The sequence below is a fragment of the Methylobacterium sp. WL19 genome (assembly GCF_008040005.1).
In the GTDB taxonomy this organism is placed as follows: domain Bacteria; phylum Pseudomonadota; class Alphaproteobacteria; order Rhizobiales; family Beijerinckiaceae; genus Methylobacterium; species Methylobacterium bullatum.
In genome coordinates this window covers 1-49,601 of sequence record NZ_VRVC01000016.1, presented here as the reverse complement: position 1 = coordinate 49,601, position 49,601 = coordinate 1, and the positions used below count along the sequence as shown (strand labels likewise).

Genomic DNA, 49,601 nt, shown 5'->3' with positions numbered 1-49,601 from the left:
GCGGCATGCTGCTCGGCAGCGCCCTGTCCAACGCCTTTGCCGGCGGGCATTCGGCCCTCGGCAGCGCGGCGGCGGCAGGCCTTCCCTCGGCCGGTGCCGCGGCCGGTAACGAAGACCTCGGCTCGGCCCTCGGTGGCGGCAACGACTTCCAGGACGCGTCGTTCGACAGCGATCCGGGCGGTGATTTCGGCGGCGACCTGGGCGGCGGCGGCGACGACGATTGGGTGTGAGCCCAACCCGTACCCGTCACCGCGCGTGATGGTTCGCTGACGAGGAAGGCCCGGTGCGTGTCCCCACGCGCCGGGCCTTTTTTATGTGTGTTGGTTACAGGACTTCGACCCGCGTCCCCACGGGCGTGCGTTCATACAGGTCGATGACGTCCTCGTTCATCATCCGGATGCAGCCCGACGACACGGATTGCCCGATCGTGTGCGGCTCGTTGGTCCCGTGGATGCGGTAGAGGGACGAGCCGAGATAGAGCGCCCGCGCGCCGAGCGGATTGGCCGGGCCGCCCGCCATGTGGCGCGGCAGATCGGGGCGGCGCTGCAGCATCTCCGCCGGAGGCGTCCAATCCGGCCATTCGCGCTTCTGGCTGATCGTCTTCATTCCCGACCAGGCGAAACCCGGACGACCGACACCGATGCCGTAGCGGATGGCCTGGCCGCCGGGCTGGACCAGATAGAGAAACTTCGTCCGGGTATCGATGACGATGGCGCCGGGCTTCTGCCGCCCATCGAAGGGGACGACCTGCCGGGCAAAGCGCGGGTCGGGCGTCCGCTCGATCGCCGCGGCCTGCATCTCGGGTGTCGCCTGCGACGGCAGGGCGGCGAGCCGCGTGCGCGCGGGAGCGAGATAAGGATCGATGTCGGGCACACGGTCGCCCGAGTAGAGCACGCGCGGCATCGGCTCGCCGCCATAGCCCTGTGCGGCCGGATGGCGTGGGAGCACCCCGTCATCGGCGAGGCCGGGACGCCTGGCGCGCGGCGGCGTTCCATTGCCCGTCACCAGGAATTCGATGAAGCCGCCACCGTACTGGCCAGCCGAACTCTGAGCCCGTGCGGATCCCCCCGTCACCGCCGTCGCCAGGCAAGCCATGGCGACGCACAAACCGATACGCTTCAACACGCGACTACTCCGGGCCATCATCGTCCTGCCCTCCAGGCTGGCCGGACGGGACGAGAATCGCGTGAAGGAACGTGGTGAATCGTTCAGTCCATTGCGGCTCCATTGGTCGCTTTCAAGAACAGCATGAATCGTCCGTAAAACTGCACACGACCTTTTGTCTGTTGAAGAAATGGCAACCACTTGGTCGCATGGTGGCTCGAAGGCTTCTCGTCTCGGGAGCCGCGTCGTTCGTCAGGACGATGGCGCCCGAGCCACGCGTGCCCGCCATTCGACCCAGTTACTCCTGCCGGCTGATCATCCCCGATGAACATGAAGCGCTACCGCATCGAAGACAGCCTCGGTTTGGCAAGCGTGCGACCCGTCGTGGAGGTCGCGCACGCCAAGGAGCGTTCCGGCTCCGACGACGTGAAGCTCGACGAGATCCTCTCGGCGATCCAGGAGCTTCGCCGCGTCACGCAGACCAGCACGGTCGAGACGATCGAAGCCTGCCGGAAGGAGCTCAACGAGGCCTTCGCCATGCGCTCCGAACTCGACGTGATGAAGGAAGCCATCACCCGGACGAAGAAGGAAATCGCGACGCTCTATCATTCCGAGAATACCGGGAAGGGAATGAAGCGGGTCGCCGGCGAACTCGATGCGGTGGTGGAATCCACCGAGCTCGCCACGAGCACGATCCTCGGCGCGCTGGAAGAGATCGAGACCAATGCGAGCGCATTGCGGGCCATGCGCCATGCCGCGGGCGCCGAGAATGTCGACATGATCCTCGAGCGCGTCATCGTCGCCTACGAGGCCTGCAACTTCCAGGATCTCACCGGCCAGCGCATCAACAAGATCGTGGGCGTGCTCAAGTTCATCGAGGAGCATCTGGACCGCATGATCGAGGCCTGGGGCGGACTCAATTCGTTCAGCGAGATCCTCGGCGTCGTGCCCCAGGGCCCCAGCATCGACGACGAGAGCTCGCTCCTCAACGGACCCAAGCTCGACAGCGACCCGGGCCATGTGGACCAGGGCGATATCGACGCGCTGTTCGATTAAGACGCGAACGCGCCGGCCTTCGGGGGGAGATGGGATCGGGAGCCCCTTCCCTCTCGAATCCCCGGCGCTTAAGTCTCGGGCATGAGCCGTCAGCCCGCGAAAGACCCGTCTTCCCAGCAAGACCTGCCGCCGGATTCGTTCGACGAACGCGAGGATGCGGACGAAACCCCGGAACGCATCGACGACGGCCCCGAGATCGACTTCGATTTCGAGGAAGGCGCGGTCAAGGCCGGCACGGAGATCATCCGCCGGTTCTGGAGCACGCTGCCGTCGGGACCGGGCGTCTACCGGATGTTCGACGAGAAGGGCGACGTCCTCTACGTCGGCAAGGCCAAGAACCTGAAGGCACGGGTCGGCTCCTATGCGAGGGGCCAGGCCCATTCCAACCGCATCGCCCGGATGATCTCGCAGACGGCGGCGATGGAATTCGTCACCACCGCCACCGAGACCGAAGCGCTGCTGCTGGAGGCCAACCTCATCAAGCAGCTGAAGCCCCGCTTCAACGTGCTGATGCGGGACGACAAGTCGTTCCCCTACATCCTGGTCACGGCGGATTCGGAAGCGCCGCAGATCGTCAAGCATCGCGGCGCGAGGCGGCGGAAGGGCAGCTATTACGGCCCCTTCGCCACCGTCTGGGCGGTGAACCGCACCGTCAACGCGCTCCAGCGCGCCTTCCTGCTGCGCACCTGCACCGACAGCTATTACGAGAACCGCACCCGGCCCTGCCTGCTCTACCAGATCAAGCGCTGCGCCGGCCCCTGCACCGGTGAGATCGCCCTGCCGGAATATCAGGCGCTCGCCGAGAATGCGAAGGGCTTCCTCTCGGGCAAGTCCAACGCGGTGAAGGACCGCATGCGCGAGGAGATGCAGGACGCCTCGGAGAAACTCGAATTCGAGCGCGCCGCCCGCTTTCGCGACCGCATCTCCGCCCTCTCGGCGATCCAGGGGACGCAAGGGGTCAACACGCAGGGCGTCGAGGAGGCGGATGTGTTCGCCCTCGACGAGCAGGCCGGCCAGTTCTGCATCGAGGTCTTCTTCTTCCGCAACTTCCAGAACTGGGGCAACCGCGCCTATTTCCCGAAGGCCGACCGCTCCATGACGCCGGACGAGGTGCTCGCCTCCTTCATCAGCCAGTTCTACGACGACAAACCGGCGCCCCGGATCGTCCTCGTCTCCCATGCCATCGAGGATGCGGAGCTGATGGCGGCCGCCCTGTCGAGCCGTGCCGAGAACCGGGTGGAAGTCCACCAGCCCCAGCGCGGTGAGCGCAAGGCGCTGGTGGAATACGCCCAGCGCAACGCCAAGGAGGCCCTGGCCCGCAGGCTCGCCGACACCGCCTCGCAGGGCAAGCTGCTGGTGGCCCTCGGGCAATCGTTCGGATTGCCCGCGCCACCCCGCCGCATCGAGGTCTACGACAATTCCCACATCATGGGCACGAACGCGGTGGGGGGCATGATCGTCGCCGGCCCCTCGGGCTTTGCCAAGACGCATTACCGCACCTTCAACATCAAGTCCGAGGAGCTGACGCCGGGCGACGATTTCGGGATGATGAAGGAGGTGCTGCAGCGCCGCTTCAAGCGCCTCGTCAAGGAGAACCCGCGCACGCCCAACGAGGCGGCTTTGGCGGCCAGCGAAGGCGGCGTTCCCGAGCCGGTCCCCGAACCGGACGGCGACACCATGCCGGCTTGGCCCGATCTTGTCCTCATCGACGGCGGCAAGGGCCAGCTCGAAGCGGCACGCACCGCGCTGGAACAGCTCGGTGTCACCGACGTCGCCCTCGTCGGCATCGCCAAGGGCCGTGACCGCGATGCGGGGCGCGAGACCTTCTTCGTGCCCGGAAAGGCTCCGTTCAAGCTGCCGCCGCGCGATCCGACCCTCTACTTCGTCCAGCGCCTGCGGGACGAGGCCCATCGCTTCGCCATCGGCACGCACAGGGCCAAGCGCAAGCGGGAGATGATCAAGAACCCCCTCGACGAGATCGCCGGCATCGGCCCGACCCGCAAGCGCGCCCTCCTCCACCATTTCGGGACGGTGAAGGCGATCCAGCGCGCGTCGTTGGAGGATCTGGCGACCACACCCGGCGTCAACGCGGCCACGGCGCGGGCGGTGTATGATTACTTCCAGGCCGGAGGGTGAGCGCGAAGCCCGCCTGTCAGGTTGCGTCGGTATCCGAATCGTCGTCAGACCGGCGATACAGAGCCTCGTAATCCCTCCCGCCATAGAAGACGTTGGTGATACGAACGCTATCGTCCTCGACCAGAAAAGCGATCACGGCGCAACGCTCGAACGGCACCGTGCGAAGGCCGGGTGCGAGGTCGTCACGGAGTCGACCGGCACGGGGCGCATCTCCGATCCGATCACATCGCGCCTTGATGCGTCGTACGAACGACGCGGCGACTGACGTGTTTCCGCTCGCTTGGCGAACGAGACGGAAAATGTCGGCAAGGTCGTCCAGCGCGTCCGGCCGGAAGTAGACCGCGAGTCTACGCACCGGAAGTCTCGGTCCCCTCGTCGGCGAACAGGCGAGCCAGGTGCCGGTCCGCGTCCGTCGTCGTCAGGTCCGGCCGCGGGTCATCGAGGGACCGGCGAACACGAGACCGTATCTCGCTCAGACGCCCGGCATCTTCCATCCGTTGCCGTTGCCAGAGACGGACCGCGTCACGCATGACTTCGCTCGTCGATGTGTAATCTCCCGCCTCGATGCTTTCACGCACCGCACGAAGGAGCTCGGGCGTCATGGTAATGCTGATCTCGTCTGCGGACGGCATGCGCGGACATCCTGCTCAATCCGCCCATCGGTAGCATAGAATCGGACCCGGCACATTCGCAGCGCAATGCGCCCGGCGCGACGACAGAGGCGGTATGAAAGCGGTATGGCCGTTTGCATCATCGCGGTTGACCCCTCCCCCCCGGCCATGGTTTCACCGCGTCGATGACTGTCCTCCCCCTCCGACGCCGGTCACCGGCCTGGACGCTGGCGAATTGCCTGACCTACGGGCGGCTGGTCGCCGTCCCCGTGGTCGTGGCGCTGTTGTATTGGCCGGACGAGCATGCGGCGCGGTTCGCGGCGCTCGGCGTCTTCATCGCCGCGGCCATCACCGATTATCTCGACGGTTACGTCGCCCGGACCTACGATCAGAGCTCGGCCCTGGGGCGGATGCTCGATCCGATCGCCGACAAGCTCCTCGTCGCCGCCTGTCTGCTGATGCTGGTGGCCGACAAGACGATTCACGACTGGAGCCTGTGGGCGGCCATCGTCATCCTGTGCCGCGAGATCCTCGTGTCGGGCCTGCGCGAATATCTGGCGGAGTTGAAGGTCAGTCTTCCCGTGAGCCGCGTGGCCAAGTGGAAGACCACCCTTCAGCTCGTGGCGATCGGTTTCCTCGTGGCCGGCAGGGCGGGGGAAACGATCCTGCCCCATACCGTCTTTGCCGGAGTCGCCCTGCTCTGGGTCGCCGCGGCCCTCACGCTCTACACGGGCTACGACTATATGAGAGCCGGCATCCGGCACGTGATGGACGATCCGCGCTGACCCGCCGATGCCGCAGCCGGAAGGGCAGATGATGAAGCTCGTGTATTTCGCCTGGGTGCGCGAACGCATCGGCAAGGCCGAGGAGACCGTGGACCTGCCGGCCGGGACCGAGACGGTGGCCGACCTCGTCGGCTGGCTGTGCGGTCGGGGCGAGGAATACGCCTATGCCTTCGAGAATGCCGGTATCGTGCGGGCGGCGATCGATCGGGTCCACGCCAAGCCGGATGCCGCCATCGCGGGTGCCACCGAGATCGCGTTCTTCCCGCCGATGACGGGCGGCTGAGCGGCCGCTCGCCGGATCTCTCGCGAGGGCGAGCTTATCGATGACCACCGTGATTCGCGAGTTCCAGGACGGCGATGCCGAAGCGGTGGTGGCTCTCTGGCACGCTGCCGGAATCTCTCGGCCATGGAACGATCCGGCCAGGGACATCGCCTTCGCCAGGCGCGATCCGCATTCGACGATCCTGTTGATCGAGCGCGAGGCGGCCGTCGCCGCCACCGCCATGGTGGGCGAGGACGGGCACCGGGGCTGGGTCTACTACGTCGCCGTCGACCCGCTTCTTCGCGACCTCGGCCTGGGCAGGGCGATCATGGAGGCGGCCGAGCGGTGGCTGATCGCCCGCGGCGTCTGGAAGGTCCAGCTCCTCGTGCGCGAGGAGAATGGCGCGACCCGCCATTTCTACGAACATCTCGGCTACCGCGACACCCGGACGATCTGCCTCCAGAAAGTCATCGGCGAGAATGCGGGCTGAGCGGGTCGAGGCTCACAACGCCGCGCGGCTCGCTCACTTCCTGCCGAGAGCCGCGCTGAAGGCGGCGAGGTTGCTGCGCATCATCGCCGCGTAGCTGGCCGCAGGACCATCGGGACCCGACAGGGCGTCGGAATAGACCTTGCCGCCCACCGTGGCACCGCTCTCCCGCGAGATCTGCTGCATCAGGCGTGGGTCGGCCACGTTCTCCAGGAAGACCGCCGGGATCTTGTCGCGCCGGATCTGGCGGATGATGCGGGCCACATCCTTCGGGCTCGCCTCGCTGTCGGTGGAGACGCCCTGGGGCGCGATGAAGTCGAGCCCGTAGGCGGCGGTGAAATAGCCGAACGCATCGTGCGTGGTGATGATCTTGCGGTGCTCGGGGGGAATCGCCGCGATGGCCGCGCGGATATCGGATTCCAGGCCCGCGAGGGTGGCGAGATAGGCTTTCGCGTTCGCCGCGTAGTCGCCGGCGTGATCGGGATCGATCGTCGCCAGCCCGTCGCTGATATTGGCGATGTAGATCCGCACATTGGCGATACTCTGCCAGGCATGGGGATCGTCGTGATGGGCGTGTCCCGCATGCCCTCCGCCATGGTCGTCGTCACCTTCGATGGGCTTCACACCCTTGGTGGCGACGATGACGGGGGCCTTCGTCCCGGACGCCTTGATCAGCCTGTCGAGCCAGCCTTCCAGACCGAGGCCGTTGACCACGACCAGATTGGCGGCGGTGAGTTTGCGCGCATCCCCGGGGGCCGGGTTGTAGCCATGCGCGTCGGCATCGGGGCCGACCAGCGTCGACACTTCGACCCGGTCGCCGCCCACCTGCTTCACGAGATCACCGAGGATCGAGAATGTCGCCACCGCCTTCAGCGGTTCGGCGGCATCCGCCTTATTCCCGAACGGGGAGACGGCCAGCAGGAAGCCGAAACAGGCCGCTGCAGCCGATGTCACGATATGGCGCCTCGATTGCATTCGTCTCGCTCCTTGACCACACATCCGCCGGATGCCGATCCAGTGCCATCCGCTCCCCCACCCCAGGACGCGTCTGCCCGGCGACGAAGGCGATGCTCGCCGTGCGATGCGTCACACGACCGAAAAGCGGCGGGATGGTGCACTCGGCCGGCACCCGATGTACGGCTGCATTCTCTAGTGTAACAGTATCACATTGCCAAGGCGGAGAGCGTCGCTTGATCTTCCCCTCATCGCCCGGCAAACCCCCGTCTGAATGCCGGGCGCCTGCCCGCGCGCCAGACAACGGATGATCATGGGCCGTAGGCCGCTTCTCAGGGGTGACACCCTTCCCCTCATCGGCCGTGTCTGGCGCGACTGGCTGCGGCCCCACCGGGCGACCCTCGCCGTCGTCCTGGTGCTGATCGCCATCATCGGGGTCGCGACGGGGCTGTATCCCGCCCTGATCAAGGGCGCCTTCGACGCTTTCGACCACAAGGACCCTGCCGCCCTCACCTATGGGCCGATCATCGTCATCGCCATCACCTCGATCCGGGGCTTTGCCCTGTTCGGCCAGACGGTGCTCACCAACCGGGTGGTGACCCGCGTCGAGGCCGACATGCAGGCGGCACTCTATGGGCATCTCATCGATTCCGACCTCGCCCAGCTCGGGCGGGAGAGCCCGGCGGCCTTCACCCAGCGCTTCACCACGGATTTCGCCTTCATCAAGGAGGCACTGACGCGCATCTCCACGGTGCTCCTGCGCGATCTCGCCATGCTGATCGCCCTCGTCGTCGCGCTGCTGTGGATGGACCCGGTGCTCACCCTGGTGGCGGCGGTGGTCGTGCCCTTCGTCGCCGGCCCGATCGGCCGCATCGGTAAGAAGCTGAGGCGGGTCTCCACCACCACGCAGGAGCAGATGGGCCTCACGGCGAGCCTCATCACCGAGAGCCTGCAGGGCGCCCGCATCGCAAAGACCTACGCCCTCGAATCCTACCTGAAGGGCCGGGCTTCCGGCGCCTTCGACAATGTCCGCCGCCTCAAGATGAAGGCGGCCAATGCCCGCGGACGCCTCGATCCGCTGATGGAGATCGGCGGGGGGGTCGCGGTGGCGGCGGTGCTGGTTCTGGTGGGCCAGCGCGTCATGTCCGGCGACCGGACGGTGGGCGATTTCACCGGCTACGTCGCCGCCCTGCTCCTGGCCGCGCAGCCTGCCCGCGCCCTGGGCACCCTCAACGCCATCCTTCAGGAAGCCGGCGCGGCTCTGCAGCGTTACTTCGCGCTGATGGACGAGGCGCCGCGCATCCGCGAGAAGCCCGATGCCGTGCCGCTGGTCATCACCGGCGGAGAGATTCGGTTCGAAGGCGTCCGCTTCCGCTATCGCGAGGACGCGCCGGCCCTGGAGGGAATCGACCTCACCGCTCCCGCAGGCGCCACCGTCGCCCTGGTCGGGCGCTCGGGCTCCGGCAAGTCGTCCCTGCTCAACCTCGTTCCGCGTCTCTACGACGTGACCGGAGGCCGCGTGCTCATCGATGGCGCGGATCTGCGCGACGTGACGATCCCCTCCCTGCGCGCGGCCGTGGCGGTGGTCTCCCAGGAGGTGGTGCTGTTCGACGACACGGTCGCCGCCAATATCGGGTTCGGCCGTCCCGGTGCGACCCGCGCCGAGATCGAGGCCGCCGCGGAAGCCGCCGCCGCACACGGCTTCATCAGCCGGCTGAACGAGGGCTACGAGTTCCGCGTCGGCCCCTCCGGCGGACGCCTATCGGGAGGCGAGCGCCAGCGCATCTCCCTGGCCCGCGCCTTCCTCAAGGACGCGCCGATCCTGCTCCTCGACGAGGCCACGAGCGCCCTCGATTCCGAATCCGAGCGTTTGGTCCAGGGCGCGCTGCTGCGCCTGATGCAGGGGCGGACCACCCTCGTCATCGCGCACCGCCTCTCCACCGTGCGCGATGCCGGCTTGATCGTGGTCATGGAAGCCGGCCGCATCGTCGAGACCGGAACGCACGACGCCCTGATCGCCTCGCAGGGCGGCTATGCGCGCCTGCACCGGATGCAATTGTCCAACGATGCGGACGAACCGGCCTTCGCCCCCTGATCCGCATCCCGCGCGTTGAGGCCCTACGATTCCTCTGACGCGAGACGAGTGCCGGCATGGCAGGACAGGCTTTCGGACGGACGAAGGACGGTAGCCCCGTCTCGCGATACAGGCTCGCCCGGTCCCGCCTGCGTGTCGACATCCTCGATTACGGCGGCGTGATCGGCCGGATCGATACGCCCGACCGCGAGGGCAATTGGGCCAACGTCGTCCTGGGCGCCCGTGAGGTGGCGGGCTACGAGGCGAGCGACGCGCATTTCGGCGCCATCATCGGCCGCTACGCGAACCGCATCGCCGGGGGGCGCTTCAGCCTCGACGGACACCAATGCCAGTTGCCGCTCAATGCCAGCGGCAACACCATGCATGGCGGGGAGAACGGCTTCGACCGGCGCATCTGGCGGGTGATCCGGTCGGACGGTACCTCCCTGGTCCTCGGCTATCGCTCGGTCGACGGCGAAGAGGGCTTCCCCGGCACTCTCGATGTGGAAGTCGCTTACTCCCTCAGCGGCGACGAGACCCTGCGGATCGACTACACGGCCCGAACCGACCGGCCGACCATCGTCAACCTCACCAACCACAGCTACTTCAACCTCTCCGGCGAGGGCTCCGGCGACGTGATGCAACATCGGATCGCCATCGCGGCGGAGCATTACCTCCCCACCGATGCCGGACAGATTCCCACGGGCGAGATCAGGCCCGTGGCGGGCACCGCCTTCGATTTTCGCGAGCCCGAAGCCCTGGGCACCCGCATCCGCGACGCGGATCCGCAGCTCGCTCTGGCGCATGGCTACGACCACACCTTCGTCCTGCGCGACCCCGGCCGCCTGCGGCACGCGGCCTCCGCCCACGATCCGTCGAGCGGGAGACGGCTCGCCATCGCCACCACCCAGCCGGGCTTGCAACTCTACACCGCCAACATGCTCGACGGCACGGTGGTCGGGTCCGGCGGGCGGCTGTACCGCGCCGGCGACGCGGTCTGTTTCGAGGCGCAGGGGTTCCCCGACGCACCGAACCGGGCGAATTTTCCCTCGACGACGCTCCGCCCCGGTGAGGTCTTCACGGCGACGACGACCTATCGGTTCAGCGCAGACTGACACGCCGCTTGTCATCGCCCGACGCGGCGGTCGCTTGACTCGGGTTCTTTTATGTCTGTAATTTCTGTCATGACAGAAATTACAGACACTCCCGAAAGGCTCCCCGTGGCGGTGGAGCGCTTCATCCTCCACTGGGGCGATCTCGGCGGGCAATGGGGCGTCAACCGCTCCGTCGCCCAGATTCACGCCCTGCTCTACCTGTCGGACAAGCCCCTGGCGGCGGAGGAGATCGCGGCGACGCTGGGCATCGCACGCTCCAACGTCTCGACATCGCTCAAGGAACTGTCCGGCTGGAACCTGATCCGGCGCGTCCCCGTGCTGGGCGAGCGCCGTGATCACTTCGTCGCCGAGACCGACCTGTGGGAGATGGTCACGCGCATCGCCGCCGGCCGCAAGGAGCGCGAGATCGATCCGGCGATCGCGGCCCTGCGCACCTGCGTGGCGCAGGCCGAGGGCGATCCGACCATCGGTGCCGTCGCCTCCCGCCGCCTCAAGGCGATGCTCGAATTCACCGAGACCATGGACCGCTGGCACAGCCAGATGCTGGGCGTTCCGCACGCGACCCTCGCCAAGCTGATCCGCCTCGGCAGCCGGATCGTGCGCTTCCTGCCCTCCAAGCCCGAAGGCTGAACCGGGGAGCCGCGATCATGATCATGACGGCATTGAGGGGGCCTTCCGTGGGAGGCACGGCGCCTCCCATCGGCGAAAGCCCGGTAATCGCCCGTGCGCACGAGGCCGACCTCCGCGACCTGCGGTTCCGCAGCCTGATCGCGGACGAGGACTGGACCACGCTGTCGCCCGCGATCAGGCGGCGCTTCACCAAGCGGCTCCGTCCTGGCACCAGCGCCGTCTATGTCGGCCACGTGGTCGAGACCCGGATGAGCCGCCTCGGCTGGCTCCTGGCACAGGCCGCCCGCCTCATCGGCGGTCCGCTGCCGACCTCCAGGGGGGCCGGCCTCGCCAGCGTCGTCTCCGTCACCGAAGACCGGTCGGGAGGCGGGCAGGTCTGGACGCGGCTCTACGCCAGGCCCGGCGGATTTCCCCAGACGATCAACTCGGCGAAGCGCTTCGGCGGGCCGACCGGCCTCGAAGAGCATGTGGGCGGCGGCCTCGGCATGAGCCTCGATATCGCCGTCGTCGAGGGCCGGCTGGTTTTCTCCAGCCGGCGCTACTTCCTCCGGCTGTGGCGATGGCATCTGCCGCTACCCGGTTTCCTGACGCCGGGCAGCCTCACCGTGACCCACGGCGAGACCGGTGCGAACCGCTTCGCCTTCAGCCTCACGATCCGCCACCCCTGGTTCGGCACGCTGATCCGCCAGGAGGCGGAGTTCCGCGACGTCGTCGACGCCTGATCCATCACGCGGGAGACCCGACATCATGACCTCGACCCTGCTCTGGTCGCTGATCGCCGTGCAGATCGCCATGGGAGCGTTCGACACGCTCTACCACCACGAACTGACCGAGCGCCTCGCCTGGCGCCCGTCCCAGCGCGGGGAACTGCGCCTCCATGCCGTGCGCAACTGGCTCTATGCCTTGCTCTTCCTCACCCTCGGTTTCGCCGAGCCGAAGGGGCTGCTCGCCTGGGCCATCATGGGCGTTCTCATCGTCGAGGTCGTCATCACGCTGATGGATTTCGTGGAAGAGGATCTGAGTCGGCGCCTGCCGGCCACGGAGCGGGTGAACCACACGCTCCTGGCGCTGAATTACGGTGCGATCCTCGTCCTCATTCTGCCGGTGCTGCTCGGCTGGGCCGGCGAGGCCACGGGCATTGCCTGGGTCAGCCACGGCGCCTGGAGCGTTCTCGCCCTCGCGGCCTCGCTCTCCGTCGCGATCTTCGGCCTGCGCGACTGGTTCGCCGCCGGGCGGTCCGAGCGCCTGGGCCTGCCCTCCCCGGCCGGGCTCGCGGACATGCTCGCTCCGGCGCGGACGATCCTGGTGACGGGCGCCACCGGCTTCGTCGGCCAGCGCCTCGTGGCGAGCCTCGTGGCGGCCGGCCACGAGGTGACGGTCCTGACCCGTGACGGGGCGAAAGCCGCGGCACTGCCCGCGCCGTTGCGGATCGTCACTGCCCTCGACCAAGTGCCGGACGACGCGAGGCTCGATGCCATCGTGAACCTCGCCGGCGAACCGATCGCCGACGGGCTGTGGACGCGTGCCAAGCGCCGCGCGATCCTCGCATCGCGCCTGAGGATGACACGCGGGCTCGCCAAACTGGTGGCCCGCCTCGACCGGCCACCGACCGTCGTCGTCAGCGGCTCGGCCGTCGGATGGTACGGCCTGCGCGGAGATGAGAGCCTCACCGAATCGAGTCCGGCGGCTCCGGCCTTCACCCAAAGGGTGTGCGAGGCCTGGGAGCGGGAAGCGATGGCGATCGCGGCCCTCGGCCCACGGGTCGTCCTTCTACGCACCGGGTTGGTGCTCGGAATCGAGGGCGGCCTCCTGGCGCGGCTTCTCATGCCGTTCGAGTTCGGTCTCGGGGGACGGATCGGCTCCGGCCGGCAATGGATGTCGTGGATTTCCCGCGACGACCTCGTCCGCCTGATCTGCCACATCATCGCGACGCCGACCCTGCATGGGCCGGTGAACGGCACCGCGCCTGAGCCGGTCCGGAATGCCGATTTCGCCGCCTCCCTGGCGCGGCAGCTCCACCGCCCGGCGATCGTCCCGCTTCCGGCGCGGCTCCTGCGCCGGCTGGGCGGCGACTTCGCCGAGGAGATGCTCCTGGGCGGGCAGAGGGTGCTGCCCGAGAAAGCGCTCGCCAGCGGGTTCGCCTTCCGGCATGCCCAGCTGGAATCGGCACTCGGATCCATTCTGGGCCGGAATGTCGTGCGGGAGGCGGAAGCCCGATCCTCGCGGGCCGTCGTCCATGCGGGCGAATGACCGGCATCGGAACGCGGCGCGCGGCTCCCTTTCGTGATGGAGCGAACCCCTGATCACCGCCCTCGTCTATACCGGCGCCGCTTTGGCCGAGATCGCCGGGTGCTTCGCCTTCTGGGCCTGGCTGCGGCTCGGCCGGTCGGCCTGGTGGGCGCTGCCGGGTACGGTGTCCCTCGTCCTCTTCGCCGTGCTGCTCACCAGGGTGGAGAGCGACGCGGCGGGCCGGGCCTATGCCGCCTATGGCGGCGTCTACATCGCCGCCTCGATCCTCTGGCTCTGGCTCGCCGAGAGCCAGAGGCCGGACCGGTGGGATATGACCGGTGCCGCGATCTGCCTCGTCGGCACCGGGATCATCCTGTTCGCGCCGCGCGCCTGACGGCACACGTCACATCTCGTGCGGATCGGGCTCCACCAGGATCTCGCGTTTGCCGGCATGGTTCGCAGAGCCGACGATGCCCTCGACCTCCATGCGCTCCATGAGCGAGGCGGCGCGGTTGTAGCCGATCTGCAGGCGGCGTTGGATGTAGCTGGTGGAGGCCTTCTTGTCCCGCATGACCACCTGCACCGCCTGGGCGTAGAGATCGCCGCCGCTCTCGCCGAAGCTGCCCTGGTCGAAGACCGCGCCGTCGACCTCGATCTCGTCGATCGCGCCCTTGGCCGATTTCCCGCCGCCCTTCGAACCCTTGTCGTCGTCCTCGCCATCGTCGGCGGTGACGGCCTCGAGATAGGACGGCCTGCCCTGGCGCTTCAGGTGGGCGACCACGCTCTCGACCTCCGAATCAGAGCAGAACGGGCCATGGACGCGGGTAGTGCGCCCGCCGCCGGCCATGAACAGCATGTCGCCCTGGCCCAGCAGCTGCTCGGCGCCCATCTCGCCGAGGATCGTACGGCTGTCGATCTTGGACGTGACCTGGAAGGAGATCCGGGTCGGGAAGTTCGCCTTGATCGTGCCGGTGATCACGTCCACCGACGGGCGCTGCGTCGCCATGATGAGGTGGATGCCCGCCGCGCGCGCCATCTGCGCCAGACGCTGGATCGCCCCTTCGATGTCCTTGCCCGCCACCATCATCAGGTCGGCCATCTCGTCGACCACGATGACGATGTAGGGGAGCGGATTGAGATCCATCTCCTCGGTCTCGTAGACCGCCTCGCCGGTTTCGCGATCGAATCCGGTCTGGACCGTGCGGGTCAGGACCTCGCCGCGCCCACGGGCCTCGGCGAGGCGCGCGTTGAACCCGTCGATGTTGCGCACACCGACCTTCGACATCTTCTTGTAGCGCTCCTCCATCTCGCGCACGGCCCATTTGAGGGCGATGACCGCCTTCTTCGGGTCGGTGACGACGGGGGAGAGCAGGTGCGGGATGCCGTCATAGACGGAGAGTTCCAGCATCTTGGGATCGACCATGATCAGGCGGCACTCTTCCGGCTTCATCCGGTAGAGCAGGGACAGGATCATCGTGTTGATCGCCACCGACTTGCCCGAGCCCGTGGTGCCGGCAACGAGCAGATGGGGCATCTTGGCGAGATCGGCGATGATCGGTTCGCCGCCGATATTCTTGCCGAGGCACAAAGCGAGGCTCTGCTTCGTCTCGACGAAATCCGCCGAAGCGAGGAGTTCGCGCAGATACACGGTCTCGCGCCTGGCATTGGGCAATTCGATGCCGATGGCGTTGCGGCCGGGCACCACCGCCACGCGGGCCGAGACCGCCGACATGGAGCGGGCGATATCGTCCGAGAGGGAGATCACGCGGCTCGACTTGGTGCCTGGCGCCGGCTCCAGTTCGTAGAGCGTGACCACCGGGCCGGGGCGCACGGCGAGGATGTCGCCGCGCACGCCGAAATCGCTGAGGGTGGCCTCGAGCAGGGTCGCATTCTGCTCCAAGGCTTCCGTCGAGACCTGGCTCGCCAGGGACAGGCCCGGCGCCTCGCCGAGCAGGTCGAGGGGGGGATGGGAATAGCTCTCCGCGCCATAGGCCGGCGCGGGAGATGCGCGCCGGATCGGTGCCGGAGCGGGGGACGGTGCCACCGGGGCGACACGGGAGCGCGGCACCGGCGCCGATGCCACCGGTTCTTCGGGAGCGTAGAACTCCTCGCCGCCATCGTCCGGCTCGTCGTCGTGCAGGATCGGCTCATGGAGGGGACGGCGGGTGACCGGCCGGGTCTCCGCCACGGGCTGCGGCTCGAAGACAGGTTCGCGACGCGCCGAGGCGGCATCGCCTCTCGGCTGGTGTCCCGCGTCCTGCGGCACATGGGTCGACCATGGCGCGTCGTCCGCGTCCGAGAAGGCGCGGCGCGCGGCGAGCGCCGGCGAGGCGCCGGCATAAGCGAGTTCGGTGGCCGCCGCCGCCCGGTCGGCACGCCACTCGGCGATCCGTCTGGCGATGGCGGTCCGGCCGCCCATCAGGAGATGCGCCAGGGTGCCGAGGGAGACGATGCCGAGGCTCGGCTCGTCCTCCTCGTAACGGCCGTCATGCCGGGCGGAGGGTTGCGGCCGCTGGCTGGACGCGGACGGAGCGGGCTGATCGTAGGATTCCTCCTCCGGCTCGGCTCCGGCGCGGCAGGCGCCGGTGAGGCACAGGATCGCCACCGCCGCGAAGGCGAAACCGACGAGGGCCGTGGCCGGGGACGCGATGGCGCCGACGATGAGCCGCGCGGTGTGGATCAGGGCATCGCCGGCCACGCCGCCGAGCCCGGTGGGCAGGGGCCAGCGGGCGGTGGGCGGCAGCGCGCTCGCTACCGCGCTCGCGGCGAAGAAGCCGATGATCCAGAGGGTGATCCGCAGGCCGCCCCGGGGCAGTTCCCGGGACCGCATGAGTTGGACGCCCCAGAAGGCGGGCGGCAGGGCGAAGGCCAGGGAACCGAGGCCGAGGAGCTGCATCGCCAGGTCCGACACCACCGCGCCGCCGGTGCCGAGCACGTTGTGCGCAGCATGGTCGGTGGCGTGGTTGATGCTCGGATCGTCGATGGACCACGTCGCCAGGGCGACCGTGAGCGCGGTCGCGCCCGCGAACAGGAGAAGACCGCCCATCTCCGTCATCCGCTTCGCCAGGAACGGCCTGAAGCTGTCGACGAAAGTGTCGTAGGGCGATGCGGAACGGCGGAGCGAGCGCATACGGGACCAGACGCAGGGAGAAACGATCCGGTAACGCTATGTCGACCGAGTTAACGGCTGTTTAAGGCTTAGAGATCGTTAGCACGGCCCGCACAGATGTCCGTGTTTTCGAACGCTTTCACGACTCGCCTCGTCAGATCCGGTCCGTGCCGCCAACGGAGAAAGGCCCCGGATCGCTCCGGGGCCTTTCTTCGTCCATCGCTGAGCTTGGCGCTTAGCGGAAGAGGTTCAGGAGACCGCCCGGCTCGGCGTAGATGCCGGGAGCCGCAGTCGAGGTCTGGAAGGTGATGGAGCCGATGACGGCATCGCCGCACCACTTGGAGGTCCCGCCGTTGTTGAAGCCGCGGTAGTCGCCGGTGAAGTTGAAGCAGTCGGTCTTGCTCAGGTTGGTGTTGTGGTAGCGCACATCGAGGACGATGTTCTTGTAGGTGTAGGACAGGCCGACGTTCCCGTAGAGGTAGCTCGGCAGGTTGAAGGCGATCTGACCGGTGGCGGAGGTCTTCGCGGCGGTCAGGAAGTAGTAGCCGAGCTCGGACGAGATCGAGAAGCCACCGGAATAGGCCTCGGGCAGGAACGAGAACCAGTTGGCCGGCAGGGTATAGGCGGCGGTGCCGGAGGTGTAGGTGCCGTTGGCGTGCTGGCCGAGGAAGTTCGGCGAGTAGAACACGTTGAGGCCGAGGGTCAGCGAGTCCGTCGCGGTCCAGGTGCCCTTGGCGGCGTATTCCATGAAGTCGGTGTTGGCGGTGGTCAGGAACGCGCCGCCCGGGCCCAACAGGCGCTTCTCATTGGGGTAGAAGTAGTAGAGCACGCCGAGATCGAGGGCGAACTTGTCGAAGGTCGGGCGGATACCGGCGGCGAGATCGAACTCCATGTCGGGCTGCGTGGGCAGGCGGGTCTGGTAGGTGGCGAGGCCGGTATAGGCGAAGCCGCCGAAATACTGGGCCTCGAAGAAGGACTGGTAGCTGCCCTGGCGGTTCGACTGCGACACACCGCGGAAGTTGTAGTCCGTCTGGTAGCGCGAGCCGAACGAGAATCCGATCAGCGGATCGGGCGCCTTCGCCTCGACCGGCATGGTCTTCGGCGCGGCAAGGTCGGCGGCGTTGACGCTGCCAACGCTCAGGAACGCGGCGAGGGAAGCGGCAGTCCCCAGTGCGGTTAGCTTCAGTGTCATCAGAGTTCAGCCCCAGTTATTCTGTGATTTGCAAGTTGCCAAATCCGGCCGAGCTTCGCAAAACTAACTTTGATGCAATTGCCCATGAAATAGGCAAATACGGCCGTTCGCGGGACTTGCCATGGGGGTGTTGCATTCGCATCACATTTTCGCCCCAGTCCGCCAGCGGGAGCCGGCTCTGCCTCACGGTCGGGGGCGTCGATGCGGCTCTCGACGGCTGCCACGGACATGAGAAAGGCCCCGGTCGCATGGCGACTGGGGCCTCTCGGTTCGGTTGAGATGGTGTCTAGGCGGGATCAGTAGTTGTAGGCGCGCTCGCCATGGTCGGCGATGTCGAGGCCTTCGCGCTCTTCGTCCTGGGTCACGCGCAGACCGATGGTCAGGTCGACGAGCTTGTACAGGATGGCGGAGCCGATGCCGGACCACAGGATGGTGAAGCCGACGGCCTTACCCTGGGCCAGGAGCTGCGCCGCCATGTCGTAGGCGCCGACAGCGAGTTCGCCGGGCTTGCTGGTGTAGTCGGGGATGCCTACGCCGCCGAAGTCCGGGCTCACCAGGATGCCGGTGGCCAGGGCGCCGAGGATGCCGCCGATGCAGTGGACGCCGAAGACGTCGAGGGAGTCGTCGTAACCGAGGGCGTTCTTCACCGTGGAGCACATGATGAAGCAGGCGCCGCCGGCGACGAGGCCGAGGACGATCGAACCCATCGGACCGGCGAAGCCGGCGGCGGGCGTGACGGCGACGAGGCCGGCGATGGCGCCCGACAGCATGCCCAGGAGCGAGGGCTTGCCCTTGAGCATCCACTCCACGAACAGCCAGGAGACGGCGGCTGCGGCGGTGGCCACGAAGGTGTTGATCATGGCCAGACCCGCGGAGCCGTTGGCTTCGAGGTTCGAACCGGCGTTGAAGCCGAACCAGCCGACCCAGAGGAGCGAGGCGCCGATGGTGGTCATGGTCAGCGAGTGCGGGGCGAGGAGGTCACGGCCGTAGCCGATACGCTTGCCGAGCATCAGGCAGCCGACGAAGCCGGCGATACCCGCATTGATGTGCACGACGGTGCCGCCGGCGAAGTCGAGGGCGCCCCACTTGAAGATCATGCCCGCATCGGCGTTGACCGCGTCGAGGGCGGCCTGCGCCGTCGCCTTGGAGGCGTCGTCGGTGGCTGCGGCCAGGGCCTTGGCGGCGTCGCCGACGAGGTCGGGACCACCCCAGTACCAGACCATGTGCGCCATCGGGAAGTAGATCAGCGTGACCCACAGCACCGAGAAGACGAGCAGGGCGGAAAACTTCATGCGCTCGGCGAAGGCGCCGACGATGAGGCCGGGCGTGATCATCGCGAACGTCATCTGGAAGCAGATGTAGACGTATTCGGGAATGACGACGCCGTTCGAGAAGGTCGCCACGGTGGTGGACGGGTCGACGCCCTTCAGGAAGACCTTGGAGAAGCCGCCGACGAAGTCGTTGAGACCGCCGCCGTTGGTGAAGGCCATGCTGTAGCCGAAGGCGACCCACAGAAGGCAGACGATGGAGGCGATGGCGAAGACCTGCGTCAGCACCGACAGCATGTTCTTGGTGCGCACGAGGCCGCCGTAGAACAGCGCGAGGCCGGGCACGGTCATCAGCAGCACGAGGACGGCCGAGACCATCATCCAGGCGGTATCGCCCTTGTTGGGGACGGGCGCGGCGGCGGCCGGCGCTGCGACGACTTCTGGGGTCGGCGACTGTGCGAGGGATGGCTCGACGAACAGGAGGGCCAGCGCGGCGCCTCCCATCCCGAGCGCAAGGGCATTGCGAAGTTTCATGGAAACGGAACTCCCGGTCGCGGTGCGATGGTGACGTGAGGAAATGGAGGGGAAGCGGGCCGGAGCGTCGTCCGGCCGGGGCGATGGCTCAGAGCGCGTCGACGTCGGTCTCGCCGGTGCGGATGCGGACGGCCTTCTCGAGGGGCACGACGAAGATCTTGCCGTCGCCGATCTGGCCGGTGCGGGCGGCGGCGGCGATGGCGTCGATGACGCTGCTGGTGAGGTCGGACGCGACGGCGACCTCGATCTTCAGCTTCGGCAGGAAGCTCACGGCATACTCGGCGCCGCGGTAAATTTCGGTGTGGCCCTTCTGGCGGCCATAGCCTTTGACTTCGGTCACCGTGAGGCCGTGGACGCCGATTCCGGTCAGCGCATCCCTGACCTCCTCGAGCTTGAACGGCTTGATGATAGCCATCACGATCTTCATGGGCGGCGCCCCCTTTTGTTCTGGATGCCCCCGGTCACCGGCCCGATCTGCGTCGCGGCCCGGCAATCCGGCATTTCGCACCAGCCGGAATGGCCAAGCGATCGGCGCCCATCATTCAAGGACTATGCCAAAGGGAACTTTTATCGATTTCCCGTTCTGCACACAAAGTGATCGATCACTGACGCGTGATCGTGCGATTTTTTCGCGAACATTGCCTAAAGAATGATCATTCAGACGATAACGTGAGCAGAATGGAATCCCGTAAAGCAAAGCTCGCAGCGCATCACGAGCCGTTCTCGGTCGGCCGGATCAGACCCTCCTGAGCCACGGATGCCACGAGCTCGCCCTCCCTCGTGAAGATCGATCCCCTGGCGAAACCGCGCCCGCCCGAAGCGGCAGGACTCTCCTGCGCATAGAGCAGCCATTCGTCGGCGCGGAAGGGACGGTGGAACCAGAGGGCGTGATCGAGGCTCGCGGATTGGATCGCGGCATCGAACACCGTCTTGCCGTGGGGGATCAGCGTCGCGTCCAGCAGCATCAGGTCGGAGGCATAGGCGAGGACGGCGCGGTGGATGGCCGGGTCGTCCGGCAGGCGCGCCCCGGCCCGGAGCCAGACGTGGAAGCGGGGCTCGCGCGGGTCGCGCGACATGTAGCGCTGCACCTCCACCGGCCTCAGCGCGATCGGGGTGGCTCGGCCGAGATAGGCGCGCATGGTGGCCGGGATCGAGGGACCTGCCTGCGCGGCCAAAGCGGGGGCGTCGAGGAGCGCCTCGGGCCCCGGCACGTCCGGCATGGCGATCCGATGGACGAGCCCCTCCTCGTCGGTGTGGAAGGAGGCCGACAGGGTGAAGATCGCGCGCCCATGCTGATGGGCCACCACCCGCCGCGTGGCGAAGCTGCGCCCGTCGCGGATGCGTTCCACCGCGTAATCGATCGGCGCGGCCGGGTCGCCGGCGAGGATGAAATAGGCATGGAGGGAATGCGGCGGCCGGCTCGCCCCCACCGTGCGCGATGCGGCGACGAGGGCCTGCCCCAGCACCTGGCCGCCGAACACCCGGAACCATCCGGTTTCGATGCTCTGGCCCCGGAACAGGTCGTCGTCGAGGCGCGCGAGGTCGAGGCAGGCGAGGAGTTCGTCGACGGATCCGGTCATGCGGGCCTTTCACCGGGCTGAGGACATCGATGCGGCCGTGCATCACGGCGTCACGGCAGAGGGAATCGCCACAGCTCGCCCGGAATGCAAGACTCATCGGGAATGCAAAACTCGCGGGGAATGAACGGCTCACTCATCGAAAGCGACCACCCGGCCGATCCGGTGACGCATCGTGCTTCGCTGTCGCGCGTTGCCTCCGGCGCGGCGGGGTGCCACTCCACGTGTCTCTCATCGCAGGCCGTGGGAATGGGGATGAGGCAACGGGCATGGGCGGAACGGGGATGAGCGGATCGATGCAAGGTGGCGCGCTCCGCAAGGTGGTCATCGCCGGTGGCGGTATTCCCGGTCTCAGCCTGGCCCTGGCCCTGCGCCAGGCTCATGGCGATGCCCTGGAGGTCACCGTCTTCGAGCCGGGGCTCGACCGCGCCGCGCTGCGGCATCGCGGGCGTGCCTTCGCCGTGGCGGCCGGCGGAAGGCGCATGCTGACGCGGTTGGGAATCTGGGATGGCGTCGCCCATGCGGCCGAACCCATCCTCGACATGGCGATCAGCGACAGCCGCCTGACGGATCCGGTGAGGCCGGTCTTCCTGACTTTCGGCCAGGACGGTGACGGCGAATCGCCGCTCGTCGGTGAGCCCTTCGCCCATATGGTGGAGGCAGAATACCTCGTCGACGCCCTGCTGACGGCATCGAAAGCCGTCGGGGTGGCCTTCGAGCCGGTCGGCATCCGCCACGCACAGGCGAACGGCCGGAGCATCGCCCTCGCGTTGTCCGATGGGCGCGAGACCGACGCGACGTTACTGGTCGCCGCGGACGGATCGCGGTCGAGGCTGCGCGAGGCGGCCGGGATCGGATGGGTCGGCCGGTCCTATCCGCAGACGGGCATCGTCGCCACGATCGGCCATGAACGCCCCCATGGCGGCCGGGCCTTCGAGCATTTCCTGCCGAGCGGTCCCTTCGCCATTCTGCCCCTGGTGGATGGCGGCGCGCTCGGCCACCGCTCTTCCATCGTCTGGACGGAGCGGGCAGCGGATGTGGAGGCGCTGATCGGTGGCAGCCGCGAGGAAACCCTCGGGGAAATCGAACGCCGCTTCGGGCTCAATCTCGGCCGTCTCGTCCTCGAGGACGGGCCGAGTGCCCATCCGCTCTCCCTCGGCATGGCGCGAAGCTTCCGGGGCGAGCGGCTCGCCCTGCTGGGCGATGCGGCCCATGTCATCCACCCGATCGCCGGCCAGGGGCTGAATCTCGGCCTCGCCGATGCCGCCTCCCTGGCGGAGGAGATCACGGAGGCCCTGCGCCTCGGGCTCGATCCGGGGGCGAAGGATGTGCTGCAGCGCTACGAGCGGAGCCGGCGCTTCGACACTTTCGCCATGGCGGCCGCCACGGACGGGCTCAACCGCCTGTTCTCCAACGACATCCTGCCGGTTCGGCTGATGCGTGATCTCGGGCTCGGCCTCGTCGACCGGATGCCGGGATTGAAGTCGCTCTTCATCGGCGAGGCCTCGGCCTCGCGGGGCGCCTCGCCCAGGCTGATGCGGGGCGAGGCGTTGTGAGACGGTCTCACCGCCTGTTCAGGTTGTCTTTCCAAGACATTACCTCATCCTGAGGCGCCGCGTAGCGGCCTCGAAGGAGGCTTCCAGGGATCGCGTGGCAACTGGAAGCTCCTTCGAGGCCCTTTGCTCAAGCAAAGGGCACCTCAGGATGAGGTGGTTGATCTGGGCGACCGACTTTCGCAAGCGGGCCGCCTTGGAATCACACGCTGCGGAAAGATCCGATCGAAGAAGGCTCTCAGGCCTTCTCGGACTTGGCGCGCTCGATACCCTCGTTGATGAGGCGCTGGGCCTCGGCCTTGTCGCCCCAGCGCTTGATCTTCACCCACTTGCCGGGCTCCAGATCCTTGTAATGCTCGAAGAAGTGCTGGATCTGCTGGATCGTGATGTCCGGCAGGTCGGTGTAGTTCTCGATCCGGTCGTAGCGCATGGTGAGGTGGCGGGACGGCACGGCGATGATCTTCTCGTCCTCGCCGGCATTGTCCTCCATCACCAGGACGCCCACCGGGCGGACGCTGATGACCGCGCCGGGAGCGATGGCGCGGGTATTCGCCACGAGAACGTCGCAGGGATCGCCATCGCCCGAGAGGGTGTGGGGGATGAAACCGTAATTCCCCGGGTAATGCATCGCGGTATAAAGAAACCGGTCGACCACGAGGGCACCGGATTCCTTGTCCATCTCGTACTTGATCGGATCGCCGCCGATCGGCACTTCGATGATGACGTTGACGTCGTCCGGCGGGTTCTTTCCGATCGAGATGGAATCGATGATCATGGGGTCCTCGCTCGAGCCTGCAGCAATCCAAGGCGCTGTTTCGGCGTCTCTTAAATCCCTTCCGCGTTAAAGGAAATCGACCTTGGCCCGATGCGCGGGGCTTTTGCGGCTTATCGTAACCGCTGCGCGCCCTTTCGGCGCTGAAAGCCCCGGCCCATACGGTCGGGCCGGAGTCACGGATCAGGATTTCTGATCGCCCGATCCGAACCAGCGCCGCCAGACGCCCTCGATCCAGCGGGCCGAGCGTTCGAGGGGGACCTTGAGGGCCGGGATGTCCTGGCTGAGAAGGGCGAGCCCGACGGGCAGCATCCAGAGCCCGAGCACGGGCAGGATCGAGAAAACGCCGCCCAAGATGAACAGGATCGCCGCACCGATCCTCACCCAGCGGCGAGAGGGCTCGCGCAGCCACTCGATGGCGCGCCGCAACCGATCGGGCAGTTTCTCGGTGAGGCGGGTGACGCGGTCGTCCCAATCCTGCGCCGTGCACTCACGGCGGGGCAGATCCTGCTGGCTGGCGGTCATCGTGGTCCCTAGATCCGGCGCGAGGACGTCGCGACGCGTTCCCCCATACGGGAACGGCGACGTCCGGGCCGAGGATCAACGTATTGCCCCGCCCTCAGGGTTCCCGCTGACGGGATCGGGCCTCACTCGAAGCGGTAGGCCACCTTGGAGAGGACGGCGCCGGCCATGCGGTCGACGGCCTCGGCCACCTTGATGCCGCCCAGACCGGCGTAGAAGTCGCAGGCGCGCTCGTTGCCCGCCAGGGTCCAGACCCCGATCCGCGTCAGGCCGTGATCGGCGAGGTCGTTGCGGACCGCACGGAACAGGCGCCGGCCGAGGCCCAGGCCCTGATAGGCCGGCAGGATGTAGAGCTCGTCCACCTCCCCCGAGGCCTTCAGGGCGCTGCCCCTCGCCTGCCCGTAGATCGCGTATCCGACGACCTCGTCGCCGATCTCGACCACGACCAGGGGCCGGTTGCGCTGGGCCGCGCCGACCCACCATTGCGACGAGCGCTGGGAGATCATCCGTTCCAGGGAAATGCCGGGGACGATACCGCGATAGGCCTCCCGCCAGGTTTCATCGAAGACGTCGCTCAACCGATCGGCGTCTCCCGGACGGGCGCGGCGGATGCTGGTGGTGCTCGTCTTCATGACTGTCCCTACGCTCGGTGGAAACGGGAACGATCTCGCATCGAAATGCACGATACGGGCATGATGAAGGCAAGCCGGATGCCGAGTTCCGGAAAGTGTGCTTCCTGAAGCGTGAGTGGCGCAATTCTGCGACATCCGTTTGCCCGACGCTGTCCCGGCTGTTAGAGCCGCCGCACGCTCCTCTCGACAGGTTCCCGCCGCCACCCGTGTTCAACAGATTCATCAAGCCCGAGATCCGCTATGCCCGGCGCATGGCGCGGATCGCCCGCTTCGAGCAGCCGATCGCCGGCCGGGGTGCGCGCATGCGGGCCTGGGCCAACATGCTGCTCGTGGATCACGGCGTGTTCCGGCTGGCCTATCTCAACCGCCACAAGATCGGCACCGGTAAGGTCTGGCGCTCGGCCCAGCCGACGCCGCACCAGCTCGCCTGGTTCCGGCGGCAGGGCGTGCGCACGGTGATCTCCCTGCGCGGCGGCCGCGAGCACGGCTCCTGGCCGCTCCAGCGCGAGGCCTGCGCGCAGCAGGGGCTGACCCTCGTCGAGTTCGTCCTGCGCTCGCGCGAGGCGCCCTCGAAGGAGACGATCCTCGGCGCGAAGGCCTTCTTCGACGGGGTCCAGTATCCCGCCGTGATGCATTGCAAGTCCGGGGCGGACCGGGCCGGACTCGGTGCCGCCCTCTTCCTCATCCTGCACGAAGGCGTGCCCGTCTCGGAGGCGATGGGTCAGCTCTCGGCCCGGTACGGCCATTTCCGCTTCGCCAAGACCGGGATCCTCGATGCGTTCTTCGATCTCTACCTGCGCGAGGGCGAAGCGAAGGGACTGGATTTCCTGACCTGGGTCGAGACGGTCTACGACCCCGAAGCCCTGAAGCGCGAGTTCCGGCCGGGCTTCTGGTCGGATCTCGTGGTCGACCGGGTGATCAAGCGGGAATAGTTTTCGCGATGCGCCTCCCTCCCCCTTGTGGGGAGGGATCGAGGGTGGGGGTGGCTCCGCCAGCCTCCGCAAGCTGAGGGCGCCAAACCACCCCCACCTCCAACTCCTCCCCACAAGGGGGAGGAGGGATCTATTGCTATTCCGCCGCCAGCCGCGTGGTCTCGCGGAACGGATGGGCCGGGTAGGTGCCGATGATGCGCAGTTCCCGCGAGAAATAGGCGAGTTCGTCCAGCGCGCGGGCGAGGCCCGGATCCTCGGGGTGGCCGTCCACTTCCGCATAGAATTGCGTCGCCGAGAACTGGCCCTCGACCATGTAGCTCTCGAGCTTCGACATGTTGACGCCGTTGGTGGCGAATCCCCCGAGCGCCTTGTAGAGCGCGGCCGGGATGTTGCGCACACGGAAGATGAAGCTCGTCACCATCGGCCCCGAGGCGGCCGGCATCTCCGCCGCCTCGGGCGAGAACACCACGAAGCGCGTGGTGTTGTGGCTCTCGTCCTCCACGTCGCGGGCGAGGATGTCGAGCCCGTAGACGCCCGCGGCCATGGCCGGGGCTAGCGCGCCGCGGCTCGGATCGCCGGCTTCGGCGACTTCCCGCGCCGCGCCCGCCGTGTCGCCGGCCACGATGGCCTTGAGCCCGAGCCGCCGGATGATCTTGCGGCATTGGCCGAGCGCGTGGACGTGGCTGTGCACCGTCCGGATCGCCTCGATCGGCGTGCCGGGAAGCGCCATCAGCTGAAAATGGATCGGCAGGAAGTGCTCGGCCACGATGTGCAGGTTCGAGCTCGGGATCAGGTGATGGATGTCGGCGACTCGCCCGGCGATGGAATTCTCGATGGGGATCATCGCCAGGGCGGCCCGGCCGTCGTTCACCGCCGCGAAGGCCTCCTCGAACGAGGCGCAGGGCAGCGGCGTCCAGTCGGGATAGGCCTGGGCGCAGATGATGTGCGAATTCGCGCCCGGCTCGCCCTGGTAGGAGATCGTGGTGCGGGATTCGGTCGTGTCGGACATGGGAGAAACAACTCGGTTCTTCAGTTGAGGCGCCGGGCCAGGAGCACCGCCCGCGCCCGTTCGAGGTCGGCGGGGGTGTCGACGCCCAGCGGCAGGTCGTCGACGACGGTGGCGTCGATGCGCATGCCCGCCTCCAGCGCCCGCAGCTGTTCCAGTTTCTCGCGGGTCTCGAGTTCGCCGGGCGGCAAGGCCATGAAGCGGGTGAGCGCCCGGCGGCGATAGGCGTAGAGGCCGATATGGTGGAACAGCGGCCCCTCCCCCCAGGGCGCCTGCGCCCTCGTGAAATAGAGCGCGCGCAGGCGGTTGGGCCCCACATGGTGGCCGACGAGCTTCACCACGTTGGGATCGTGCCGCTCCTCCTCGCGGGTGATGATCGCGCAGAGGGTGGCGATGTCCACGGCGCGATCGGCCAGCGGCATGATCGCCGCGCCGATGATCGCGGGGTCGATCGTCGGCAGGTCGCCCTGTACGTTGACCACCACGTCGTGGTTGCCCTGCGGATCGATGATGTCGAGCGCCTCGGCCAGCCGGTCCGAGCCGGAGGGATGATCGGCCCGGGTGAGGGTCGCGAGGCCGCCGACCCGCTCGATCGCCTCGACGATCTCGACGGCATCCGTGGCCACGACCACCGGTCCGATCCCGGCTTCCACGGCGCGGCGCCAGACATGGACGATCATCGGCTCACCGGCGATGTCGGCCATCGGCTTGTTCGGCAGCCGGGTGGCGGCCATGCGGGCGGGAATGAGAACGAGGGGATCCGACATCGACCGGCGTATCTCCGCAGCGAGCCGGGGGAGTAGCAGGGGCGGTGCGCGTTGTCATCGGCGCACGGTCGCAGGTGCGGGAGAATGACATCCGGCGCTATGCGACTACACGGCCGCCCGCTCCGCCATTGTCAAGGTCGGCCCTTAACCGCTATTCACCCTCGAACATTTCCAGAGTCCGGGGCATCCGCTCACCGGGCCACGCCTGCCGCCGCAACCGGCGGACGCCCCCGGAGTTGTCGAGAATGGACTCTTTCGAGCTGAACAAGGTCGCGGGCGCCGTACTCGGCACTCTCCTTCTCGCCATGGGCTCCGGTTTCGTCGCCGAATTGATCTACAGCGCCAAGCCGGCGGGAAGTGCCGGCTACGCCCTGCCCGAGCCTCAGCCCGAGGCGGCCGGCGGAGCCGCCGCCGCTGCGGCCAAGGTCGAGCCGCTTCCGGTCCGCCTCGCCAGCGCCAGCGTCGAGAAGGGTACCGGCGCCGCCAAGAAGTGCGCCGCCTGCCACAGTTTCGAGAAGGGCGGCCCCAACAAGGTGGGTCCGCACCTCTGGGGCGTGGTCGACCGCCAGCGCGCCCATGAGAGCGGGTTCGAGTATTCCGCCGCGCTGAAGGAGAAGGGCGGCACCTGGACCTACGACGAGCTCGACCACTTCCTCGCCAACCCGAAGACCTACGTGCCGGGCACCAAGATGGCCTTTGCCGGCATCCAGGCCCCGCAGGAGCGCGCCGACGTGATCGCCTATCTGCGCTCGCTCGCCGACACCCCGGCGCCGCTTCCCGCCGTCGAGAAGGCCGCCGCCGAGGACAAGCCGGCGCAGTAAATTTCGGCTTTGCCGACACGTTTTCATCGGCTCGACGGAAAGGCGCGGCATGTCCGCGCCTTTCCTGTTCCGAACGACCCGTCGACCGGCCCTTTTCATATTGCGATGCGGTAGTGCCGGGCGAATCACGTCGCCTGCTCAGCTCTGAGATCCGGCGGATCGCGCCATCGTGAAAGCGCGGCGCAGGACGCAAATCGACATATATCGCCGCCGATCTGCGATTTTGAGCCCGGATCCCGTTGGAATACCGCATCGGCCGACCTCATCGCGTTGGCGGCGGAAGGCATGCACGCTACGATTTAGAATTATAACAGTTATTGCATCGCACAATAGAATTGGTGCAGGAAGGTCCGGCAAATCGAAGCAAGCGAGAGCGAGACGTATGTCGAACGGTGTCGAGGGAAAGTCTGCCATGGGTGAACACGCATCGATCCACCGCCGGAAACTGTTGGCCTACTTCTCGTCCAGTCCCCTGTTCGCGCCGAGCGCCGCACGCGCCCTGGCGGGAATCGCCGCCCTCGGAACCCCGGAAGCGGTGGCCCAGAGCTACGACGTCCTGCGCGCCGCCCCCGTGATGAACGGCGACCTCATCGCCTCCCCGGCGCAGGCGCTCAACGTGTTCGATTTCGAGCCCGTGGCGAAGAAGGAATTGCCCCCGGCGCATTACGGCTACCTCGCCAGCGGCGTCGATGCCGACAAGACGCTGAAGGCCAACCGGGACGATTTCGACAAGATCCATATCCGCGTCCGCCGCCTGATCGACGTGCGCAAGATCGACACGACCGTGAAGATCTTCGGTGAGACCTGGGCGAGCCCGATCGCGCTCGCCCCCGTCAGCAGCGTGGGTGCGTTCCATCCCGAAGCCGAGGCGGCCGCCGCCCGCGCCTGCAAGGTGAAGGGTCACCAGATGATCCTGTCCACGGTGGGCAGCACCTCCATCGAGGACGTCATCAAGGAGCGCGGCGCCCCCGTCTGGTACATGCTCTACCCCACCGACGACTGGTCCGTGACCGAGAAGCTGGTGAAGCGGGCCGAGGCGGCCGGCGCCCCGGCCATCGTGCTCACCGTCGACCGCCAGGGCGGCCGCAACACCGAGACGCTGTTCCGCGAGCGCCGCGCCGACACCCGCACCTGTACCGATTGCCACACGCCGGGCTTCAAGAACGAAGTCAGCCGCAAGCCGATGTTCGACGAGATCGACGTGTCGAAGGTCACCAACCTCTACGGCACCGGCATGACCTGGGACTACGTGAAGCGCCTGCGCGGCATCGTGAAGGGCAAGCTCGTCCTCAAGGGCATCGTGACCCAGGAAGACGCCAAGATCGCCCTGACCCACGGCGTCGACGCGATCATCGTCTCCAACCACGGCGGCCGCGCCGAGGAGAGCCTGCAATCGACCATCGGCGCCCTGCCGGAAGTGGTCGCCGCCGTGAACGGCAAGGTCCCGGTCCTCATCGACGGCGGCTTCCGTCGCGGCACCGACGTGCTGAAGGCACTGGCGCTCGGCGCCACCGCCGTCTGCGTCGGCCGCCCCTATGTCTGGGGCCTCGCCGCCTTCGGCCAGCCCGGCGTCGAGATGGTGCTCACCCTGATGCAGCGCGAGTTCGAGACGATCATGCGCCAGGTCGGCGCCACCAAGCTCTCCGAAATCACGCCGAAGAGCGTCCAGATCGTCTGACATCCGGTTGATCGGATTTGTCCGGAGGATGTTCATGCGGAAGCAGATCATCCGCTGAAGTCCATCATCCAATCAGATCACCTCATCCTGAGGAGCCCTTCGCCTCGGCGAAGGGCCTCGAAGGAGCTCTCCAGTCTGCTCAGTGGGTGCTGGAGCCCTCCTTCGAGGCCGCTGCGCGGCACCTCGGGATGAGGTGGAGCCTCGGACTAACAATTCGAACCGGCTCTTCGTGTCTTTCCAAAAACTTCCGCTGCTGCGTCGTACACCGGGGGGTACCAACCGTGATCGGGAGTACCGCGAGGCCCTCCGCCGTTCCTCGCGACGCGATCCTCCCACGCGTTCAACCGACGCGCCGGGGACTTGTTCGCTTGGCGTGGCCCGTCCCGACGTCCTAGAAGGACATCGCGCCTGCGCCCTCGACGGCACGGGCAACGAAATTCGGGAGACAGCCGCCTCGTGATGCGAACAGCCCTGATCGGACGCCTTCTCGCCGCCTCCCTCGCGGTCGCCGCCTTCGTCGGTGGTGCCAGGGCCGCCCCCGACGGCGCCCCATGGGCCCATGCCTTCACGCTCATGGGCGAGCCGAAATACCCGGCCGATTTCAAACAGTTCGACTATGCCGACCCGAAGGCCCCGAAGGGCGGGCTCGTGCGCCTCGGCGCCCAGGGCGGCTTCGACAATTTCAATCTCGTCGTGGCGGGTCTGAAGGGCGATCTCGAAGGCGGGGTCGCGCAGATCTACGATACGCTGATGACGGAGTCGCTGGACGAGCCGTTCACCTCCTACGGGCTCCTCGCCGAAGGGGTCCGCATCGCCGACGACCTCTCCTCCGTCTCCTACCGCCTGCGCGAGAATGCCCGCTGGCACGACGGGAAGCCGATCACGCCCGAGGACGTGGTCTGGTCCTACGAGACGTTGAAGGCCAACAGCCCGTTCTACGCGGCCTATTACCAGACGGTGGCGAAGGGCGAGGTCACCGGCCCGCGCGAGGTCACCTTCACCTTCACCGAGAAGGGCAACCGCGAACTGCCGCAGGTGCTCGGCCAGCTCCGCGTGCTGCCCAAGCACTGGTGGACGGGCAAGGACGCGGAAGGGCGCCAGCGCGACGCCACCCAGACCACCCTCGAGATCCCCCTCGGCTCCGGCCCCTATCGCCTCGCCAAGTTCGAGGCCGGCCGCAGCGTCACCTACGAGCGCGTGCCCGATTACTGGGGCGCCGACCTGCCGGTGAATGTCGGCCGCAACAATTTCGGCACGATGCGCAACGAGTATTTTCGTGACGCCACCGTGCTGATCGAGGCGCTGAAGGGTGACCTGTTCGACTTCCGCGCCGAGAATATCGCCCGCAACTGGGCCACCGCCTATGACGACTTCCCCGCCGTGAAGGAGGGCCGCCTGATCAAGGAGGAATTCCCCGACCGCGGCAACGGCATCATGCAGGCGTTCGTCTTCAACACCCGCAAGGCCAAGTTCGCCGACGAGCGGGTGCGCCGCGCCTTCAACCTCGCCATGAACTTCGAGGAGATGAACCGGGCGCTGTTCTTCGGCCTCTACAAGCGCATCGATTCCTATTATTTCGGCTCGGAACTCGCCTCCTCCGGCCTGCCGCAGGGCGCGGAACTGGCGATCCTCGACGGCGTGAAGGACAAGGTCCCGCCGTCCGTCTTCACGACGCCCTACACCAATCCTGTGAACGGCACGCCCGATGCCGTGCGCGCCAACCTGCGCGAGGCGGTGCGCCTCCTCAAGGAGGCCGGATACGAGCTTCGCGACGGGCGCATGACCAACGTGAAGACCGGTGAGCCGCTCACGGTCGAGTTCCTGGAGTTCCAGAGCGTGTTCGAGCGGGTGGTCCTGCCGTTCTCGGCCCAGCTGAAGCTCATCGGAATCCAGACCTCGCTCCGCGTCATCGACCAGGCGCAGTACCAGAACCGGCTGCGCGCCTTCGACTTCGACGTGACCACGAGTTCCTGGGGCCAGTCCCTCTCCCCCGGCAACGAGCAGCGCGAATATTGGGGCTCGACTGCGGCCGACAAGCAGGGCTCGCGCAACCTGATCGGGATCAAGGACCCGGCCATCGACACGCTAATCGAGGCGGTGATCTTCGCCAAGGACCGGCCCGGCGTGCTCGCCGCCACCCATGCCCTCGACCGGGTGCTTCTCGCCCACAACTTCGTCGTGCCGCAATGGGCCTCGAACGTGTCGCGGACCCTGCGCTGGAACCGGTTCGGGCACCCGGCCACCCTCCCGCTCTACGGCTCGTCCGGCTTCCCGACCACGTGGTGGTACGACGAGGCGCTGGCCGCCAAGACCGGGGCGCCCCGGTGAGGGTCGCGCCGAGCCGCCGGGACTTCGTCGCCGGGGCCGGCGCCCTCGGCATCGCCACCGCCCTGACGAAGCGGGCGCGGGCCGCCCCCACTGGGGCGAGCCACGGCATGTCGAGTTTCGGGGAACTGAAATACCCGGCCGACTTCCCGCATTTCGCCTATGTGAACCCGGCCGCGCCACGCGGCGGCCGGTTCTCGGCGCAGCTCTCCTCCACCCTCGGCAACCAGGCCGGCGACACGTTCAACACCCTCAACGTCTACGTCCTGCGCGGCGACGGCGCCGCCGGCATGAACCTCACCTTCGATTCGCTGATGGTGCGGGCGCTGGACGAGCCCGATTCGCTCTACGGCCTCGTCGCCCGCAGCGTGGAGGCGAGCGAGGACGGCCTGACCTACCGTTTCGCCCTGCGCCCGCAGGCGCGGTTCCATGACGGCTCGCGCCTCACCGCCGCCGATGTCGCCTTCTCCCTGAATTTGCTGAAGGAGAAGGGGCACCCCGAAATCTCGCAGGTGATCCGCGACATGGCCGACGCCGTGGCGGAGGGCGACGAAACGGTGGTGGTGCGCTTCGAGAAGGGCCGCAGCCGCGATCTGCCGCTCTTCGTCGCGACGCTACCGATCTTCTCGAAGGCCTATTACGCCGGCCGCGACTTCGAAGCCTCCACCCTGGAGCCGCCGATGGGGTCCGGCCCCTACAAGGTCGGGCGCCTGGAAGCCGGCCGCTTCATCGAGCTGGAGCGGGTGGCCGATTACTGGGCCGCCGACCTGCCGGTGATGGTCGGGCAGAACAATTTCGAGCAGATCCGCTTCGAGTATTTCCGTGATCGCCAGGTGGCGTTCGAGGCCTTCAAGAGCGGTATCTTCACCTTCCGCGAGGAATTCACCGCCCGCGTCTGGGCGACGGGCTACGATTTCCCCGCCTTCCGCGAGGGCCGCGTGCGCAAGGAGGTCGTGCCCGATGCGCGTCCCTCGGGCACGCAGGGCTGGTGGATCAACACCCGCCGCGAGGCCTTCAAGGATCGCCGGGTCCGCGAGGCGATCGGCCTGTGTTTCGACTTCCCCTGGGCGAACAAGAACCTGATGTTCGGCGCCTATATCCGCACCGCCTCGTTCTTCGAGAATTCCGATCTCAAGGCCACCGGAAAGCCCTCGCCCGAGGAGCTCGCGCTGCTCGACCCCATGCGCGCCGGCCTGCCCGACGAGGTCTTCGGCGAGGCGTGGCAGCCGGCCCAGTCCGATGGCTCCGGCCAGGACCGGGCGCTCCTCAGCCGTGCCGTGGCGCTCCTGCGCGAGGCGGGCTGCACGCGGGAGGGCGGCGCCATCGCGCTGCCGGGGGGCAAGCCCCTGGAGATCGAGTTCCTCGACGCCGATCCGGCCCTCGAGCCGCATACCCAATCCTTCATCCGCAATCTCGGCCTGATCGGGATCAAGGCCACCATCCGGCGGGTGGACACCTCCCAGTATCAGTCCCGCCTGAAGGATTTCGACTTCGACATCACCTCGCGCCGCTATGGCAGCGGGCCGACGCCGGGGCCGGAACTGAGGCAGGTCTACGGCTCGGCCAGCGCCGCCACGCCGGGCTCGGACAACCTCGCCGGAATCTCCGACGCCACGGTGGACGCCTTGATCGGCCGGGTGCTCGATGCGTCCACGCGGGCCGATCTCACCGTCGCCGCCCGCGCCCTCGATCGGGTGCTGCGCTCGGGCCGCTACTGGATTCCGATGTGGTACAAGGCCGATCACCGCCTTGCCCTCTGGGACGTCTACGGCCACCCCTCCCCCGGCCCGGCCTACGATCTCGGCGCCCCGGCGATCTGGTGGCACGAGGCCGAGAAGGCCCGGCGAATCGGCAGGAATTGAGGACCAGACGTGCTCGCCTACATCCTGCGCCGCATCGCCCTCATGGTCCCGACGATCTTCGGGATCATGCTCATCACCTTCGTCATCGTGCAGTTCGCCCCCGGCGGGCCGGTGGAGCGCGTGCTGGCGCAGTTGCAGGGCCAGAACGAGGGCAGCCTGTCCCGCGTCACGGGAGGCGCCGGCGACCTCGGCGGCAGCGGGCGCTCGGCCGGCGGCGGCTCGGAGGCGAGTTCGCGCTATCGCGGCGCGCAGGGGCTCGACCCGGCCTTCATCAAAAAGCTCGAACAGCAATTCGGCTTCGACAAGCCGGCCCCCGAGCGCTTCGCAAAGATGCTGTGGGACTACGCCACCTTCGATTTCGGAAAGAGCTATTTTCGCGATGTGTCGGTGCTGCAGCTGATCCGCGAGCGCCTGCCGGTTTCGATCTCCCTCGGCCTGTGGATGACGCTGCTGTCCTACGCGATCTCGATTCCGCTGGGCATCCGGAAAGCGGTGAAGGACGGCTCGCGCTTCGACCTGTGGACCTCCAGCATCGTCATCGTCGGCTATGCCATCCCGAGCTTCCTGTTCGGCATCGCCCTCATCATCCTGTTCGCCGGCGGCTCGTTCCTGCAGGTCTTCCCGATCCGCGGCCTCACCAGCGAGGGCTGGGAGACCTTCACCCTCTGGGGCAAGATCGTCGATTACGCCTGGCACATGACGCTGCCGCTCACCGCCCTGGTGCTCGGCGCTTTCGCCACCTCGACCCTGCTCACCAAGAACTCGTTCCTCGACGAGATTCGCAAGCAATACGTGATGACGGCGCGGATGAAGGGCCTCACCGAGCGGCGGGTGCTCTATGGCCACGTCTTCCGCAACGCCATGCTGATCGTGGTGGCGGGCTTTCCCGGCGCCTTCATCTCGGCCTTTTTCGCCGGCTCCCTGCTTATCGAGACGATCTTCTCCCTCGACGGGCTCGGGCTCCTGTCCTTCACCGCCATCGTCGGGCGCGATTACCCCATCGTCTTCGCCACGCTCTACATCTTCTCGCTGATGGGGCTCGCGGTGAACCTGCTCTCCGACCTGATCTACACTTGGATCGATCCGCGCATCGACTTCTCCGCCCGGGCCACATGACCAGCCTGCCCCTCGTCATCCGGCCCGAGCGGCCGGGCGATGCCGATTCCATCGAGCGCCTCCATGCCCGCGCCTTCGGGCCGGGACGCTTCGCCCGCACCGCCTATCGCCTGCGCGAAGGCACCCTGCCCCTGGGCGATCTCTGCTTCACCGCGCTGGTCGGCACCTATCTCGTCGGCTCGGTCCGAGTCGCTCCGGCTGAGGCGGGCGGCCCCCTTTTGGTGCTGGGGCCGCTCACGGTGGATCCGAGCTTCGGACAACGCGGCATCGGCGGATCGCTGATGCGGGCGAGCCTCGACGCCGCGCGGGCCGGCGGCCACGGCGTCGTGGTTCTGGTGGGTGACGCGCCCTATTACCGCCGCTTCGGCTTCACGCCCGTGCCGCCGGGCCGCGTGCTGCCGCCGGGACCGGTGGATCCCGCGCGATTCCTCTGGCTCGAACTCCGTCCCGGCGCCTCGGAGACGGTTTCGGGGACCGTTAGACCCGTTCGTTCGCTCGCAATCTTGGGCGGCGAGACGCGAGGCTGACCCTCCTCCCCCTTGTGGGGAGGAGTTGGAGGTGGGGGTGGTTCCGCCAGCCTCAGCTGAATGAGGGTCGCTCAACCACCCCCACTCCTAACCTCTCCTCACAAGGGGGAGAGGGACGCGTCCTGCGGTGAGAAAAACCCGTTCGCCCGTCACGCCGCCCGCCCGCGCCTGCCTTCCACCAGCCACATCGCCAGCACCGCACCGGCCAGCGCCACCAGCGCCCATAGGCCCAGCGCCAGGGGGTAGACCTCGACGCCGCGGATGACGGCACTGTCGCTCGGGCGGAAGCCGATCCAGTCGGCGCCGGCCAGACGCCCACTGCGCACGGCCTGAAGGCGCGGCACGACGGTGCTCCCGCCCGCATCGGCGAGGCGGCGGATCGACCCGCCGGTCCCTTCGGCCAGGGCCTTCAGACGCTCGGTATCGCTGAACACGTCGGTGAGTTCGCGCGGGTTCGGCGGCCCGACGCTGACGAAGGCGATGAGCGAGCCGGAGCGCAGGGTGTGGAGCCCGAGCTCCGTCGCTTCGAACGTCGTGCTGAACAGGCCGGGCTCCCCGGCCGTGAGAGTCAGTGTCCGCTCCGGTCCGGTCGGCCCCTTCACGGTGACGGGGTCGGTGGTCTCGGCCATGGTCTGACGCTCGACGCGGACTTCGCGGCCATGCCCCGTCGTCTGCGCCCGCAGGGCCTCCTCTTCCAGGGCCGGCTCCTTCATCAGCCAATGGCCGAGGCGGCGCAGCAGGTCGAGATAGGGGCCGCCTTCCTGGTAGCCCCGCGCCCAGAGCCAGGCATGGTCGGAGAGGAGCAGGGCGACACGGCCCTTGTCCTCCCGCGAGAGAGCGAGGAGCGGCAGGGCGTTCGGCCCCTGCAGGATCGGCTGGACGCCGGGCTTGGTCTGGGCGGAGACGATGCGCAGCCAGTCGCCCCAGGCCGGGGGAGAGGCCTCCGATCCGGGCAGGGCGCGGGTGACGGGATGGCGGGTGCCGGTGCCCGTCAGCGCCGCCTTGTAGGGCTGCTCGACCACGCGGCCATTGGGTTCGCCCGGCAGGATCTGGGAGAGCCGGGTACGGGCGAGGCTGGCCGACGAGGCGAATTCCGGCCCCGCCGCGATGAGCAGCGCGCCGCCATCGCGGACATAGCGGACGATGTTGTCGAAATAGGCCGAAGGCAGCACGCTCTGGTTGGCGTAGCGGTCGAAGATGATGAGGTCGAAATCCTTGATCTTCTGGACGAACAGTTCGCGCGTCGGGAAGGCGATGAGCGACAGCTCGGAAATCGGCGTGCCGTCCTGCTTCTCCGGGGGGCGCAGGATGGTGAAGTGGACGAGATCGACGTTGGCGTCCGATTTCAGCAGGTTGCGCCAGGTCCGCTCACCCTGGTGGGGCTCGCCCGAGACGAGGAGCACGCGCAGCTTCTCGCGGATGCCCTCGATGGGCAGGACGGCGCGGTTGTTGATCGTGGTCAACTCGCCGGGCAGCGGCTCGACCTCGATCTCCACGACGTTGGGGCCGCCATGCTCGATCTTGGTGGTGAGCGAGAAGGGCTGGCCGGTGGGGAAGGTGCGGCGTCCGATCTCCTCGCCGTCGCGGCGCACGGTGACGGTGGCGCTGCCGGTGCCGCCCCGCTCCATCACCTCGGCGCGGATGGTGAGATCGCGCCCGACGATGCCGAATCGCGGCGCCTCGATCAGCTTGATCTGCCGGTCGCGCTCGTCGGGATGGCCGGTGACGAGGACATGGAGCGGCGCCTTGATGCCGAGCGCCGCGACGTTGGCCGGGATGTCGTGGACCACTCCGTCCGTGAGCATCACCACCCCGGCCAGCCGATCCGGCGGGACGTCGGCGAGGCCCTGGGACAGGGCCGTGAAAAGCTTGGTGCCGTCGTCGCCGTCCTTGGCGTCGGGCACGTCGATGAAACGCGGCTCGATGTTGGTGAGCGATCCGAAGCGCCTCTGCAATTCGGCCCGAACCGTATCGGTCATGGCCGGGCGGTCACCGAGACTTTGCGACCCGGACCGGTCGACGACGATGGCCGCGATGTCCTTCACCGGCTCGCGATCCTCGCGCACCAGGGACGGGTTGGCGATGGCCAGCAGCACGAGCCCGAGGGCCAGCGCCCGCAGGACCGCCGTGCGCCCCCGCGCCACGAAGGCGAGAACGACGAAGATCGCCACCAGAACGCCCAAGCCCGCGATGACCGGCCACGGGATGAGGGGGGTGAAACTGAGGCTCAGCATGGGCTAGCGGCCTCCGTCGTTGTGATGGACGGGCGCGGCGTTGCCACCGGCGCCCTCTGAGTCCTTTGCAGGAGACCGGATTCACGCATCTGCTCTTGCAGGCAGAACGCGTCCCTCTCCCCCTTGTGGGGAGAGGTTAGGAGTGGGGGTGGCGCCGCTGGCCTCTGCACTCCGAGGGTCACCCGACCACCCCCACCTCCAACTCCTCCCCACAAGGGGGAGGAGAGCCGCGCATCCCGAGACATTCGTGAATGCCGTAGCTCTGTGGGATCGGGTTGAGAGAGGGGGACGCGCTGTCCGGAGATTTCACACACCTCACCCTGTCCCTCTCCTTGCAGGAGAGGGAACCCGCGCTTCCTGCGACCTATGTGAGAACTTTCTCGCGCGAAGCGAGAAGGGAACGTCGTCCCGGTCCGATACGCAGTCCGAAAGACCATCACTGTCCCAACCGCTCCAGCAGGGCCGGGACGTGGACCTGATCCGCCTTGTAGTTGCCGGTCAGCGTGTAGATCACGAGGTTGATGCCGCCGCGGAACGACATCTCGCGCTGGCGCTGGTCACCGCCGACGATGGGGTAGAGCGCCTCGCCGCGCTTGCCCACCGCCCAGGCGGCGGCGAGGTCGTTGCCCGTGATGACGATGGGGGAGACGCCGTCCCCGGCCCGCGCGGGGCGGCGTTCGGCCCCGTCTCCGGCGGGCGGCAGGGTCTCGACCCAGGTCTGGCCGGTGGCGTAGCGGCCGGGGAAATTGTCCACGAGGTAGAAGGCCTTGGTGAGCACGTGGTCGGTAGGAACCGGCTCCAGTTCCGGGACTTCCAGGGTGGAGAGCATCTTGCGCAGGTAGGCCCCCTCCGGTGTCGGGGGGCCGCCCGGCCGCGCCGTGAGCGCGTCGCGGGTGTCGAACAGGACCGTCCCGCCGTTGCGCATGAAGGCGTCGATCCGGCGGATCGCGGCTTCGCTCGGCTGGGGGCGGCTGGCGACGATGGGCCAGTAGATGATCGGATAGAAGGCGAGTTCGTCCTTGCCCGGATCGATGCCGATCGGGTCGCCCGGCTCCAGGGCGGTCCGGCTGGCCAGCATTTGGGTCAGACCGTTGAGCCCGGCGCGGCTGGCCGTATCCGTCGCCTCGTCGCCGGTGACGACGTAGGCCAGACGGGTGGCGAGGGCGGAGTCGAAGGTGTTCGGCCGCGCGCCCTCCTGAGCATGCGCGCCGCGCGGCGCACCCATGATGCCGATGCCGACCACGATGAGCACCGCCGCCGCCCGTCCGGCGAAGCGTCCGAGCCGCCCCCCGCGCGAGCGGTTGAAGAGGCCGCCGAGCCAGAGGCCGGCGAGGGTGTCGAGGATCAGCAGCATCAGCGCCACGGTAAACAGCGTGGCGCGCAAGTCGAGGGTGTCTCCGCCGGTGAGCGAACCGGTGCGGGCGTCGGTGACGGCCGACAGGTCGAGGGGTTTCAGGCGGTCGTCGGGCCGGAGCGCGTTCACCGCGACTCCGCCATCGGCCGGGCCATAGAAGCCGGCCGGGTGTTCGAGGCTGGAGCGCTCGCCGTAATCGTCCGGCACCGCCGTGGCACCGGCAGGCGGGCTGCCCAGCGCCCCGAACCCGTCGAGAGTGAGGCGGGGCGCCAGGACGGCGGCGGCGGGCCGGGTCGACCCCTCCCCTCCATTCGGAGACGCACTGCCCGACAGGGCGACCACGCGGCGCAGCATGTCGATGAACAGGCCGGAGAGCGGCAGGTTCGACCAGGTCGTGTCTGCGGTGACGTGGAACAGCACGATCTGCCCCTTGCCCCGCTTCTCGGCGGTGACGATGGGCGTGCCGTCCTGCAGCGAGGCCCAGGTCCGCCCCGGCAGGTCGCCATCCGGCTCGGCTAGGATCTGGCGGCGCACGCCGATATCCGCCGGTGGCACCAGCCCGGCAAACGGACTCTCCGGGGCAAAGGTCGCGAGCGTCCTGGGGCTGTCCCAGGACAGGGTGCCGCCCAGGGTCCTGCCGCCCCGGCGCAGGCGCACGGGGACCAGGGTGTCGTTGCCGGCCGCCAAGCGCGGCCCGGCGAAGCGCAGCAGCAGGCCGCCCTCGTTCACGAAACTCGCCACCCGGCGCATGGTCGCCTCGTCGAGGGCGCCCACATCGGCAAGGACCAGCACCGAGACCTGATTGTCGAGGAGCTGCCCGACGGATTCGGCCACCCCCTTGGCCCCGCGTGCCTCCTGGACGTCGGCGAAGGGGGTGAGCGCGCGGGAGAGATAGTAGGTCGGGGCCAGGAGCGGCTGGGCCTGATCGTTGGTGCCGCCGAAGACCAGGCCGACGCGGCGGCGCTTGCCGCGCTCGTCCATCAGCGTCACCGCGCCGGCCGAGCGCTCGGCGGCGATCTCCAGCCGGCTGATGCCGTTGCGGAGCTCTACGGGGAGCTCGAACGTGACCTCGGTTTCGGTGGCCCCGTCGGCGAAGCGGAAATCGTGCTCGGCCAGGGGCAGGCCCTTCTGGTCGAGGGCGCGGACCAAGCCGGCATCGCGGCCATTGGCCGAAGCGCGCAGCACATGGGCGCTGAGCTTGCCGCCGCTCTCGGCCGCGGTGAGGGCCAGAGCCGGTGGCCGGTCGGCGCGCAGGATGGTGAGACGGGCGCCGGCTTTGTTCAACGCATCGGACAAACCCTTGCCGAACGCGTCGGATGCGACACCCGCAACGCCATCGGTGATCCAGACCACAGCGACGGCCGGATGGCGGTCGAGGAAGGCTCCGATGGCGGTCAAATGGACGTCGCGTTGCGGTAGATGGGAGCGCGGCGCGACGGCCCGGAGCCGGTCAAGGGCGGCGGCGGGCGTCTTCGCTTCCAACGCCGCCGGGGCGTCGGCTAGGGCGACCACGGCCACGGGGCGACCGTCCCGTGAGGCGGCCTCGACCTCGTCGGTGGCGGCGCGCATGCGCTCGCGCCAGTCATGCGCGGCGGAAAACCCGTTATCGATCATGACGATGAGCGGCGTCCGCCCGGAGGTCGCGCCGGTACCCGATGGGTTCCAGACCGGCCCCGACACGGCAAGGATCAGGCAAGCCGCGGCGATCATTCGGAGGATTAGCAGCCAGGGCGGGGTCCGCGCCGGCGTCTCGCGCTTGGCCAGCAGGTCGGCCATGATCCGCAGGGGGGGAAACTCGATCCGCTGCGGCCGGGGCGGCGTCACCCGGAGCAAATACCACAATGCCGGCAATGCGATAAGCGCCGCGAGCGCCAGCGGCGCGGCGAAGGTCAGGGGCAATCCGAACATGTGCTGCTCCTCACCCCGTCCCGCGCGCGGCGGCGACCAGCGTGAGGAGACGCAGGGCCGCCTCGCTCGCCGGCCGGTCGGTGCGATGGATCGTCAGAGTCCAGCCCTGGGCGCGGGCGATCTCGGCGAGACCGTCCCGATGCGCGGCGATTCGGGTGCGATAGGCCGCCCCCCACGACGCCGCGTCGCCGATATCGAGGCTCATCTTGGTCTCGGGGTCGTGCAGCACGGCTTGGCCGGCGAAGGGAAAGCTCTCCTCCACCGGGTCGACCACCATGACGAGATGGCCTCTCGTGCCGGAGCCCGCCAGGGAGCCCACCGCTTCTCTAAGCTGTTCCAGCGGCGAGAGAAAATCGCTGACGAGGATCGCCTCGTCGAAGCGGCCCGGCGTGGCGCGCGGCGGCATGTCCTGCTCAAGACCGGCTTTGTCGGCCACCAGAGCCTGCGCCATGGTCTCGACGATGCGGCGTGAGGCCGTGGCCCTGGTGAGACCCAGAAGCCCCGCCCGCTCGCCCCCCTCGACCAGGGCATCGGCGACTGCGAGGCCGAGCACGAGGGCGCGCTCGACCTTCGGCCCCTGCCCGAGGCTCGACGCGAATCCCATGGAGGCGGAACGGTCGATCCAGAACCAGATGTTGTGGGTCGCCTCCCATTCGCGCTCGCGCACGTACAACCTATCGTCGCGGGCGGAGCGGCGCCAATCCACCCGCGCCGCCGCTTCGCCCGCCACGAAGGGCCGGAACTGCCAGAAGCTCTCCCCCTGCCCCGCCCGCCGCCTGCCATGCAGACCATGCGCGAGCGTCGAGGAGACACGCCGCGATTCGAGGATCAGACGCGGCATCCGCTCGGCGAGAGTGAGCGCGCCTTCGGTCTCGTGTCGCCCAGGAGCGCGCTGGGCCGCGTCGAGAACCCGGGTGGCGATCATACCGTTAAAGCTTCGCGGCCAGCTGGGCGATGATCCCCGGCACGGTCTCACCGTCGGCGCGCGCCGCGAAGCTCAAGGCCATGCGGTGCTTGAGCACGGGCTCGGCCAGCGCCTTCACATCGGCCACCGAGGGGGCGACGCGGCCTTCGATCAAGGCCCGGGCCCGCACCGCCAGCGTCAGCGCCTGACTCGCGCGGGGGCCAGGCCCCCACAGGAGCTTGCCCTTCAGGGAAGGGTCCCCTCCTTCCGGCCGCGCGGAGCGGACGAGATCGAGGATCGCATCCACCACCGCATCGCCCACCGGCAGACGGCGCACGAGGCGCTGCGCCGTGAGAAGCGCCTCCGTGGACATCACCGCCTGTGGGGTGTGGTCGCCGACGCCCGTGGTCTCGATGAGGATCCGGCGCTCTGCGGCGCGGTCGGGATAGCCGACGTCGATTTCGAGGAGGAAACGGTCGAGCTGCGCTTCGGGGAGCGGGTAAGTGCCCTCCTGCTCGATGGGGTTCTGCGTCGCCAGCACGTGGAACGGGCGCGGCAGGTCGTGCCGCTCGCCCGCCACGGAGACGAAATTCTCCTGCATCGCCTGCAGCAGGGCGGATTGGGTGCGCGGACTGGCCCGGTTGATCTCGTCCGCCATCAGCAATTGCGTGAAGACCGGGCCGCGCACGAAGCGGAACGAGCGGCGGCGGTCCTGGTCCTCGTCGAGGATCTCGGTGCCGAGGATGTCGGAGGGCATCAGGTCGGGGGTGAACTGCACGCGGCGGGCGTCGAGCCCGAGCACGGTGCCGAGCGTCTCCACCAGCTTGGTCTTGGCGAGGCCCGGCAGGCCGACGAGGAGACCGTGGCCGCCGGCCAGGATGGTGATGAGGGCGAGGTCGACGACCTTCTCCTGGCCGAAGATGACCTTGTGAATGGCGTCCCGCGCCTGTCCCACCTGGCCGAGACACGCCTCCGCGGTGGCAACGATGCCGTCGTCGAGGGAGGTGGCCGGGGCCGGTATGGAGCCTGAAGTCATGCGTTCGATCCCGGTTTGCCACTTCGCCGGCGGACCGGATCAAAGCAGCGCGGACTTGTAGCCTGACGGCCACTTTGGGACGGAGTGTGGCGTTCTTTTCCGGACGCTGGCAAGGTCGACGCGACGACGCAGGCGTTTTGCCAGATATTGGCGCTCTTTCCGCCAGGCTCCGAGCGATCAGAAGTGGCTGAACGACCGCGTGGTGAAGGCGTGTTCGCTGCCGTCCGGCCGACGGAAAACGGGCGCCCGATCGCCGGCCACCACAGTTCCTATCCGTGCGAGCGGGATGCCGACGGCAAGGCTCTCGTCGATGAAGGCGTCGACTTGGTTCGGTGCCAAGGCGCAGAGGATCTCGTAATCGTCGCCACCGGTGACGATGGTGTGGATGAGCCCAGGGTCGAGAGCGAGCGCTTCCCGTGCGGAATCGGACAGCGGTACGTCCGAGAGGATGATCTCGGCGCTGCGGCCACCACCCGCCAGCATCTTCGTCAGATCGCCGGCGAGTCCGTCCGATACGTCCATCGCAGCACGCACATGGCGGCGTAGGCTCCGCGCGAGGGAAATACGCGGCCTGGGATGGCGGTAGCGGTCGATGAGAACGCCGCGCGCTGCCGATCCGAGGTGCTCGCCCCAGTTCGGCATGGAGCCGTCGAGGAGCCGCAAGCCAAGGGCCGCATCACCGATCGTGCCACTGACGCAGAGGATGTCGCCGATCTCGGCCGTCATCCGCCGAACTATACCGCCGTGCGATACCTCGCCGATGGCGGTGACCCCGATGAGGGCGGGACCGGCCGAGCGGACGGTATCGCCTCCGAGGAGTGGGCAGCCGAACGCAATCGCTGCCTCGCTGATGCCAGTGGCGAATCCGGCGAGCCAGGCTTCGGTCCAATTATCGGGCAAGGCGAGGGTCAGGAGGAACCCGCGCGGCGTCGCGCCCTTCGCCGCGATGTCGGACAGGTTCACCCCGAGCACCTTGCGTGCGATCGAGGCAGGGGGATCATCGGGCAGATAGTGGACGCCCTCGACGATCGCGTCGGCGGTCAGGACGAGATCGCAGCCGGGACTCGGTGCGAGGGTGGCGGCGTCGTCGCGCAACCCATCGGCACCATGCCCCGCCAACGGCGCGAAGTAGCGCGCGATCAGCCCATCTTCCGTGGGGCGGGAGGCGGGGGGATTTGTCTTCAAGCGCGCCCGGAACCGGGAAGCCCGGCGAATTCCGATCCACGAACCTCGCGGGCGACCTTGTCGAGGACGGCGTTGACCATGCCGGGCTCGTCGCCGGCATAGAAGCTGTGAGCCACATCGACATATTCCGAGATCGCGGCACGTGCCGGCACGTCCTTGCGGAACATGATTTCGTAGGCTCCAGCACGGAGGATGGCGCGCAAGACCGCCTCGATGCGCTTCAGAGGCCAGCCGCTGGACAGGGCTTTGTCCAGCTGAGGATCGATGGCGCGCTGCTCCTCGACGACGCCACGCAGGAGGTCGCGGAAGAAAGCGATCTCCGCGGGCGGCTGCTCGATGCCATCGATGTCACGGCCGATCCAATAGGCTTCGAACTCGGCGAGCGCTTCGATGACGCCCTTATCGGAAATTTCCATCTCGTAGAGCGCCTGCACAACGGTGAGGCGTGCGCCGCTGCGCTCGATCGTCTTGGCCATGGGCTTCTCAATCCTCTCCCACGGGTGCGGCGGCTGCAGCGCGTTTCAGCGCCAGCACGGCCAAGGCCGCATCCGCCGCGCCCGCACCCTTGTTCAGGTCGGAAACGCGAGCGCGAGCGAGTGCCTGCTCCATCGTTTCCACCGTAAGAATGCCGTTGCCGAGGGGCAGTCGCCCGATCACCGACAAATCCATGAGTGCTCGCGCGCTCTCGGTTGCCACGATGTCGTAATGGCCGGTTTCACCACGAATGACGCAGCCAAGGGCGACGGCGGCGTCGTAGGGCTGCCCCGCGCGAGCTGCCTCCTCCACCAGGATCGCTATGGCTGCGGGAATCTCGAGAGCACCTGGCACTGTCACGACGACACCCTCCGCTTCCGCCGCGTCGAGCGCACCCTGCGCGCCAGCGAGGAGTTCATCGGATATGTCGTCGTAGTAGCGCGCTTCCACCACGAGGACACGCGCGCCCTTTACGTTCGTGGGGGGAGCCGGGCGAGCGGCTGGTGAAGGCGAAACCATCGTGGGCCTTGTCTGTAGTGGCGGAGGGCGACATCGGCACCGACGTGACGAGTGGGCCTCGAGCGCGGGTCGTTGGCGTCACCACCCAGTACGACCGGGTTGGCCCGGTTCGAAATCTTCCGACCGACTGCGTCAGGAACGTAGGTCGGCGACTTGGCGGTCGCTCGGCGAGCGATAGACCGAAGGGTGCGGTATCACAAGATAGCGCATCATGAGGCACGCTTCTCGAACAGCCGGGCCGCGTAGCGGGCGATGAGGTCGACCTCGAGATTCAGCCGGTCGCCGATTCGGCGCTCACCCCAGGTCGTCACCTCCAGGGTGTGGGGGATGAGAAGGACCGAGAAATGGTCGCCATCGATGGAATTGACGGTCAGCGACGTGCCGTCGAGGCAGACCGACCCCTTCTCCGCGATGAAGCGCGACACGGACGACGGTCCGCGCAGAAGAAAACGGTCGCTCGGCGACCATTGCGGATCGCCGGTGCCACCGGTCACGCTCTCGCGGGCGACGATCTCTGCCACTCCGTCCACATGCCCGGTGACAAGATGGCCGCCGAGCTCATCGCCAATCTTCAGCGAACGTTCGAGGTTGAGCCGCGTGCCCTCAGCCCAGCCAACGACGGTGGTCCGCGCGAGAGTTTCGGCAGCTGCATCGACGGAAAAGATACAACCCTGGGTGTCTGACTCGATCGCCACCACGGTGAGGCAGGGGCCGGAACATGCGATCGACGCACCGAGAGCGATGGTCGCCGGATCGTACGAGGATCGGATGCGAATGCGGCGCAGACGCTCATCCCCCTCGACGCTGAGGACCGTTCCTACATCGCTGACGAGGCCGGTGAACATCTAGACGCTCCGTTCGTAGGTGACAGACTGGTCCGGTCCGAACGCGCGAGTTTCGGTGACGCCGAAGCTCGGCTCGTGCAGGCGGGCCTTCAACGCCTCGCCAACGGCCGGCAGGCCCCCTCCACCGATAGCGCGCGGGCCGGTGACGAGGGTGCAGACGTCGACCAGATCAGCAGCTGCCAGGGAATCGGCAAGGTGCGGACCGCCTTCGCAACAGATTCGAGTCAGCCCGTGCTCTGCCAGACGGGCGAGGGCGGCAGACAGGTCGATCCGGCCACTCGAGCACGCTGTCACCTGGATCGTCTCGACGCCGAAGGATGCAAGCATCCGCTTGGCATGAATCGGGGCCGACCGTGTCGTCATCACCAGAGTCGGGATGTCGCGCGCACTACGCACGAGGTGCGAGGCCGGCGACAGACGCAGCGTCGAATCGAGGACAATGCGCAGCGGCGATTGTTGCGACAGGCCAGGCAATCGCACCGTCAGTGACGGATCGTCAGCCCGTGCCGTCCCAATCCCGACCAGGATCGCGTCGGCATGCGCGCGCCACAGATGGACCGCGCCATCGGCGATGGGACCGGTGATGCGCAGGCGCTCATCCGGCGCACCGGACGCGAAGCCGTCCTGCGTGCGGGCGAGCTTGAGATGCAGGCTAGGGCGCCCTTTCGTGACGCGGGTGAAATGGCCGCGATGATCTCTCGCGGCCTCGTCCCGCAGCACATTCTGCGTCACGGCGATACCCGCCTGGGCGAGGCGCGTATGGCCCCTGCCCGCCACTCGGGAATCCGGATCTTCTATCGCCGTGACGACGCGGGTGATCCCCGACGCGATGATGGCGTCGACGCAAGGAGGGGTGGCTCCATGATGTGAGCAGGGTTCGAGCGTGACGTAAAGCGTTGCCCCGCGCGCGCCCTCGCCGGCCATGGCGAGAACGAGAGGCTCGGCATGGGGGCGCCCCCCTGGAGCCGTCACGCCCTGTGCGATCACGCGCTCTCTGCCCGTCTCTCCTGCGACCACAACCGCACCGACTGACGGATTGGGCCAGGTCCGCCCGAGATTTCGCCTGCCGATCGCCAGGGCGAGGCGCATGAAGCGACGATCTTGGTGAGTGTTCGCCTCAGGTACATTCATGACCGCACCCGCGTTCCGCGCTTCGACGGATGTTTGGCCGGCGGACTTGCGCTGGGCGGCAGAACCTCACCGAGAGGGGCTTCATCGCTCGCCTCTTCGTCTTGAAGCGGCGCAATGCCGGAGGTTTCCCCCAGGGTGCCGAGCAACGCCTTGAAGTCACTGGCCTCGCGGAAATTTTTGTAGACCGAGGCGAACCGGACATAGGCCACGTCGTCGAGACCCTTTAGCCCCTCCATCACCAGTTCGCCGATCGCCTCGCTGGCGATTTCGGCCTCGCCGCCGCTTTCCAACTGCCGGGTGATGCCGCTGACCAGTCGCTCGATCCGCTCCGGATCTACAGGGCGCTTCCGCAGGGCCACACCGATGGAGCGCTGCAGCTTGTCACGATCAAACGGGACGCGCTTGCCCGAGCGCTTGAGCACGGTGAGTTCGCGCAACTGCACGCGCTCGAAGGTCGTGAAGCGGCCTCCGCAATCCGGGCAGACCCGACGGCGTCGGATCGCAGCAGAATCGTCGCTGGGTCGCGAATCCTTCACCTGGGTGTCGGGCCCGCCGCAATAGGGACACCGCATCGGGCGGATACCTGCATGGTTGGTGAGAAAACGAGAACGGCCGCGGATATCGGAATCCGCGGCCGTCTCTATCATGTCGGTGACGGCGGGTGCACCCGCCGTCGAACGTCTCAGCCGTAGATTGGGAAACGGTGGGTCAGGGCGTGGACCTTGTCCTTGACCGCGGCCTCGATGGCCGGATCGCCGGCATCGCCCTTGGCCACCAGACCGTCGAGTACTTCCACGATGAAGCCGCCGATCTGCTTGAATTCGGCGACGCCGAAGCCGCGCGAGGTGCCGGCCGGGGTGCCGAGGCGGATGCCCGAGGTGATGGTGGGCTTCTGCGGATCGAACGGAACGCCGTTCTTGTTGCAGGTGATGTCGGCGCGGCTGAGGGCCGCCTCCGCCGCCTTGCCCGTCAGACCCTTCTTCTGAAGGTCGACCAGCATCAGGTGGTTGTCGGTTCCGCCCGAGGTGATGTCGTAGCCACCCGTGATCAGGGTGTCGGCGAGGGCCTTGGCGTTCTCGATGACTTGCTTGGCGTAGATCTTGAACTCGGGCTTGAGCGCCTCGCCGAAGGCAACGGCCTTGCCGGCGATGACGTGCATGAGCGGACCGCCCTGGAGGCCGGGGAAGATCGCCGAGTTGAACTTCTTGGCGAGCGCCTCGTCGTTCGTCAGGATCATACCACCGCGCGGGCCACGCAGAGTCTTGTGAGTGGTGGTGGTGGCCACATGCGCGTGCGGGAACGGCGACGGGTGGACACCGGCTGCCACGAGGCCTGCGAAATGGGCCATGTCAACGAAGAAGTATGCGCCGACGGCATCGGCGATCTCACGGAACTTGGCGAAGTCCCAATGGCGCGGATAGCCCGAGCCGCCGGCGATGATCACCTTGGGCTTGTGTTCGTGTGCGAGGGCCTCGACCTGCTCCATGTCGATGCGCTGGTCGTCGCGGCGCACGGTGTAGGAGACCGGCTTGAACCACTTGCCCGAGACGTTCGGGGGCGCGCCGTGGGTGAGGTGGCCGCCGGCGGCGAGATCGAGGCCGAGGAAGGTATCGCCCGGCTGCATGAGGGCCATGAACACGCCCTGGTTCGCCTGGCTGCCCGAATTCGGCTGCACATTGGCGAAGCCACAATCGAACAGGCGCTTGGCGCGCTCGATGGCGAGGTTCTCGGCGATGTCGACGAACTGACAGCCACCATAGTAGCGACGGCCGGGATAGCCTTCCGCGTACTTGTTGGTGAGGACCGACCCCTGGGCCTCCAGCACCGCCCTCGAGACGATATTCTCGGAGGCGATCAGCTCGATCTCATGCTGCTGCCGGCCGAGTTCCTGGCTGACGGCCTTGGCCACTTCCGGATCGGCGTCGGCCAGGGACGCATTGAAAAAGGAATTCGAGAAGTGCTTGTCGGCAGCGGTACCGGCGCTCATGGAAAGCCTCGATTGTTGAACGGGCGAAGGCGTCCGTTATCCGCTGGCGTTGAGCAGGCGGACGCTCGATGTGCAATTTACTACACGGGCCAGCGAAAGAGGCCAAGCACAGCTAATTTGTAGTCTCGGCCAAAAAAATTTCGGTGCATTCGGTATTCACGGTGGTGAATGCCAGGGGGCACAAGGCGTTGCAGGGTCTGCCACGTCGCGGCCTGCAGCTTTGGGTCGCAGATTAAGAGCGCCTAACAGAACGGCACCGAACGTTGCTTTCAGCGTTGGTTTGGCATGGCCAGACCGCTTCTCCCCGATGATCTCTGGGATGAGATCGCTCCGCTCCTCCCGCCGCCTCGGCCGCGTCCGAAGGGCGGGCGTCGTCCGATCGAGAACC

The 49,601-nt window shown here is 67.7% G+C and carries 43 protein-coding genes and 3 pseudogenes; 21 read left to right on the top strand and 25 right to left on the bottom strand.

Annotation, left to right across the window (positions count from 1 at the left end; genetic code table 11):
* Nucleotides 1-230 (top strand): annotated as a pseudogene (locus FV220_RS05480) (DUF2076 domain-containing protein); the annotation flags it as partial.
* Nucleotides 231-324: 94 nt separating this feature from the next.
* Here FV220_RS05480 and FV220_RS05475 read toward each other — a convergent pair.
* The gene (locus tag FV220_RS05475) at nucleotides 325-1,095 is read right to left on the bottom strand and encodes a L,D-transpeptidase (protein WP_147830078.1); all 771 of its coding nucleotides are present in this window, start codon (nucleotides 1,093-1,095) and stop codon (nucleotides 325-327) included.
* A gap of 333 nt (nucleotides 1,096-1,428) precedes the next feature.
* On the opposite strand from FV220_RS05475, the gene FV220_RS05470 reads away from it, so the two are divergent.
* A complete protein-coding gene (locus tag FV220_RS05470) occupies nucleotides 1,429-2,160 on the top strand; it encodes a chemotaxis protein (protein ID WP_056145794.1) in 732 nt (243 codons plus the stop codon).
* An 81-nt stretch (nucleotides 2,161-2,241) separates the two neighbouring features.
* Entirely contained in the window at nucleotides 2,242-4,296 is a 2,055-nt protein-coding gene (gene uvrC / locus FV220_RS05465; protein ID WP_056145791.1) for an excinuclease ABC subunit UvrC, read from the top strand.
* Between the two features lie 16 nt (nucleotides 4,297-4,312).
* On the opposite strand, the gene FV220_RS05460 is transcribed toward uvrC, so the two are convergent.
* Together FV220_RS05460 and FV220_RS05455 are read right to left on the bottom strand one after the other, a co-directional pair.
* Nucleotides 4,313-4,651: a type II toxin-antitoxin system RelE/ParE family toxin gene (locus FV220_RS05460; RefSeq protein WP_147830069.1), complete on the bottom strand. Its 339-nt coding sequence runs from the start codon at nucleotides 4,649-4,651 to the stop codon at nucleotides 4,313-4,315.
* On the bottom strand, nucleotides 4,644-4,928 hold the full coding sequence (locus FV220_RS05455) for a ribbon-helix-helix domain-containing protein (protein ID WP_018044662.1): 285 nt from the start codon (nucleotides 4,926-4,928) through the stop codon (nucleotides 4,644-4,646). Before FV220_RS05455 ends, FV220_RS05460 begins: the two co-directional genes overlap by 8 nt.
* A gap of 164 nt (nucleotides 4,929-5,092) precedes the next feature.
* Here FV220_RS05455 and pgsA point away from each other — a divergent pair, with 164 nt between their 5' ends.
* From pgsA to FV220_RS05440, 3 genes are read left to right on the top strand one after another with little or no spacing between them, the layout of a single operon-like run.
* The gene (gene pgsA, locus FV220_RS05450) at nucleotides 5,093-5,692 is read left to right on the top strand and encodes a CDP-diacylglycerol--glycerol-3-phosphate 3-phosphatidyltransferase (RefSeq protein WP_018044663.1); all 600 of its coding nucleotides are present in this window, start codon (nucleotides 5,093-5,095) and stop codon (nucleotides 5,690-5,692) included.
* 31 nt (nucleotides 5,693-5,723) lie between these two features.
* A complete protein-coding gene (moaD, locus tag FV220_RS05445; RefSeq protein ID WP_056146529.1) occupies nucleotides 5,724-5,975 on the top strand; it encodes a molybdopterin converting factor subunit 1 in 252 nt (83 codons plus the stop codon).
* A 40-nt stretch (nucleotides 5,976-6,015) separates the two neighbouring features.
* Entirely contained in the window at nucleotides 6,016-6,444 is a 429-nt protein-coding gene (locus tag FV220_RS05440) for a GNAT family acetyltransferase (RefSeq protein ID WP_147830067.1), read from the top strand.
* Between the two features lie 33 nt (nucleotides 6,445-6,477).
* Here FV220_RS05440 and FV220_RS05435 read toward each other — a convergent pair whose 3' ends face one another.
* A complete protein-coding gene (locus tag FV220_RS05435; protein ID WP_147830065.1) occupies nucleotides 6,478-7,416 on the bottom strand; it encodes a metal ABC transporter substrate-binding protein in 939 nt (312 codons plus the stop codon).
* 292 nt (nucleotides 7,417-7,708) lie between these two features.
* On the opposite strand from FV220_RS05435, the gene FV220_RS05430 reads away from it, so the two are divergent.
* From FV220_RS05430 to FV220_RS05405, 6 genes are all read left to right on the top strand, one after another.
* On the top strand, nucleotides 7,709-9,490 hold the full coding sequence (locus FV220_RS05430) for an ABC transporter transmembrane domain-containing protein (protein ID WP_187273333.1): 1,782 nt from the start codon (nucleotides 7,709-7,711) through the stop codon (nucleotides 9,488-9,490).
* Nucleotides 9,491-9,546: 56 nt separating this feature from the next.
* Nucleotides 9,547-10,584, top strand: coding sequence for an aldose epimerase family protein (locus FV220_RS05425; RefSeq protein ID WP_147830064.1), 1,038 nt, complete (start codon nucleotides 9,547-9,549; stop codon nucleotides 10,582-10,584).
* Nucleotides 10,585-10,653: 69 nt separating this feature from the next.
* Nucleotides 10,654-11,214: a MarR family transcriptional regulator gene (locus tag FV220_RS05420; protein ID WP_147830062.1), complete on the top strand. Its 561-nt coding sequence runs from the start codon at nucleotides 10,654-10,656 to the stop codon at nucleotides 11,212-11,214.
* Nucleotides 11,215-11,237: 23 nt separating this feature from the next.
* Nucleotides 11,238-11,936 (top strand): DUF4166 domain-containing protein, encoded by a 699-nt coding sequence (locus FV220_RS05415; RefSeq protein WP_210322875.1) that lies wholly within the window; start codon nucleotides 11,238-11,240, stop codon nucleotides 11,934-11,936.
* 25 nt (nucleotides 11,937-11,961) lie between these two features.
* On the top strand, nucleotides 11,962-13,464 hold the full coding sequence (locus FV220_RS05410; RefSeq protein WP_147830060.1) for a TIGR01777 family oxidoreductase: 1,503 nt from the start codon (nucleotides 11,962-11,964) through the stop codon (nucleotides 13,462-13,464).
* Nucleotides 13,465-13,513: 49 nt separating this feature from the next.
* Nucleotides 13,514-13,837 carry a YnfA family protein gene (locus FV220_RS05405; RefSeq protein ID WP_081612684.1) on the top strand — a complete coding sequence of 108 codons (324 nt, stop codon included), beginning with the start codon at nucleotides 13,514-13,516 and terminating at the stop codon, nucleotides 13,835-13,837.
* Between the two features lie 9 nt (nucleotides 13,838-13,846).
* On the opposite strand, the gene FV220_RS05400 is transcribed toward FV220_RS05405, so the two are convergent.
* From FV220_RS05400 to tesB, 5 genes are all read right to left on the bottom strand, one after another.
* Entirely contained in the window at nucleotides 13,847-16,573 is a 2,727-nt protein-coding gene (locus FV220_RS05400) for a DNA translocase FtsK (protein WP_147830058.1), read from the bottom strand.
* Nucleotides 16,574-16,787: 214 nt separating this feature from the next.
* Nucleotides 16,788-17,744 (bottom strand): TorF family putative porin, encoded by a 957-nt coding sequence (locus FV220_RS05395; protein WP_147830055.1) that lies wholly within the window; start codon nucleotides 17,742-17,744, stop codon nucleotides 16,788-16,790.
* Between the two features lie 296 nt (nucleotides 17,745-18,040).
* Nucleotides 18,041-19,546: an ammonium transporter gene (locus FV220_RS05390; RefSeq protein ID WP_026176080.1), complete on the bottom strand. Its 1,506-nt coding sequence runs from the start codon at nucleotides 19,544-19,546 to the stop codon at nucleotides 18,041-18,043.
* 88 nt (nucleotides 19,547-19,634) lie between these two features.
* The gene (locus FV220_RS05385) at nucleotides 19,635-19,973 is read right to left on the bottom strand and encodes a P-II family nitrogen regulator (protein WP_018044676.1); all 339 of its coding nucleotides are present in this window, start codon (nucleotides 19,971-19,973) and stop codon (nucleotides 19,635-19,637) included.
* 283 nt (nucleotides 19,974-20,256) lie between these two features.
* The gene (tesB, locus tag FV220_RS05380; protein ID WP_147830053.1) at nucleotides 20,257-21,126 is read right to left on the bottom strand and encodes an acyl-CoA thioesterase II; all 870 of its coding nucleotides are present in this window, start codon (nucleotides 21,124-21,126) and stop codon (nucleotides 20,257-20,259) included.
* Between the two features lie 281 nt (nucleotides 21,127-21,407).
* Here tesB and FV220_RS05375 point away from each other — a divergent pair, with 281 nt between their 5' ends.
* Entirely contained in the window at nucleotides 21,408-22,679 is a 1,272-nt protein-coding gene (locus FV220_RS05375) for an FAD-dependent monooxygenase (RefSeq protein ID WP_238253818.1), read from the top strand.
* A 235-nt stretch (nucleotides 22,680-22,914) separates the two neighbouring features.
* Here the strand turns inward: FV220_RS05375 and ppa are convergent, their stop codons facing one another.
* The 3 genes from ppa to FV220_RS05360 form a co-directional block, all read right to left on the bottom strand.
* Nucleotides 22,915-23,451: an inorganic diphosphatase gene (ppa, locus tag FV220_RS05370; protein ID WP_056145761.1), complete on the bottom strand. Its 537-nt coding sequence runs from the start codon at nucleotides 23,449-23,451 to the stop codon at nucleotides 22,915-22,917.
* A 180-nt stretch (nucleotides 23,452-23,631) separates the two neighbouring features.
* Nucleotides 23,632-23,973 (bottom strand): hypothetical protein, encoded by a 342-nt coding sequence (locus tag FV220_RS05365; protein ID WP_018044680.1) that lies wholly within the window; start codon nucleotides 23,971-23,973, stop codon nucleotides 23,632-23,634.
* 122 nt (nucleotides 23,974-24,095) lie between these two features.
* Complete coding sequence (locus tag FV220_RS05360; RefSeq protein WP_147830049.1) at nucleotides 24,096-24,602, bottom strand: GNAT family N-acetyltransferase; 507 nt, start codon at nucleotides 24,600-24,602, stop codon at nucleotides 24,096-24,098.
* A gap of 206 nt (nucleotides 24,603-24,808) precedes the next feature.
* Between FV220_RS05360 and FV220_RS05355 the strand changes: the two genes are divergently transcribed.
* Entirely contained in the window at nucleotides 24,809-25,534 is a 726-nt protein-coding gene (locus tag FV220_RS05355; protein WP_018044682.1) for a tyrosine-protein phosphatase, read from the top strand.
* 136 nt (nucleotides 25,535-25,670) lie between these two features.
* On the opposite strand, the gene FV220_RS05345 is transcribed toward FV220_RS05355, so the two are convergent.
* Both FV220_RS05345 and FV220_RS05340 read right to left on the bottom strand, forming a co-directional pair.
* Nucleotides 25,671-26,543, bottom strand: coding sequence for a prephenate dehydratase (locus tag FV220_RS05345; protein WP_147830047.1), 873 nt, complete (start codon nucleotides 26,541-26,543; stop codon nucleotides 25,671-25,673).
* A gap of 20 nt (nucleotides 26,544-26,563) precedes the next feature.
* A complete protein-coding gene (locus FV220_RS05340; RefSeq protein ID WP_056145750.1) occupies nucleotides 26,564-27,307 on the bottom strand; it encodes a 3-deoxy-manno-octulosonate cytidylyltransferase in 744 nt (247 codons plus the stop codon).
* Nucleotides 27,308-27,552: 245 nt separating this feature from the next.
* Here FV220_RS05340 and FV220_RS05335 point away from each other — a divergent pair.
* From FV220_RS05335 to FV220_RS05305, 6 genes and pseudogenes are all read left to right on the top strand, one after another.
* Nucleotides 27,553-28,104, top strand: a pseudogene (locus tag FV220_RS05335) (cytochrome c family protein); the annotation flags it as partial.
* A 436-nt stretch (nucleotides 28,105-28,540) separates the two neighbouring features.
* Nucleotides 28,541-29,806, top strand: a complete 1,266-nt coding sequence (locus FV220_RS05330; RefSeq protein WP_147830045.1) for an alpha-hydroxy acid oxidase — start codon at nucleotides 28,541-28,543, stop codon at nucleotides 29,804-29,806.
* Nucleotides 29,807-30,265: 459 nt separating this feature from the next.
* Entirely contained in the window at nucleotides 30,266-32,134 is a 1,869-nt protein-coding gene (locus FV220_RS05320) for an extracellular solute-binding protein (protein WP_147830072.1), read from the top strand.
* Nucleotides 32,131-33,993, top strand: a complete 1,863-nt coding sequence (locus FV220_RS05315) for an extracellular solute-binding protein (protein ID WP_147830043.1) — start codon at nucleotides 32,131-32,133, stop codon at nucleotides 33,991-33,993. Before FV220_RS05320 ends, FV220_RS05315 begins: the two co-directional genes overlap by 4 nt.
* Before the next feature lie 9 nt (nucleotides 33,994-34,002).
* Nucleotides 34,003-35,109, top strand: coding sequence for a microcin C ABC transporter permease YejB (locus FV220_RS05310; protein WP_056145738.1), 1,107 nt, complete (start codon nucleotides 34,003-34,005; stop codon nucleotides 35,107-35,109).
* Nucleotides 35,106-35,636, top strand: a complete 531-nt coding sequence (locus tag FV220_RS05305) for an N-acetyltransferase (protein ID WP_147830041.1) — start codon at nucleotides 35,106-35,108, stop codon at nucleotides 35,634-35,636. Before FV220_RS05310 ends, FV220_RS05305 begins: the two co-directional genes overlap by 4 nt.
* 149 nt (nucleotides 35,637-35,785) lie before the next feature.
* Here the strand turns inward: FV220_RS05305 and FV220_RS05300 are convergent, their stop codons facing one another.
* From FV220_RS05300 to glyA, 11 genes are all read right to left on the bottom strand, one after another.
* Nucleotides 35,786-37,870 (bottom strand): hypothetical protein, encoded by a 2,085-nt coding sequence (locus tag FV220_RS05300; RefSeq protein WP_056145731.1) that lies wholly within the window; start codon nucleotides 37,868-37,870, stop codon nucleotides 35,786-35,788.
* Between the two features lie 436 nt (nucleotides 37,871-38,306).
* The gene (locus FV220_RS05295) at nucleotides 38,307-41,132 is read right to left on the bottom strand and encodes a DUF4159 domain-containing protein (protein WP_147830039.1); all 2,826 of its coding nucleotides are present in this window, start codon (nucleotides 41,130-41,132) and stop codon (nucleotides 38,307-38,309) included.
* A gap of 10 nt (nucleotides 41,133-41,142) precedes the next feature.
* On the bottom strand, nucleotides 41,143-42,057 hold the full coding sequence (locus FV220_RS05290; protein WP_147830037.1) for a DUF58 domain-containing protein: 915 nt from the start codon (nucleotides 42,055-42,057) through the stop codon (nucleotides 41,143-41,145).
* A gap of 4 nt (nucleotides 42,058-42,061) precedes the next feature.
* Nucleotides 42,062-43,072, bottom strand: a complete 1,011-nt coding sequence (locus tag FV220_RS05285; RefSeq protein ID WP_147830035.1) for a MoxR family ATPase — start codon at nucleotides 43,070-43,072, stop codon at nucleotides 42,062-42,064.
* A gap of 177 nt (nucleotides 43,073-43,249) precedes the next feature.
* Nucleotides 43,250-44,257: a thiamine-phosphate kinase gene (gene thiL / locus FV220_RS05280; protein ID WP_147830033.1), complete on the bottom strand. Its 1,008-nt coding sequence runs from the start codon at nucleotides 44,255-44,257 to the stop codon at nucleotides 43,250-43,252.
* Complete coding sequence (nusB, locus tag FV220_RS05275) at nucleotides 44,254-44,733, bottom strand: transcription antitermination factor NusB (RefSeq protein WP_056145721.1); 480 nt, start codon at nucleotides 44,731-44,733, stop codon at nucleotides 44,254-44,256. The genes thiL and nusB overlap by 4 nt, the downstream gene beginning before the upstream one ends.
* A 7-nt stretch (nucleotides 44,734-44,740) precedes the next feature.
* Nucleotides 44,741-45,250, bottom strand: a complete 510-nt coding sequence (ribH, locus tag FV220_RS05270; RefSeq protein WP_026176085.1) for a 6,7-dimethyl-8-ribityllumazine synthase — start codon at nucleotides 45,248-45,250, stop codon at nucleotides 44,741-44,743.
* Between the two features lie 209 nt (nucleotides 45,251-45,459).
* Nucleotides 45,460-46,095 carry a riboflavin synthase gene (locus FV220_RS05265; protein WP_056145718.1) on the bottom strand — a complete coding sequence of 212 codons (636 nt, stop codon included), beginning with the start codon at nucleotides 46,093-46,095 and terminating at the stop codon, nucleotides 45,460-45,462.
* Entirely contained in the window at nucleotides 46,096-47,184 is a 1,089-nt protein-coding gene (gene ribD, locus FV220_RS05260) for a bifunctional diaminohydroxyphosphoribosylaminopyrimidine deaminase/5-amino-6-(5-phosphoribosylamino)uracil reductase RibD (RefSeq protein WP_187273332.1), read from the bottom strand.
* Nucleotides 47,185-47,222: 38 nt separating this feature from the next.
* On the bottom strand, nucleotides 47,223-47,798 hold the full coding sequence (nrdR, locus tag FV220_RS05255; RefSeq protein WP_147830071.1) for a transcriptional regulator NrdR: 576 nt from the start codon (nucleotides 47,796-47,798) through the stop codon (nucleotides 47,223-47,225).
* 110 nt (nucleotides 47,799-47,908) lie between these two features.
* Nucleotides 47,909-49,213 carry a serine hydroxymethyltransferase gene (gene glyA / locus FV220_RS05250; protein WP_018044703.1) on the bottom strand — a complete coding sequence of 435 codons (1,305 nt, stop codon included), beginning with the start codon at nucleotides 49,211-49,213 and terminating at the stop codon, nucleotides 47,909-47,911.
* A 285-nt stretch (nucleotides 49,214-49,498) separates the two neighbouring features.
* Between glyA and FV220_RS05245 the strand changes: the two are divergent.
* Nucleotides 49,499-49,601 (top strand): annotated as a pseudogene (locus FV220_RS05245) (IS5/IS1182 family transposase); the annotation flags it as partial.

What these genes read in the sequence shown, in the direction of transcription:
- FV220_RS05265 (WP_056145718.1), bottom strand. Translation starts at nt 46,095, where the DNA reads ATGTTCACCGGCCTCGTCAGCGATGTAGGAACGGTCCTCAGCGTCGAG.
- FV220_RS05420 (WP_147830062.1), top strand. Translation starts at nt 10,654, where the DNA reads ATGACAGAAATTACAGACACTCCCGAAAGGCTCCCCGTGGCGGTGGAG.
- FV220_RS05395 (WP_147830055.1), bottom strand. Translation starts at nt 17,744, where the DNA reads ATGACACTGAAGCTAACCGCACTGGGGACTGCCGCTTCCCTCGCCGCG.
- ribD (WP_187273332.1), bottom strand. Translation starts at nt 47,184, where the DNA reads ATGCGCCTCGCCCTGGCGATCGGCAGGCGAAATCTCGGGCGGACCTGG.
- FV220_RS05365 (WP_018044680.1), bottom strand. Translation starts at nt 23,973, where the DNA reads ATGACCGCCAGCCAGCAGGATCTGCCCCGCCGTGAGTGCACGGCGCAG.
- FV220_RS05300 (WP_056145731.1), bottom strand. Translation starts at nt 37,870, where the DNA reads ATGCTGAGCCTCAGTTTCACCCCCCTCATCCCGTGGCCGGTCATCGCG.
- FV220_RS05415 (WP_210322875.1), top strand. Translation starts at nt 11,238, where the DNA reads ATGACGGCATTGAGGGGGCCTTCCGTGGGAGGCACGGCGCCTCCCATC.
- FV220_RS05295 (WP_147830039.1), bottom strand. Translation starts at nt 41,132, where the DNA reads ATGTTCGGATTGCCCCTGACCTTCGCCGCGCCGCTGGCGCTCGCGGCG.
- FV220_RS05455 (WP_018044662.1), bottom strand. Translation starts at nt 4,928, where the DNA reads ATGCCGTCCGCAGACGAGATCAGCATTACCATGACGCCCGAGCTCCTT.
- uvrC (WP_056145791.1), top strand. Translation starts at nt 2,242, where the DNA reads ATGAGCCGTCAGCCCGCGAAAGACCCGTCTTCCCAGCAAGACCTGCCG.
- FV220_RS05305 (WP_147830041.1), top strand. Translation starts at nt 35,106, where the DNA reads ATGACCAGCCTGCCCCTCGTCATCCGGCCCGAGCGGCCGGGCGATGCC.
- FV220_RS05320 (WP_147830072.1), top strand. Translation starts at nt 30,266, where the DNA reads ATGCGAACAGCCCTGATCGGACGCCTTCTCGCCGCCTCCCTCGCGGTC.
- FV220_RS05400 (WP_147830058.1), bottom strand. Translation starts at nt 16,573, where the DNA reads ATGCGCTCGCTCCGCCGTTCCGCATCGCCCTACGACACTTTCGTCGAC.
- FV220_RS05290 (WP_147830037.1), bottom strand. Translation starts at nt 42,057, where the DNA reads ATGATCGCCACCCGGGTTCTCGACGCGGCCCAGCGCGCTCCTGGGCGA.
- FV220_RS05340 (WP_056145750.1), bottom strand. Translation starts at nt 27,307, where the DNA reads ATGTCGGATCCCCTCGTTCTCATTCCCGCCCGCATGGCCGCCACCCGG.
- tesB (WP_147830053.1), bottom strand. Translation starts at nt 21,126, where the DNA reads ATGACCGGATCCGTCGACGAACTCCTCGCCTGCCTCGACCTCGCGCGC.
- FV220_RS05330 (WP_147830045.1), top strand. Translation starts at nt 28,541, where the DNA reads ATGGGTGAACACGCATCGATCCACCGCCGGAAACTGTTGGCCTACTTC.
- FV220_RS05360 (WP_147830049.1), bottom strand. Translation starts at nt 24,602, where the DNA reads ATGAAGACGAGCACCACCAGCATCCGCCGCGCCCGTCCGGGAGACGCC.
- FV220_RS05285 (WP_147830035.1), bottom strand. Translation starts at nt 43,072, where the DNA reads ATGACTTCAGGCTCCATACCGGCCCCGGCCACCTCCCTCGACGACGGC.
- FV220_RS05475 (WP_147830078.1), bottom strand. Translation starts at nt 1,095, where the DNA reads ATGGCTTGCCTGGCGACGGCGGTGACGGGGGGATCCGCACGGGCTCAG.
- moaD (WP_056146529.1), top strand. Translation starts at nt 5,724, where the DNA reads ATGAAGCTCGTGTATTTCGCCTGGGTGCGCGAACGCATCGGCAAGGCC.
- FV220_RS05390 (WP_026176080.1), bottom strand. Translation starts at nt 19,546, where the DNA reads ATGAAACTTCGCAATGCCCTTGCGCTCGGGATGGGAGGCGCCGCGCTG.
- ppa (WP_056145761.1), bottom strand. Translation starts at nt 23,451, where the DNA reads ATGATCATCGATTCCATCTCGATCGGAAAGAACCCGCCGGACGACGTC.
- FV220_RS05375 (WP_238253818.1), top strand. Translation starts at nt 21,408, where the DNA reads ATGAGCGGATCGATGCAAGGTGGCGCGCTCCGCAAGGTGGTCATCGCC.
- FV220_RS05345 (WP_147830047.1), bottom strand. Translation starts at nt 26,543, where the DNA reads ATGTCCGACACGACCGAATCCCGCACCACGATCTCCTACCAGGGCGAG.
- FV220_RS05410 (WP_147830060.1), top strand. Translation starts at nt 11,962, where the DNA reads ATGACCTCGACCCTGCTCTGGTCGCTGATCGCCGTGCAGATCGCCATG.
- nrdR (WP_147830071.1), bottom strand. Translation starts at nt 47,798, where the DNA reads ATGCGGTGTCCCTATTGCGGCGGGCCCGACACCCAGGTGAAGGATTCG.
- glyA (WP_018044703.1), bottom strand. Translation starts at nt 49,213, where the DNA reads ATGAGCGCCGGTACCGCTGCCGACAAGCACTTCTCGAATTCCTTTTTC.
- ribH (WP_026176085.1), bottom strand. Translation starts at nt 45,250, where the DNA reads ATGGTTTCGCCTTCACCAGCCGCTCGCCCGGCTCCCCCCACGAACGTA.
- FV220_RS05430 (WP_187273333.1), top strand. Translation starts at nt 7,709, where the DNA reads ATGGGCCGTAGGCCGCTTCTCAGGGGTGACACCCTTCCCCTCATCGGC.
- FV220_RS05425 (WP_147830064.1), top strand. Translation starts at nt 9,547, where the DNA reads ATGGCAGGACAGGCTTTCGGACGGACGAAGGACGGTAGCCCCGTCTCG.
- pgsA (WP_018044663.1), top strand. Translation starts at nt 5,093, where the DNA reads ATGACTGTCCTCCCCCTCCGACGCCGGTCACCGGCCTGGACGCTGGCG.
- FV220_RS05385 (WP_018044676.1), bottom strand. Translation starts at nt 19,973, where the DNA reads ATGAAGATCGTGATGGCTATCATCAAGCCGTTCAAGCTCGAGGAGGTC.
- FV220_RS05440 (WP_147830067.1), top strand. Translation starts at nt 6,016, where the DNA reads ATGACCACCGTGATTCGCGAGTTCCAGGACGGCGATGCCGAAGCGGTG.
- nusB (WP_056145721.1), bottom strand. Translation starts at nt 44,733, where the DNA reads ATGGCCAAGACGATCGAGCGCAGCGGCGCACGCCTCACCGTTGTGCAG.
- FV220_RS05470 (WP_056145794.1), top strand. Translation starts at nt 1,429, where the DNA reads ATGAACATGAAGCGCTACCGCATCGAAGACAGCCTCGGTTTGGCAAGC.
- FV220_RS05435 (WP_147830065.1), bottom strand. Translation starts at nt 7,416, where the DNA reads ATGCAATCGAGGCGCCATATCGTGACATCGGCTGCAGCGGCCTGTTTC.